The organism is Neobacillus niacini (assembly GCF_000759675.1).
Lineage (GTDB): Bacteria > Bacillota > Bacilli > Bacillales > Cytobacillaceae > Neobacillus > Neobacillus niacini_A.
Window position 1 is genome coordinate 57672 of record NZ_BAWM01000036.1, and the last position, 49416, is coordinate 107087.

The 49416-nt window shown below is 36.8% G+C and carries 54 protein-coding genes and 2 rRNA genes (1 of these 56 cut by a window edge); 10 read left to right on the plus strand and 46 right to left on the minus strand.

The window, feature by feature from the left end:
* From TR08_RS15465 to TR08_RS15480, 4 genes are all read right to left on the minus strand, one after another.
* Positions 1-118 carry the beginning of a uracil-xanthine permease family protein gene (locus tag TR08_RS15465; protein WP_045519568.1) on the minus strand. 1052 nt of this gene lie to the left of the window's left edge, so only the first 118 of its 1170 coding nucleotides appear in the window; it begins with the start codon at positions 116-118; its stop codon lies off the left edge, out of view.
* 737 nt (positions 119-855) lie between these two features.
* Positions 856-1413 (minus strand): cysteine hydrolase family protein, encoded by a 558-nt coding sequence (locus tag TR08_RS15470; protein ID WP_045519570.1) that lies wholly within the window; start codon positions 1411-1413, stop codon positions 856-858.
* A 130-nt stretch (positions 1414-1543) separates the two neighbouring features.
* Complete coding sequence (locus TR08_RS15475; protein WP_045519573.1) at positions 1544-2605, minus strand: LLM class flavin-dependent oxidoreductase; 1062 nt, start codon at positions 2603-2605, stop codon at positions 1544-1546.
* A gap of 144 nt (positions 2606-2749) precedes the next feature.
* A complete protein-coding gene (locus tag TR08_RS15480; RefSeq protein WP_045519575.1) occupies positions 2750-3319 on the minus strand; it encodes a TetR/AcrR family transcriptional regulator in 570 nt (189 codons plus the stop codon).
* A gap of 167 nt (positions 3320-3486) precedes the next feature.
* Here TR08_RS15480 and TR08_RS15485 point away from each other — a divergent pair, with 167 nt between their 5' ends.
* Complete coding sequence (locus TR08_RS15485) at positions 3487-4392, plus strand: DsbA family protein (protein WP_045519577.1); 906 nt, start codon at positions 3487-3489, stop codon at positions 4390-4392.
* 15 nt (positions 4393-4407) lie between these two features.
* Positions 4408-4725, plus strand: a complete 318-nt coding sequence (locus tag TR08_RS15490; protein ID WP_045519579.1) for a monooxygenase — start codon at positions 4408-4410, stop codon at positions 4723-4725.
* A 58-nt stretch (positions 4726-4783) separates the two neighbouring features.
* On the opposite strand, the gene TR08_RS15495 is transcribed toward TR08_RS15490, so the two are convergent.
* The 8 genes from TR08_RS15495 to TR08_RS32585 all read right to left on the minus strand — a co-directional run bounded on the left by TR08_RS15495 (position 4784) and on the right by TR08_RS32585 (position 12727).
* On the minus strand, positions 4784-5296 hold the full coding sequence (locus tag TR08_RS15495; protein ID WP_045519581.1) for a CBO0543 family protein: 513 nt from the start codon (positions 5294-5296) through the stop codon (positions 4784-4786).
* Between the two features lie 499 nt (positions 5297-5795).
* The gene (locus TR08_RS15500; protein WP_045519583.1) at positions 5796-6230 is read right to left on the minus strand and encodes a CBS domain-containing protein; all 435 of its coding nucleotides are present in this window, start codon (positions 6228-6230) and stop codon (positions 5796-5798) included.
* Between the two features lie 475 nt (positions 6231-6705).
* Positions 6706-7395 (minus strand): hypothetical protein, encoded by a 690-nt coding sequence (locus tag TR08_RS15505; RefSeq protein WP_045519585.1) that lies wholly within the window; start codon positions 7393-7395, stop codon positions 6706-6708.
* A 77-nt stretch (positions 7396-7472) separates the two neighbouring features.
* Positions 7473-8288: a DUF3888 domain-containing protein gene (locus TR08_RS30350; RefSeq protein ID WP_052427481.1), complete on the minus strand. Its 816-nt coding sequence runs from the start codon at positions 8286-8288 to the stop codon at positions 7473-7475.
* A 383-nt stretch (positions 8289-8671) separates the two neighbouring features.
* A complete protein-coding gene (locus tag TR08_RS15515) occupies positions 8672-9823 on the minus strand; it encodes a DUF4179 domain-containing protein (RefSeq protein WP_045519587.1) in 1152 nt (383 codons plus the stop codon).
* A complete protein-coding gene (locus TR08_RS15520) occupies positions 9820-10386 on the minus strand; it encodes a sigma-70 family RNA polymerase sigma factor (RefSeq protein WP_045519589.1) in 567 nt (188 codons plus the stop codon). Before TR08_RS15520 ends, TR08_RS15515 begins: the two co-directional genes overlap by 4 nt.
* Positions 10387-10816: 430 nt before the next feature.
* Positions 10817-11932 (minus strand): cysteine desulfurase family protein, encoded by a 1116-nt coding sequence (locus tag TR08_RS15525; protein WP_045519591.1) that lies wholly within the window; start codon positions 11930-11932, stop codon positions 10817-10819.
* A 639-nt stretch (positions 11933-12571) separates the two neighbouring features.
* The gene (locus TR08_RS32585; RefSeq protein ID WP_193747758.1) at positions 12572-12727 is read right to left on the minus strand and encodes a hypothetical protein; all 156 of its coding nucleotides are present in this window, start codon (positions 12725-12727) and stop codon (positions 12572-12574) included.
* Between the two features lie 165 nt (positions 12728-12892).
* On the opposite strand from TR08_RS32585, the gene TR08_RS15530 reads away from it, so the two are divergent.
* Positions 12893-13087, plus strand: coding sequence for a hypothetical protein (locus TR08_RS15530; protein WP_045519684.1), 195 nt, complete (start codon positions 12893-12895; stop codon positions 13085-13087).
* 83 nt (positions 13088-13170) lie between these two features.
* Here TR08_RS15530 and TR08_RS31110 read toward each other — a convergent pair whose 3' ends face one another.
* The 5 genes from TR08_RS31110 to TR08_RS15550 form a co-directional block, all read right to left on the minus strand.
* Positions 13171-13347, minus strand: coding sequence for a DUF2187 family protein (locus tag TR08_RS31110; RefSeq protein ID WP_081954506.1), 177 nt, complete (start codon positions 13345-13347; stop codon positions 13171-13173).
* Positions 13348-13447: 100 nt separating this feature from the next.
* Positions 13448-13603 carry a hypothetical protein gene (locus TR08_RS32590; protein ID WP_193747759.1) on the minus strand — a complete coding sequence of 52 codons (156 nt, stop codon included), beginning with the start codon at positions 13601-13603 and terminating at the stop codon, positions 13448-13450.
* A 1-nt stretch (position 13604) separates the two neighbouring features.
* Complete coding sequence (locus TR08_RS15540) at positions 13605-14852, minus strand: Ger(x)C family spore germination protein (RefSeq protein WP_045519593.1); 1248 nt, start codon at positions 14850-14852, stop codon at positions 13605-13607.
* Positions 14827-15936 (minus strand): GerAB/ArcD/ProY family transporter, encoded by a 1110-nt coding sequence (locus TR08_RS15545; protein ID WP_045519595.1) that lies wholly within the window; start codon positions 15934-15936, stop codon positions 14827-14829. The genes TR08_RS15540 and TR08_RS15545 overlap by 26 nt, the downstream gene beginning before the upstream one ends.
* A 6-nt stretch (positions 15937-15942) precedes the next feature.
* Entirely contained in the window at positions 15943-17484 is a 1542-nt protein-coding gene (locus TR08_RS15550) for a spore germination protein (RefSeq protein WP_045519597.1), read from the minus strand.
* 135 nt (positions 17485-17619) lie between these two features.
* Between TR08_RS15550 and TR08_RS15555 the strand changes: the two genes are divergently transcribed.
* Positions 17620-18432: an alpha/beta fold hydrolase gene (locus TR08_RS15555; RefSeq protein WP_045519598.1), complete on the plus strand. Its 813-nt coding sequence runs from the start codon at positions 17620-17622 to the stop codon at positions 18430-18432.
* A gap of 119 nt (positions 18433-18551) precedes the next feature.
* Positions 18552-19481, plus strand: a complete 930-nt coding sequence (locus TR08_RS15560) for a DMT family transporter (RefSeq protein WP_045519600.1) — start codon at positions 18552-18554, stop codon at positions 19479-19481.
* Between the two features lie 357 nt (positions 19482-19838).
* Here the strand turns inward: TR08_RS15560 and TR08_RS15565 are convergent, their stop codons facing one another.
* The 5 genes from TR08_RS15565 to TR08_RS15585 all read right to left on the minus strand — a co-directional run bounded on the left by TR08_RS15565 (position 19839) and on the right by TR08_RS15585 (position 25114).
* Positions 19839-20999 carry a DUF3800 domain-containing protein gene (locus TR08_RS15565; protein ID WP_045519602.1) on the minus strand — a complete coding sequence of 387 codons (1161 nt, stop codon included), beginning with the start codon at positions 20997-20999 and terminating at the stop codon, positions 19839-19841.
* Positions 21000-21726: 727 nt separating this feature from the next.
* Entirely contained in the window at positions 21727-21927 is a 201-nt protein-coding gene (locus tag TR08_RS15570) for a cold-shock protein (RefSeq protein ID WP_026568674.1), read from the minus strand.
* A 150-nt stretch (positions 21928-22077) separates the two neighbouring features.
* The gene (locus tag TR08_RS15575; RefSeq protein WP_045519688.1) at positions 22078-23610 is read right to left on the minus strand and encodes an acetyl-CoA hydrolase/transferase family protein; all 1533 of its coding nucleotides are present in this window, start codon (positions 23608-23610) and stop codon (positions 22078-22080) included.
* A 119-nt stretch (positions 23611-23729) separates the two neighbouring features.
* Positions 23730-24374: a LytTR family DNA-binding domain-containing protein gene (locus tag TR08_RS15580; RefSeq protein ID WP_045519604.1), complete on the minus strand. Its 645-nt coding sequence runs from the start codon at positions 24372-24374 to the stop codon at positions 23730-23732.
* Positions 24371-25114 carry a DUF2161 domain-containing phosphodiesterase gene (locus TR08_RS15585; RefSeq protein WP_045519607.1) on the minus strand — a complete coding sequence of 248 codons (744 nt, stop codon included), beginning with the start codon at positions 25112-25114 and terminating at the stop codon, positions 24371-24373. Before TR08_RS15585 ends, TR08_RS15580 begins: the two co-directional genes overlap by 4 nt.
* Before the next feature lie 198 nt (positions 25115-25312).
* On the opposite strand from TR08_RS15585, the gene TR08_RS15590 reads away from it, so the two are divergent.
* Positions 25313-26881, plus strand: coding sequence for a hypothetical protein (locus tag TR08_RS15590; RefSeq protein ID WP_045519609.1), 1569 nt, complete (start codon positions 25313-25315; stop codon positions 26879-26881).
* A 109-nt stretch (positions 26882-26990) separates the two neighbouring features.
* On the opposite strand, the gene TR08_RS15595 is transcribed toward TR08_RS15590, so the two are convergent.
* The 3 genes from TR08_RS15595 to TR08_RS15605 form a co-directional block, all read right to left on the minus strand.
* A complete protein-coding gene (locus tag TR08_RS15595) occupies positions 26991-28088 on the minus strand; it encodes a threonine aldolase family protein (RefSeq protein WP_045519611.1) in 1098 nt (365 codons plus the stop codon).
* 176 nt (positions 28089-28264) lie between these two features.
* Positions 28265-29254 carry a biotin synthase BioB gene (bioB, locus tag TR08_RS15600; protein WP_045519613.1) on the minus strand — a complete coding sequence of 330 codons (990 nt, stop codon included), beginning with the start codon at positions 29252-29254 and terminating at the stop codon, positions 28265-28267.
* A gap of 19 nt (positions 29255-29273) precedes the next feature.
* Positions 29274-29870 (minus strand): biotin transporter BioY, encoded by a 597-nt coding sequence (locus tag TR08_RS15605; RefSeq protein ID WP_045519615.1) that lies wholly within the window; start codon positions 29868-29870, stop codon positions 29274-29276.
* A gap of 277 nt (positions 29871-30147) precedes the next feature.
* Between TR08_RS15605 and TR08_RS15610 the strand changes: the two genes are divergently transcribed.
* Entirely contained in the window at positions 30148-30588 is a 441-nt protein-coding gene (locus TR08_RS15610) for a GNAT family N-acetyltransferase (RefSeq protein WP_045519617.1), read from the plus strand.
* A 95-nt stretch (positions 30589-30683) separates the two neighbouring features.
* Here the strand turns inward: TR08_RS15610 and TR08_RS15615 are convergent, their stop codons facing one another.
* The 4 genes from TR08_RS15615 to TR08_RS15630 form a co-directional block, all read right to left on the minus strand.
* A complete protein-coding gene (locus TR08_RS15615; RefSeq protein ID WP_045519619.1) occupies positions 30684-31700 on the minus strand; it encodes a S66 family peptidase in 1017 nt (338 codons plus the stop codon).
* Positions 31701-31766: 66 nt separating this feature from the next.
* Positions 31767-32321 carry a GNAT family N-acetyltransferase gene (locus TR08_RS15620; protein WP_045519621.1) on the minus strand — a complete coding sequence of 185 codons (555 nt, stop codon included), beginning with the start codon at positions 32319-32321 and terminating at the stop codon, positions 31767-31769.
* Positions 32322-32347: 26 nt separating this feature from the next.
* Positions 32348-33010, minus strand: a complete 663-nt coding sequence (locus TR08_RS15625; protein ID WP_045519689.1) for a phosphatase PAP2 family protein — start codon at positions 33008-33010, stop codon at positions 32348-32350.
* Positions 33011-33153: 143 nt separating this feature from the next.
* Positions 33154-34242 carry an FAD-dependent monooxygenase gene (locus tag TR08_RS15630; RefSeq protein ID WP_045519623.1) on the minus strand — a complete coding sequence of 363 codons (1089 nt, stop codon included), beginning with the start codon at positions 34240-34242 and terminating at the stop codon, positions 33154-33156.
* Positions 34243-34618: 376 nt separating this feature from the next.
* Here TR08_RS15630 and TR08_RS32595 point away from each other — a divergent pair, with 376 nt between their 5' ends.
* Entirely contained in the window at positions 34619-34780 is a 162-nt protein-coding gene (locus TR08_RS32595; protein WP_193747760.1) for a hypothetical protein, read from the plus strand.
* 66 nt (positions 34781-34846) lie between these two features.
* Here the strand turns inward: TR08_RS32595 and TR08_RS15640 are convergent, their stop codons facing one another.
* From TR08_RS15640 to TR08_RS15660, 5 genes are all read right to left on the minus strand, one after another.
* A complete protein-coding gene (locus TR08_RS15640) occupies positions 34847-35242 on the minus strand; it encodes a DUF3147 family protein (protein WP_045519625.1) in 396 nt (131 codons plus the stop codon).
* Positions 35243-35257: 15 nt separating this feature from the next.
* Positions 35258-35620 (minus strand): DUF3147 family protein, encoded by a 363-nt coding sequence (locus TR08_RS15645; RefSeq protein WP_045519627.1) that lies wholly within the window; start codon positions 35618-35620, stop codon positions 35258-35260.
* 208 nt (positions 35621-35828) lie between these two features.
* Positions 35829-36761 carry a D-2-hydroxyacid dehydrogenase gene (locus TR08_RS15650; protein ID WP_045519629.1) on the minus strand — a complete coding sequence of 311 codons (933 nt, stop codon included), beginning with the start codon at positions 36759-36761 and terminating at the stop codon, positions 35829-35831.
* A 34-nt stretch (positions 36762-36795) separates the two neighbouring features.
* Entirely contained in the window at positions 36796-36987 is a 192-nt protein-coding gene (locus TR08_RS15655) for a hypothetical protein (RefSeq protein WP_045519630.1), read from the minus strand.
* A gap of 76 nt (positions 36988-37063) precedes the next feature.
* Complete coding sequence (locus TR08_RS15660; RefSeq protein WP_045519631.1) at positions 37064-38509, minus strand: DEAD/DEAH box helicase; 1446 nt, start codon at positions 38507-38509, stop codon at positions 37064-37066.
* 367 nt (positions 38510-38876) lie between these two features.
* Here TR08_RS15660 and TR08_RS15665 point away from each other — a divergent pair, with 367 nt between their 5' ends.
* Positions 38877-39467, plus strand: coding sequence for a guanylate kinase (locus TR08_RS15665; RefSeq protein ID WP_045519632.1), 591 nt, complete (start codon positions 38877-38879; stop codon positions 39465-39467).
* Positions 39468-39633: 166 nt separating this feature from the next.
* The gene (locus TR08_RS15670) at positions 39634-40089 is read left to right on the plus strand and encodes a S1 domain-containing RNA-binding protein (RefSeq protein ID WP_045519634.1); all 456 of its coding nucleotides are present in this window, start codon (positions 39634-39636) and stop codon (positions 40087-40089) included.
* Positions 40090-40134: 45 nt separating this feature from the next.
* On the opposite strand, the gene TR08_RS15675 is transcribed toward TR08_RS15670, so the two are convergent.
* The 12 genes from TR08_RS15675 to TR08_RS15730 form a co-directional block, all read right to left on the minus strand.
* Entirely contained in the window at positions 40135-40320 is a 186-nt protein-coding gene (locus TR08_RS15675; RefSeq protein ID WP_045519636.1) for a 4-oxalocrotonate tautomerase, read from the minus strand.
* Between the two features lie 25 nt (positions 40321-40345).
* Positions 40346-41134, minus strand: a complete 789-nt coding sequence (locus TR08_RS15680) for a 2-keto-4-pentenoate hydratase (RefSeq protein ID WP_045519638.1) — start codon at positions 41132-41134, stop codon at positions 40346-40348.
* A gap of 172 nt (positions 41135-41306) precedes the next feature.
* Positions 41307-41582 carry a hypothetical protein gene (locus TR08_RS15685; protein ID WP_045519640.1) on the minus strand — a complete coding sequence of 92 codons (276 nt, stop codon included), beginning with the start codon at positions 41580-41582 and terminating at the stop codon, positions 41307-41309.
* A gap of 324 nt (positions 41583-41906) precedes the next feature.
* Positions 41907-42698, minus strand: coding sequence for an HAD family hydrolase (locus TR08_RS15690; protein ID WP_045519643.1), 792 nt, complete (start codon positions 42696-42698; stop codon positions 41907-41909).
* Between the two features lie 199 nt (positions 42699-42897).
* Entirely contained in the window at positions 42898-43578 is a 681-nt protein-coding gene (locus tag TR08_RS15695; RefSeq protein WP_045519645.1) for a BsuPI-related putative proteinase inhibitor, read from the minus strand.
* Between the two features lie 120 nt (positions 43579-43698).
* Positions 43699-44406, minus strand: a complete 708-nt coding sequence (locus TR08_RS15700) for an ABC transporter ATP-binding protein (protein WP_045519648.1) — start codon at positions 44404-44406, stop codon at positions 43699-43701.
* Positions 44399-45181 carry an ABC transporter ATP-binding protein gene (locus TR08_RS15705; protein ID WP_045519649.1) on the minus strand — a complete coding sequence of 261 codons (783 nt, stop codon included), beginning with the start codon at positions 45179-45181 and terminating at the stop codon, positions 44399-44401. The genes TR08_RS15700 and TR08_RS15705 overlap by 8 nt, the downstream gene beginning before the upstream one ends.
* 1 nt (position 45182) lies before the next feature.
* A complete protein-coding gene (locus TR08_RS15710; RefSeq protein WP_045519651.1) occupies positions 45183-46121 on the minus strand; it encodes a branched-chain amino acid ABC transporter permease in 939 nt (312 codons plus the stop codon).
* A 13-nt stretch (positions 46122-46134) separates the two neighbouring features.
* Positions 46135-47013 (minus strand): branched-chain amino acid ABC transporter permease, encoded by an 879-nt coding sequence (locus tag TR08_RS15715; RefSeq protein ID WP_045519653.1) that lies wholly within the window; start codon positions 47011-47013, stop codon positions 46135-46137.
* Positions 47014-47099: 86 nt separating this feature from the next.
* On the minus strand, positions 47100-48281 hold the full coding sequence (locus tag TR08_RS15720) for an ABC transporter substrate-binding protein (protein ID WP_045519654.1): 1182 nt from the start codon (positions 48279-48281) through the stop codon (positions 47100-47102).
* 850 nt (positions 48282-49131) lie between these two features.
* Positions 49132-49247 (minus strand): 5S ribosomal RNA (gene rrf / locus TR08_RS15725).
* 71 nt (positions 49248-49318) lie between these two features.
* A 23S ribosomal RNA gene (locus TR08_RS15730) occupies positions 49319-49416 on the minus strand; the annotation flags it as partial.

A 49416-nucleotide genomic window follows, 5' to 3' on the forward strand; every position in this document is an offset into this window, starting at 1 on the left:
TGGCAATAAGTGCACTTCCTGGATCAAGACCGGTGAGTGCTGGCACCAAAACGGTTGCACCAAACATCGCAAACAAATGTTGTAATGATAATGGTATGGCGCTTAAAAATGTTTTCAATCGTGTTTCCCCCCTTTAATAGTTCCTTTATTATATATTTCTTCTATTTAATCAGTTGTTATGTTTTTCGAACCCCAGCTGCAACCCTCATATTAAGGAAGATAGCTGACTTAGATGGCTTCGCGACCAAAAAGAGATTAAGAGATTTTTTCATTCGTCATGATTTAGGGCTGAATTAATTCTTTTAGAACATCAATAAAGTTTGGGTTGATGTTAATTGCAAGTGTCGTTTTCTGCCAGGACGTTTTTAACTCCAAAGAATAAAGCCATTACTAATACACCAATTAACATACCTTTCGTAATAGCATTGATTAAAAATTCTTTGATTTTCAATTATGTCCTCCCTTCGATGACAATCAAACAACACGTACTATCCCCCCTCACTAACAAGATAATGCTACGATAATCAAATAATATGCTATTAGAAATAACCTTATGTCTTTTGTACTATTTAGTTTAGGTATTGAAAATGATTATACTTTTAGATTTATTCTGTATTAAGTTAACACGAAAACAAACGCGCTCTTTAGTGAAATAAAATAAGGAGCTTGGGATTCCAAGCTCCTTCCAATAAGAAAACATTGCAAATTAATAAACAATTAACCATCTGCATGTTTAAAAATCCCTAGATACTGTTAGTACAACAACACATTTCAGCCTACTCTATTTCTTAATCAAAACGTTCTGTATCTAATCCATCCAAAAAATTTGTAATAAATTTGTTTGTCTATTAGTTTTTATCGGTAATTATTATGAATGGGTTCAAACAAATCTTCCTCACTTTTTCGAACAACTGCAAAGTTGTCGACATTGTAATGCCCATGCAATGTTTTATTATGATGACCTATGATTTGTTCAGCGGACAGAACAGTTGAGTCTTTTGTCGAATGGCCATCTGCTACTAATGTTACATCAAATCCATTGATTGTTGCGGTTCTCACAGCAGAATCAATACAATACTCTGTTTGACATCCCATGATAACAAGATGTTCAATTTCATGATCTTTCAAGTAATCTAGCAAAGTTGTACCATAAAATGAATTGGTCGCTTTTTTATCAAATATCACCGAAGTGGGAGGGATGTTAATTTTCTGGTGGACTTGAAAACCTTGTCCCTCTCCGCCTGCCACATCTTTATCTCTCACAAAAACGAATAATGCTTCCGATTCTCTTGCTTTTTCAATAACCAAGTTAATAGCGTTCAAGAGTTCCTCTTTTTTAAAAACACTACTCTCATTTTCATTTCCTTCAATCAATTCCTGTTGTGCATCAATGACTAACAAAGCTTGTTTCATTGGGGAAACCCCTCTCATCATTATATTAGATCAGGTCCTTCATAATTATGCAACTCACTCGTGTACCCATTAATCATACTTCCCCTCCTATTCACATGTCCATCAAAAATTTTCCATTCCCCGTTTTGCTCTACAACTTTCCTTCGTTTTCCTTTTCCCACTTAGCTACTTCTTCACGAACAATCGGCGCCACTTCTTTTCCTAATAGTTCGATGGATCTCATAACATCCTCATGAGGCATAGTGCCTACTGGGCAGTGGAGCATAAAGCGAGTTATTCCTACATTCTTTCGCAGGTTAATGATTTTTTCCGCGACTGTTTGGGGATCACCTACATACAAGGCACCATGTAAACTACGAGCCGAGTCGAAAGTTGTTTGGTCATACCTTCCCCATCCACGCTCACGACCTAATTTGTTCATCGCCTGTTGGGTAGAAGGGAAAAACTTCGCAGCCGCTTCTTCTGTACTTTCCCCAACAAAACCATGTGAATGCGAGGCAATCGGTAGTTTTGACGCATCATGACCTGCTTGTTCAGCTGCTTTCTTATAGAGCTTTACAAGAGGAGCGAAATGCTGTGGACTTCCTCCAATAATTGCTAAAACAAGCGGCAAACCGAGCAGACCTGCACGAATGACAGATTCCTGATTGCCTCCGCTGCCTATCCACACTGGCAGTGGATCCTGAACTGGTCTTGGATACACACCCAAATTATTTATGGCTGGTCGGTGTCCGCCTAGCCAGGTTACTTTCTCAGACGCTGTTATTTTTAACAGCAGCTCCAGCTTCTCTTCGAATAATTGATCATAGTCCTTTAAATCATATCCAAACAACGGAAATGATTCGATAAAGGATCCTCTTCCTGCCATGATTTCAGCACGTCCATTTGAGATAGCGTCAAGCGTGGCAAAATCCTGAAAAACTCGTACAGGATCGTCAGAAGAAAGAACGGTAACTGCACTGGTCAAACGAATCCTGTTTGTTTGTGACGCCGCGGCAGCGAGCACGACAGCAGGTGATGAGGCAGCATAATCTTCGCGATGATGCTCTCCTACTCCAAAGACATCCAGACCTACCTGATCGGCTAAAACAATTTCATCCACTACTTCTCGAATTCGTTGTGCATGACTAATGACCTTATCAGTCTCAACATCCGGTGTTGTTTCTACAAACGTACTTAATCCTATTTCCACAAAATAGCCTCCTACTTATGTATGTCTTTTTACATCAAAAGCAACAGTAAAATAATGTTAAACCAATTAACCTATCATTTTCTTAACAATCTATCACTAATTGACAAGTAATTGTTTTTACTTCCCTGTCATAACCGATACTTGTCAGTTCTTAGAACCAAAATCAATCCCAGACATTAAATAAGGAATTGCTGCTTTAATAAATTCTTCCGGTGGTACCTTCATACCATTTCGTTTCCATTCTAAAGAAGCCCCGTAAATCCCCCAGCTTAATATCACAGCATTAATTTTTTGTGCTTCATACTCTTCCGTTGAATTTTGTTTTACTAACATTTTGTAAAAAATGATTTCAAGCTGTTCCCTAATAATACGGGCAATGGTATCTTCGTATCCTCTATGACAACGATTGGATAATGACTTTTGAAAATTTGTGATCGCTGTGAAAATACTAACGAACGCTTCTGCATTTAGTTTATCATTCTTGTAGAAATCACCATTCAAATTAACTAACAATACTTCTGATAATGCCTTCTCTAATAAGTCATATATATCTTCAAAATGATAATAAAAAGTGGCACGATTAATCATTGCCTCTGTAGTGATATCCTTTACGGTTATATCCTTAAATTCTTTTTTAGCTGAAAGTTCAATGAAGGAATCCATAATTAATCTGCGTGTACGTAGAATTCGGGGATCCGTCTTTGATTGAGTCATTTTGGTGTCACTCCTACTTTTTAAACAATTTCTTCAATGTGTTGTATAAACGACAAATCGAAGGAACTATTGGTATTGATCTCTTTCATTATTTACTAAAATACAATTATAAAGCAAATACAAACAATTATAGGAGGATTGAACATCAATTGAAGAACAATAATAATATGATTTGTGATTTAGAAACAGGTGTATGTGGAGTTGCTGAAGAGGATGAAATGGAGATGATTGATTTTAATCAACAAAAAAAGTTCATTGAAGTTTATTATGTAACGGATCCTATTTGCTCTCATTGCTGGGCGATTGAACCCGTTCTACGTCGATTTAAAGAGCAGTATGGACACTATTTTAATTTTCATACGGTTATGGGTGGATTACTAGAAAAATGGCATGATGGACCAATTGATCCTGCCAACGGAATTTATAAACCTGCAGATGTTGCTCCTCACTGGAGGGAAGTAGGGGAATATTCCCGCATGCCAATTGATGGATCACTCATGATTGACAATCCCGTTCAATCATCCTTCCCGCCTTCCCGTGTATATAAATTGATTCAAAAAAATCATAACGATGCATTAGCCTATGAATATTTACGACGTGCTAGAGAAGCCCTTTTCGTATTCAATTATAATATTTCAGATAAATCCGTTATGGTTGAAATCGTAAATCAACTTGGACTTGATGGTGAAGCGATTGTAAATGAAGCAGACCAACCAATAGGACAACAAATATTAAATGAAGATTTTGGTCTTGCAAAAAGCTTAGGTGTTAGAGGATTTCCAACTATAATAATGATCAATAAAGAAAATAAAGGTGTAAAAATTGTTGGGGGTCGTCCGTTTGGATCCTATGTGGACGGATTAAAGCAGGTTCTAAATATGGAAGAACTTCAACCAAAACAACAACCTTCTCTTTCTAGCTTACTCGAAAAAGAAAAGCTTTTATTTTCGAAAGAAATTGAAGTAATGTACGATATTGAACAATCGGACATTAACGCTTTTATTGAAAAAGAGCTTTCACCAGCCAGTTATGAAAAGAAAGAAATTCTAGGTGAATCATATTTTACAAAATAACAAAGGAGAATGACAATGGCATTTGTATTACAAGTGGATTTTAAAATGAATGGACCATTCGGAGATGAAATGGCGGAGGCGTTTTCTGAGTTAGCAAAAAGTATTAATGAAGAAGAAGGATTCATGTGGAAAATCTGGACAGAGAGTCCAGAAACAAATGTAGCCGGCGGAATTTATATTTTCGAAACACAACAAACAGCTGAAAAATATTTAGATATGCACTCAAAAAGATTGGCTGGGTTTGGAATAACAGATGTCAACGCAAAGATCCTTGCCATCAATCCTAAACTTACTGAAATCACGAATGGTCCAGTAAAATTATTAATAGGCTAAACTCTTAGAATTAAACCAACAAAAGCAACTTCTCTCTAAGTTGCTTTTGTTCTTTACTTTACTTCATTTTTTCTAAAGTAACTTCGAATATCATGCATAATATCAGGGAAAAAGGAATTGAAATGATTAGTGCCAGAATAGGTCTTGAAAAATGTATTCTTATGACAATAAACATTACTATCACAAATAAAAATGACCATCCGAGATTCCATCCATTTTGATAAGAGATGGCGCCTAATCTTACAGATACATACTCTAAAGCAATGAATACTAATACGAAAAATGAAACATAAATGCCTTTTTTATATATACTTAATTTATATGGGTATTTAGATAAAAATACCCATGTTGATAATGGCATACCAACTAGTATAAGCAACAGCATTGGGATTATGGAGTAAACTACCCCATTCGATTCCATAGTCCATAGTTGATATTTATAACAAAGGACTTCATACAGTGCATTCCCTAGCGCAGCAAATAACATAGAAGGATAATATTTTCTCCAATCACGATCTCCAAATTTCATGGCAGCAATAATCCATGATATAGAGAGAACGATTGCTACCATAACCGAACACCTACCTTATTGGTAGTTTTCCAAAAAAAGTAAATTTTAATCCACTAGATTATTCTTGAAAATAATTCCTAATAAACGTTACTATACATACGTGTACATCACATTTTTTACCTTTGATAAAGTTTAAGCAAAAACAAAACAAGTAAGGAGTTACAGGTGGTCCCTTTAACCTATTAACTTATACCAAAAACAGATTTCTTACTTTCCTACATAATCAATCTTAATTCCTTTAACTTTTTTCGCCATTTCGTAAGTTTCGGAAGATTTATCATAGATAACTTTTTTCAGTTTTGAGTTGCTTTTAAGGCTTTTTGTTTTTCATCTTTTTTTCATATATATCATATTGAATTTCTTTTCTAACAAGTTAGTTAACCAATAACCAAAGCCCTTCTGGTTTGAGAAGGGCTTTTTGTTATGGGATGACTTTTCTAAATCAGATAACTGTTAAAAGCTTAATTAAAAAATTTTTTATATGGGAACAAACCCCTTATTATTGTTGAGGGGCTGAAGGAGTTGAAATACTTTGTAATGCTTGTTCCGCCTCGTTTGCATATTGATTTTGTACTGCTAGATCACCTAAAGCAACCATACCTACTATTTGCCCATTTTCGATTACAGGCAATCGTCGAATTTGCTGCTCTGCCATCAAATTTGCTGCTTGATGAACATCCATATCAGGTGTACCTTGTACGATTTGCTGTGCAGTCATGACTTGAGATACTGGTGTTTGTGCATTTTCTCCTTGTGCTGTCGTACGAAGGGTAATGTCACGATCCGTTACAATTCCAACTATTTGTCTGCTGTCATTTACTACTGGGATAGCTCCGATATTATATTCGCTCATTAGCGCTGCAGCTTCCTGTACGGTTTGTGTTTCGTTAACTGAAACAACATTTGATGTCATGATATCTCTTAATTGTGCCATAAAACTACCTCCAATTATATTTATCCTTTATAGGATAGGGAACATTGGCGTTATTATTAATGGTAATTTTTTTCAAATACTAGCTGTACAGTTTTAATAAAATGTCTCCACTTAAAAGATAAAAGGTGTACCATTCGAAGGTTTTGATACTGATAATGTTATTAGGCAATCGTTAGTTGAACAAACATTCTAATACTATTACCTTATTCTAAGAAAAAGTTTTCTTCATTTTTATCATTCCATTTAAAAGTCACCTTAATAGTTTCATTTTCACGAGTTACCGCACACCCTGATCAAGCAGATATTATTTTTACGGTTGCCCCTTTGTGTTCCTCTTCTCTTTGATGGGTTTCTCCGTCATTAATAATGATTTCTAGGTTCTTAATGAAAGGAACCAGGAACACTCTGTATAAGGATTGAAAAAATGAAGGAGCAGGCTGCAAACTGTTATTAAATAAGAAGCCCTAAAGGACGTTTATTCAACATATTTTAGATGATGGACGATTTTTACCGCTTCCTTAATGGGACCTTTATAAAAAAAGTGATAAACAAATCCATCAGTTGCTTCCCAAGAAATACTTGTATATGCTTCGCGTCTCGTGCCTAGAATTGTGATATCCCCTTCGTGAATGTTTTTGCTTTTTAGCCAATCTACTTTCTTCATCACTTTAAACAACTCATCTGCCTGTTGGAACGGCTCATCCCCTTTATCACCATCAAAATACATTGTCCAAGGTCCACGCTTTGCGTAGATGATAGATTTTATCCACGGTTGGATCCATAATTTAACGCCATCTTTCCTTTTATAAAAAACAAAATCACTCGGTCGCTCTCTTGGAATCATATTACCAACATATCCGGATAGTTCTCCGATACTGCTCGACTCTCGCGGATGAAATAATGCCGGGTCATTTGCCCGATACGGTTTATCCATCGATAAAAAATATATCACATAGCCATTTTCATAGGCTTTTACTTTTACTGCGATATGGTTTTTGGGCTTTTTCGGTTGATCATTCCAATAAGTTGGCAGAAGCACCGGGACGTTTGTATTTTCTGGCAATCCTTTTGCAACCGATCGCAAAAAGGGAACGACTTCGTTCGGCTTCGCAAATGCGGTGAGAAACAATATACCAATAAGGGATAGCACAACTAGCTTCTTCATAAAAGCCCTCTTTCAACACATGTTTTTAATTATTTTTGGATTAAACAAAAGAACTATTTATGGATAACTATATGATTTTACTGATTTTTATTTTGTTTAATTATGTTTTGCCAGTGCGGGGGAAGTGCATGTGTTTCAAGATGTTCGAATTTGATTAACTTAATTTGCCCAGGAATAGTAGGATCTATTTCAAATGTCAACCTATCTTTTCCAACTGATATATGCGGTCCAACTACTGGTGTAGTTTCTAAAGTAATTAAAAAGTGAAAGGTACGAAACCCGCCAATTCTTTTTACATTTACAATATCGACCTGGTAGGGATAGACCAAAGGAGGTTCCGTTAGATATTTAGAATAATAATCGCTTACCGCTTTTTCTATTTCTTCGCCTAACAAAAGCATTAATATATCATTAACCATTAACTCTTTTGTATCTTTCGGAGGTTCAACACTTTCATATTTCCACCCAATCAGGAGCCAATCAAAAAGCTCAGTTGATTTCAGCCGAATATTTTTATTATTCTGGTTCAAAATAACCTCGTCATCTGCTAACGTACAGGTTTTTGTTTCATTATGAAAGATGCAGTTATATGCAGGTTCTATTAACGCAACTTCACCGCTTTTCATTTTAATTTTTATTACGGTGCTTAGTGGTTTATTAATTGCTAGATTAATTTGTCCTTTTATTGGTGTTGCCGCATTTATCAAATCAATAACCTTTCTGATGATGACCTCTTCAAATCCATCACTTTCCTTAAATATACGAGAACCTCCGGATTCACGGCTTACTTGAATATACTCAACTTCCTCTGATTTTAATTCAACAGCGGCTTGTACGTGTATTGGGGAAAATAATGTAGTAAAAGCCAGGGCAATTATGACTAACTTTTTCAATAAAAGTACACCACCTTTGGACAGTTTTGTTGTTTCAAGATGTGTTCCAGTGCGGAAATTCAAAGTTCCCTATATGTTCAACCTTTTGAAGTTCAACCTAACCACTCCCATTTATATCAGCTCCTCCAAGAGCCTTTTTATATTATTTTTCCCCGCAAATAACAATCGATGATTGCCAATCATTTGAATATCATGTACATTAATAAATTTTTATCAATAAATTAAATTTATTAGGAGAAAGTAGAATGCAATATTTAAACGTATAGAAAGGAAGCTATCATTTGAAAATGCGATTGTATCTTTTGATGTAACTGCCTATTTTGCTGAGTAAAATAAGCTCTAAAAATACAAAGGACTGCCCAAAATAAGGCAGCCCTCAAATTCTATTTGTTCAAATTAATAACAACGTCATCTAATACAAATTCTTTTTTCCCTTTACCTGATTTCTCTGGTAATGGAATTTCCTTTACGCCAGCATTCGTTATTTGGACAGAGGAATAATTCTCTGAATTGTAATCGCTCAAAGAAACATGAGGGGTTATAAAAAGCTTTGTTGCCCTCTCGTCTAATTTTTCAAATGTTTTGCTCCAACTTGCATTGTAACCTCCCTCGTCACCAATTCCTCCGTTACCTTGACCAGAATAGACATTTCCTAAGTCATCTTTTATTTCTAAATCAACATATACTCTGTCCCAGGTGTTTCCTATCTTCTCAGAAACTTCTTGATTGTAATACACGATAAACGACATTGGAGTGGCAGATATTTTTTCTAAATTCAATTTTACTCCATTTTTTTCTGAACTATTGTTACTTAATTTCATTTGACTATCAATAGCATTTAGACTAAAAGAAAATTTCCAATCCCCTTTTATTTCAGTCTGATTATCCGGGTTCTGAATACTGTCGATGTTCCACTCAATGTTAGCAACAGCTAATTTTTTTCTTTCAAGATTACTCGCTGTTAGGATACCTACATATTTATTTTCATCTATTTTAGTAGTGTTACTCGTTCCTCCCATAGCATTTATTCCTTCTATTTTTGGGGAGGATATACCAGCATTACCTAATTCTTGTTCACTTTCAATGGTATATGTTAATGTAGCTGTTTTCCCATCAAAAATGGCGTCAATGATCGAAAATTTAATACCATTACTCTCCTGCACCATATTAATTTCGCTGGAGAATTTCTTATAGTCATAAAATAGTCCAGTTTCTTTTTCCTGTGTACCGATATTTTCTTTACTACTATTATTAAGACTAAGTTCCCTTTGATCAAAAAAGCGAAAAATATCATCAATCACAGGGATGTTTTTTGCGTAAGCAGGAAATGTTACTCCAAATGTGGCAGCAGATAATCCAACTACGATAACTGCAGCCGCTACAGTCTTAAGTAAGCTATTCACTTTATTTTTCTTGTTTATTGATTTTTTTAGAACTTTTTTCAATTTGGCTTTTTCAAACTCACTTACTTCCATTTCCTCAAATTCATCTGCATCTATCGAAATATCATTTATTAATTCGTAAAAATCCCTCATATTCCATTCTCTCCTAATTTAAGGTTGGTAGCTTTCTTATTAAGTTTCTTCTTTCCTCTATAAATTCGGTTATCGATAGAAGCCTTGGTCATCCCAAGCCTTACAGAAATATCTTCAGACTTTAATCCAAGAAAGAACTTCATAATAAAAATCTCTCTTTCAACCGGCTCTAATTGATTGATTAACTTGATTAATTCATTTTGGTTTTCCGCTAAAAGTAATTCATCTTCTGCGGACTTTTCCATATTCAATTCTATTTTGTCTGAGGAGATTTCTACTTGTTTATTGGCTCTTCTGTAATAATCTATAGCCTTAAACTTCGCAATGGTGCAAATCCAGTTCTTGAAGTCATTATGTTCTCCATTAAACTTCTTAGAATTGTTCCAGATTGCAAGAAAAATATCATTTATACATTCTTCCATGACACCTTCGTTATTTAGGGGGCCAAGAACTTTATATGTAATCCCCTTGATTAATGGTAAATATTTTTCGACTATAAATTCTAGCGCATCTTCTTTTTGTCGCTGTAAACGCTGTATAAAATTTGTATCATCTGACTTCATATACCGATTCCCCTTGTGGTTTTGTAAAAGCTTTTACACCATATATAACGAACCGAAAAAGATTTTTTCTCACATTTCGTAAAAATATTATTAAGTGAATTTATCATAGCACTTAATGCAGCATATAAAATCTATCTTTTTATTATTAAGAAGTATCGAACCGGGAGCCATTTTGGTGTATCTTTCAAAATGAGAAGCTTGTACAAATGAGGCAAGAAGAGAAAGGTACTTTTCGAGGAAAAAAATCCGGACAAAAAGAAAACCACACCATTTTGAATAAAAAATAATTCAAAACAAAAAAATCAGCCGATCTTTGGCTGATTTTTTTCGTTATTGAGACCCTATATGGGGTCTTTTCTTATGCACTTCTAAGCATTTCTTAAAGAATTTCCAAACTATCGGTATTTGATAGATTTGCAGGTATCGTTTGTTACAAGATTTCTTTCAACTCTTTGAGGACAATATCTATTTCATCCTTCGTGGTATTTCTGCCTAAACTAAATCGGATCGCACCCATTCCAACTTCTTCAGGCACCTTCATTTCTTTTAGAACCGGTGATAATTCAATACTTCCGGCATGACAGGCAGAACCAGTAGAGGCAGCAAGCTGAGGGATTTTATCTATTAAATCTTGCCCAATCCTTCTTACAAAACTCACATTCAAGGTATTCGGTAATCGTTCCTCCGGATGTCCATTTAAGACAACCTGGTCACCAAACTCATCCTTTAATTGTTTCCAAAAATATTCTGTCAAATCCTTAAGTTTATTATTATCTACTTGATGACCAGCGATTTCACATGCTTTCCCTAATCCAACAGCCAGTAACGTGTTTTCCGTTCCCGCTCGAAGTCCATTTTCATGCCCAGCTCCATGAATGAGTGGTTCAAGCTCAACACCATCGCGAACAAACAGTGCTCCAACACCCTTTGGTGCATATAGTTTATGACCAGCGATAGAAAGCATATCCACTTTTAACTCATTCACCTCGACTTGAACCTTCCCGACTGATTGTGAAGCATCTGTATGAACGGCAATTCCATACCTTTCAGCTATTTCCCCAATTTCTTTTATCGGCTGTAATGTGCCTGTTTCATTATTGGAATGCATGATGGTGATCAGAATCGTGTCTTTTGTTATTGCTTTTTCAATTTCCTCAGTAGAAACTCTCCCATACTGATCCACACCAACGTAAGTTACCTGTGCTCCAACTTTTTCAAGGAACTTACAAGGATTCAATATCGCAGGGTGTTCAATTTTTGAAGTAATGATGTGATTCCCTTTATGCTGGTTTTTAAAATAAAAACCTTTTAATGCCAGGTTATTGGCTTCACTTCCACCCGATGTAAAAATAATTTCTCTAGGAGAACAGGCAATTAGCTCTGCTACTTGTTCTCTTGCTTTATGTAAAAATTCTTTAACAGGTTTTCCCGCCCAATGTAGTGCTGACGGATTCCCATAGAAATCATCCAACAATGGCTGCATCGCATCAACCACTTCAGGAGCCAACGGTGTGCTTGCGTTGTAATCTAAGTAAATTTTTTGCATTCGTGCATCCATTCCTTTCCAAAGATAAGCCTTACATCTAGTTATTTCTTATTCTACTAAAAAAATGATTATATAGTTCTAATTTTACCTTCCTCTGGTTAAAATGTTTTTAAAACAGGTCCACTTACTATCAGGAGAAGATAAAAATTCTAACGAAATAAACAAATTTTATTTGTATCTCACTGTGAGGTCGCGGGGTATTCAGACAGGTTTGGTGAATTCAAGAGAAACCGTGTCAGAATCAGCCCCTTTTTGTAAAAATTCTAAAATTAAATCTGTTCAAAAACAACAATCAATGCGAAAACAGCCTATTTCTTCTACTCACCAAAGCTTTTCTCTTCATGAACTTTTGCTTTTGAAAAATAGCAAATCCATCAAAAAATAACACTGGATAGTTTATATCAGCCTTCCAGCTGAAAACAAGCTAGTTTCTAAGGAAACTGGCTTGTTTTCTTTCTAAACTATAATGTCAGTAATTTGATAACAACCTTAACTTTTAAACCAATCTTCCAATATGAAGTCTAAATTGCGATAAGCTTTTTCTGAATGTTAAATTTCAACGTTTTATGGAATGCTTATTTGGAAATTGGTTTACTTTTGAGTTTACATAATATTATTATTGTTTAATACCAAAATTTGTTAGGATCTTCCCGCTGTCATGTCGTTATATGGCAGGATGAGCTTCTTCACCCTATCATAGTTCATTGAACTAATTTCACGCATTAATCTTGGAATTGCTTTTTCAGGATAGCCATAATCGCGAAGCAGCTTTTCCATTTTTTTATTTTCTTCCATTCTGGTACCTCCTAAATGCTTGTAGATGGTTCAACATTGTGTCACTTTTACTATTCCCTTAATAATGAAAAAGTTAAATGGAAATATTTTTTCTCAAATACTTTTTTCACTTGAATAGTCCAGCCATTATTGCATAACCTATTGCTGTTTAGGGGGTGAACCATGATGTCTAACCAAACAAATAAGCAAAAAGGTGTTGCAGAAGGTATTAAAGAAACAGCGGGTGCTGCCTTTCATACTCTTCATAGTGCTCTAGAAACAACTGAGAACGTTGCTATGAATGCATTAGACGCGGCAAAAAACACTGCCAATAATTTAGCTGGTAACAGAAACGAAAAGGGTCAACGCAATCATGATTAAAGAATAAAACACAATAAACAAAAAAATCCCTTTGGTTTAAAGGGATTTTTTTGCGGGAATTGTATTATATTTATGGTTGCTTATTATTTTGTTATTTTGTAATTTTTATGATTTACAATCGTAATCAGTGGTTCATCCTTATCCTTTGAGACACCATATTGAACCATTACAGAATTTTCCCTTACTCCCGTAACCACACCTTCTAAAGAGTTTCCCTCTCGTTTAAAGGAAATCTTATCGCCAACTTTTGCATTAGCCATTCTATCACCTCGCCTATATATTTTCCAAATATAGCTCATTAAATACTTAATTGCAAGGTGATTTGACACTAGTGTTCCTTCAATTAAACAAGACTGATTTTTATAAAATCGAAAAAAATGGAAGAACGATAACCGTTAGTGTAAGAAAGAAAACTGCCAGTGCACTTATTTTCTGCTTCTCCTTCCATAAGGTGATACCGAAGCCAAGGGTATAAACTGTAATCGAGATCAGAGCCAGGATAATGAATACTTGCAAACTACTCGCCCACCTTTTTTGGTCTACTTGTTTGTTTCCCATAATTAACAATATCAATCTCTGCTTTAACATGAATATCTGCACGAAGGTAGGATTTTCCCCAATTAAATTTTTTATATTCCTGTATGGTTCCAAAATATTTCTTAGCAAATAAAGGTAATGGATATGGTACACCTTTTAATTTTGTTTGTGTTTTTTTGAGTAAGTCTTCATTCATTTGTTCAATATGATCAGCAATATGTTTTCTTAATATTTGGCGGTTTTTTTCTTTTCGATAATTGACCCTTGAGGGATTCGACATAATCTCAAACTGTAATGGGATGGTGATATAAATCTTTGGTCTGATCCCCTTCAAATTCATTTTTACTTTATTGCTTTGTGTTTTCAGGATTCTCGCTGCAAATTGTTTCTGAGAGCTTGAAAAAGGGTCAGGTATATTTACCAATATATCTTTAATATTCGTAGTATCATCTAGAATATTAATAGTACGTGTTTCTTGACCAGTTAGTTTATCAATCATAACTCCATTCTTGAATACAGCTGACCCAATAAATTGGGTATCATCTAGTTCACCAGTTGCATTCAATTCCCCTGCCATGTATTCATCTTCTCTTTTAATTTTAGGATTCTTTTCTCTAATTGCCGTTGTGTACATTGCTAAAAAAAGGTCTGTCCCTCTTTCGGCTGATTGAAAATAACGGAACAGAGTTGAATCGGGAATCAGTCCATTTTCAATCCCGTGATTGACCATAAATTGAAAGTATTTATGTGGCCTTGTTTCCATTCTTGGTTTATTTTTCAAAAAATATTGTGCTGCCTTTTCTTTAGAAACAGCTAGATAACTATTTAAGCGAATTTCTTTATCTTTTAAAACTTCGAAAAATGTCGATGGAAACATTGGGTCTCTAGCAAATTCCTCGGACACAACAAAAATTCTTAACAAATCATAACTGATACTGCGGGAGATAACTGAATTTGCAGTTGCTTTCGCTGCAATGAAATCATTAGCGTCAAACGAAATGATTTCTCGAGGCTTTTCTGTTGAACCGCCACCGCCTTGCATACTTCCCACTTCGGGATTGGCAAGTAACATGGTTACCTTAATTTTCCCTTCCTGTTTTGATCGATCTAGCCCCAGCCCAATCACATAGGATTTATCTTCAAGTTCTCCTCGATCCCAACAGCCTGTTAATAAGATAACCATGACGAAAAACAACATTAAACTACATACTGTTTTTGTTTTTTGCATGTTTAAATTCTCCTTTTAACTGCGCGACCAACCATAAGGTGATGGAAATGACGGCGAACATAGGACCCGCCAAATTTTGTATAAGTGGTTTTAGTACTAATGTGATATCAATGGGTGATTCCGGAATGATCCCAATCAATAAATAAATCGTTGTAAGCGATGGGATTAAGTATTCAAAGTCTTTAATTTTAAACAGTTGACCGAACATAAGGGCATTTATATACAAAAATGCCGTAAAACGAATAAAGGCTGTCATGATCCAAATGATGAAAAATATGATTTCCACATTCGGTATATAGTCTCCAAGTGAAATAAAGCGGATTGCTATATGGAATGGATAAGCATATCCGGCAAGGGAGGCATCAAACATACAAATAAATATGAGGGTAGCCACACTAATTTGGATGCTGACATATACAAAGGCAATCCAAGTCCCTTTTTTGAAAACTTTGTTTGAAGTGACATAAGGAATGACCATCGTCAGTATAAAAAAATCAGCAAAAATAGTTATATTCTGTGAGCTTAACTTTATTATTTCAAGTTGTCCTGGTCCCCAAATGGGAAACATAGATTGTATATTGCTTTGTTGAGTACTGATCCCTAAAGCAATATACAAAGAGAGTAGAGCATAGAAAATAATCAGATATGAAACGGATCCTACATGCTGAAGCCCCTTTTTAGCGCCATATGCACAAATAACCATTAATATCACATAGATGATCAAATTTGGTGTGGTCGTAAAATAAAACGATCGAATGATATTTGTATATGTTCTTGTATCATACGAAACAGCGAACGAGCTGATGATAAATATAAAGAGACAAACTATAAAACCAAGATACTTTCCAAATAATTTTTTAATAACCGAAAACAAATCTTTATCTTGATACAAAGACATCGTCTTTATTAATAAAAAAAGAGGGATAAAAAAGATTCCAGCGGATAGAAGCGGTATCATCCATGCTGCATTTTGGACCTGTCTAAACAGGACCGCTGGCGTATCTTCAGTCGCTTTAGCCCCAACCATTAAAATAGCGATGGAAACAAATTCACGAATTCCAAGTTTTCCAGGTTGCTGATTCATATATAATTATCCCTTTCTTTGTTTAACCATATCCTTAGGCTTTAAATATCCTGGACGGAACTTTTCTTTCATTGGAACATGTCGAATTAGTAAGTCCTTTGACGAGAAAGAATGTGGTGTCATAGGTGCAAAATAAGGAGTACCAAATGATTTCAATGAAACTAAATAATACAGTCCAGCTATTAATAAAGCTGTAACTCCATATATCCCCATAAAGCCTGCAGAAAAAATAAATAAAAAACGAGTAATGCGAATGGCGAAATTCATGCTTAAATCACTGATTATAAAAGAGCTTAACCCGCTTAAAGCTATAACAATGATAACAATCGGACTAATAATGTTTGCTTGAACAGCTGCTTGGCCTAAGATTAACGCTCCGACAATCCCAATCGTTGGACCTATGGGGGATGGCACGCGTAATCCAGCTTCACGAATAAGCTCAAAGGCAATTTCCATCATGAGGACTTCGACAATTGATGGAAAAGGTACTCTCTCCCTTGTCCCGGCTATAGCCATTAACAAATCTGGAGGAATCATGCCGACATGAAAGTTTGTAATTGCAATGTAAATTGGAGAGGTAAAAACGGCAACAAAGAGAGCTAAGATTCTCAGTATTCGAATGAAATTACCATAGGGTGTTCGCAAGTAATGATCTTCCGGTGAATGAAACAACGCCCAAAAGGTAGCAGGCAGGATCAAACAGCCAGGTGAATTTTCCATTAATAAAATAATATGCCCTTCTTCGATAAAAGCGGCTGCGCGGTCGGGACGTTCCGTATATAAAAGTGTTGGAAATATGGATCTCGGTCTTTCTTCTAGAATTTGCTCTAATATACTTAAATCAAGAATACTATCGATTTCAAATGACTCTAGCTTATCTTTTATGGTTTGAAGCAGTTCCTCATTTACAAGATCTTTTTGATAGACAATAAATACATTGTTCCTAGACCGTTTTGAAATCGGCTTAGTTTCAACTAGAAGATTTTCATTTTTAATTTTTTTGCGGATTAAGGAAATATTGTCAATTACCCTTTCGTTAAAGGCTTCTTTTGCTCCTTTAACAATCACTTCATTATCGGACTTTTCAATTGAACGGCCACTAATTTTGGTCGTTTCAAATAAATAACATTGATCATCACCTTCCACAAACAAAGCTGTAATCCCAGCAGTAATGTATTCCGTAATCTCGCCAATATTTGAAGCTGTACTTGCAATTGGGTAGGAAACGATATCTGGAATTTTTTTTGATGGATGCTCGTTATCAATTAGTGGTTCTACTATGCTATCCATAATGGCTTGAATATCTGCCATTGTACTCAAAAAAATGATAACACCCTTGCGTTTAAGGGAAGTGATGGTGAACTCACGTACTTTTACATCTATATTATCTGGAACAGTAAATAGAGTTTTAAAAGTCGCTAAATTTTGATCATAACTAGTGCTTATGTCTTGTTTTTTTAATTCAATAACCTCTGTATTGGATTGTTCATTAAATTCTGGTTCTGTATTGAGTCTTTTTTTCCACAACTTGGAGATTTTTTCCCTCATTCTAAATCCCTCCCAGTTTTTATATCGTTTTCCATCTCTAGGGATTTTATGTATGAATAGGAACTTACTACAAATAAAAGGAAGTTCAAGGGAATATAGTTAGCGAAAGAACTCTTTTTTAAGGGGGAAATCTTCATGGGGTATTATGTGAAAGTAGAACCAGACGTTGACATTTATGTAGAGGATATTAATTGGAGAGGCTCGAAAACGATCCTCTTTTTACACGGTTGGCCTGGAAATCATAAGTTGTTTGAATATCAATTTAATCACCTTCCACAACTAGGATTTCGATGTATCGGAATTGATCAACGAGGTTTCGGTCAATCAAGCAAGCCTTGGAAAGGATATGACTATGATCGGTTAGCGGATGATGTGCGAGGTGTGATAGATACATTAAATTTACAAAATATTACGCTAGCTGGTCACTCAACAGGTGGAGCGATTGCCATTCGTTACATGGCACGTTACCATGGGTATGGCGTTTCAAAGCTTGCCCTACTAGCGGCTGCAGCGCCAAGTGTCATTCAACGGCCTTATTTTCCCTATGGGCTAGCTAAGGAAGAGGTTGAAAAAATCATTCAAGGAACCTATAATGACCGGCCCAACATGCTGCAGGGATTTGGGGACATTTTTTTCTATCAGCATGTAACGAAGCCATTCTCAGATTGGTTCTTTCAATTAGGTCTTCAGGCAGCCAGTTGGTCCACTGCAACCGTTGCCAACACATGGTTAAACGAAGAAAGATTATTTCAGGACATAGGAAAAATAGAAGCTCCCACCCTTATCATGCATGGAATTCATGACAAGGTTTGCCACTTTCCCTTAGCAGAAGCACAACGAAAAGGAATAAAAAATTCCAAGCTTGTCCCCTTTACAAATAGCGGTCACGGCTTGTTTTGGGAAGAACGGGAAAAATTCAATAAGGAATTGGCGCAATTTATTGATTGAGGCTTTAAAAAAATTAGGGTTTTATTTAAAACTCTATTTTTTTAAGAAATTTTTTATTTCGAAATTCGAAAAAGATGGTAAAATACAAGTTATTACATTTTATGGATTAGGAGATTGCCATGAAAAAAAAATGGATGATATATGGAATGCTATTTATCGCAACGGCTACATGGGGAAGTGCCTTTCTTGCTGGTAAAATTGCTGTTCAAAGCTTTGAACCGGCAACGGTAGCATTTTTACGTTTTTTAGGGGCTGCTGTCCTTTTGTTCCCTCTTATGTGGGTCATGGAAAAAAACCGAAAGAAACCAACACTCAAAGATTATGGATTATTTGCGGTACTCGGCTTAACAGGTATTGCACTGTATAATATCTGTTTTTTTATTGCCACCAAACAGGCACCAGTTATTAAGAGTTCACTATTTATTGCCTCAAACCCGGTATTAATCGTCCTTTTATCCGGAGTATTTTTAAAAGAAAAAATTACGAAGAACCATATTATTGGGATGGTAATTGCGCTATCGGGAGCTGCATTTATTATCACAGATGGTCATATCCTTACATTGTTCCAACTTGGTTTTCAGACAATTGATTTCGTTTTACTTGGTGCCGTGATTAGTTGGGCATTGTACAGTGTGGTTGGCAAGGTGGTTTTGAAAAAATATAGTGCCGTGGAATCCACTACATACGCGGTTGCTTTTGGTACGGTATTTTTAGCACCGTTTGCTTTTGTTGAAACGTCTTGGCAGGATATTATGCAGGCAGACTTCTCAACCTGGGTGGCGATTGCACATATGAGTATTTTTGTAACCGTCGTTTCCTTTATTATGTATTATTACGGGATCAAAGAGGTGGGTGCAGCTAAAGCCTCGATTTTTATTAATGTTATGCCGGTATCTGCTGTGTTGATGGCTACTATCTATTTAGGAGAAACCTTCACCTGGGCTCACGGAATTGGAGCCGCGTTTGTTTTAACCGGAGTCTATATTGGAACAAATACGAAGTTATTTAACCGGAAATTACCTGCTGTTAACGTGGCAGATTTTCGCTAAGCTATTTTGCTCTAAAAGGATTGTCCTATGGTGAATCTGATTCCCTCTAGAGCTATTTTTTGTTCTTATGGGAATCAGATGCTTATTCTGATTCCCTTTGAAACTATTCTCGTACCCTAGAGGTAATCAGAATGCTTCTTTCCAAAAATAAATAAACTCGTCCAAGTGAACGAGTTGTAATGACTATTTATCGTTCCAATCCTTTGCTAACATGCTATAACGTCACATGTCTTCATAATGGTCATATAGCCATGGTTTTAATCTATTAAATCGTATTATTTCGTCCTTATGCTGCTGCTGCAATAATTCTATCGATATTTCTTCATCTACTTAGAATGAAAAAATTCAGTCTCCCCCTTATTCCCCACTCATTGATGCTATTTTTTCCATTTCAATCATCCTTTTTAAGTATTCATATTCTGCTTTTTCAAGAATGTCTATTTCCTTGTTTGTTGCCAGGAGGATTTGGTCCCTGCACTTAGAGACTCTTTGAATCATCGGGTGGATTGTTAAACTTGATAGATTAACAAAGTCATACAAATCATTTAAACAAACCGGTAATTTGTAGCCTTTGTTACTGGAGGCAATTAACAATCCATGGTCACGCAGCTTCGAAACAATGTTTGAACGAAAATAATGCTGCTTGATTTTATTGATTCTGATGGCATTAAGGTTATCAAGAATTTCTTCGGTGTACACATAATCATCTGGATTTTCCTTCAAATTGAATAATAGAAACTTCAGTAAATCAATCCGGACTCTATCATCCTCTTCTTCACTATTCCGATGTTTCTCAATGTATTGATACGCCAGATTAACAGCTTGTTTAATGATAATCTGATCAGTTTCCGAGTCCGTTTTTTCATAGTGGTAGTCGTACAAGTAGTGCTTATAATCATGTGGCCAAAGATTAATGGTGATGATTTTGTTTTTCAAAAGTTTATAAAACGATGGATACTGTTTAGAATAATGTTTTACGTCATAACCTTTTGCAATTGTCTCAGCTATTAACTCTGCCAATTCTAGAAGAATTTCGGATTCGTTATCGTTAAAACCAAAGGTTGAATAATTAAACAAGTCTGGGATGCACTTCCGTTTTACGTAAGCGATAAATTCCTGCATAAACTCCTTTGACCCCTGGTCATCAGCAACAAGATCAAGAGTGTCAAAGGTACGAAATAAATCATCAAAGATCTTTCGATTAAAAAATTTAATAAACGTCTTTTCATATGTAACGCCGCTGTCTTCTCTAATTTTCCGCTTATCGATGACATACGCATACACCTTAAAGGGTAAGTCCTTTAAATCATGTAAGATTTCCAATCGAAGACTATCATCAATTTCCCTTTTTTGAAGGTGTTTTCGTTTAATTCTTTCAACTTCCTGCTCGAGAAATCCTTTATCAGAACCTTTTACTAAAATAGAAACGATTATAAAGTGGGTCGAAGTCTCAGGTTGATCAAAATCGAATCCGTAATGGCCAAATTCATTTATAAAAGCATATTGGATATCATTCAATTTTATCCCACCTCACCAATGGAAAAACTTACTATACTTATTTCAACAAAAAAACCTCTAAACCTTTTAAATGTGCTATTTTTCCTTGAAAAATCCTTTGGGAATATTACTTATTGTAAAAAAAGATTATATTACGGTTCTCTTGAAGAATACTAAAGTTTGTATTTGTTTTTTGCGAAAGGAGAATCTTAACAAGGTGAATGTTCAAAGACATGAAAGATGAACTAGTACACGTCATGTGGATGGGAAAGCAGACACTAAACATCAAGCACAGGTTCAAAAAAGCCGCAGGGCTACGCTAAGTTATACTTTATTACAATTCTCATTTGGGTAATTTTTTCATTTATTAAAAAAAGATTAGGGATTGCGATGAATATGTGCTATACTGTGTCTACCATTTGCTTTACGTTTTACGTTTTTCGGTTACCCGCCCTGCTCAATACCTGAGCAGGGTTTTTTTCGTGACCGATTGCCTTGTTTCTTCGAGAACATGGGCATGATTAACTCCTAATCGTTACATTGCCCCTACATTCCCTCGTTCACGGGCACGATTAGCTCCTAATCGTTACCGCCAAACCTACTTTTCCTTGTCCACGGGCACGATTAACTCCTAATCGTTACCGCTTCCCCTACTTTTTCATCTTCATGAACACGATTCGCTCCAAAAGATTTTTAGACAACGAAAAAAGACTCTCAAAAGAGAGTCTTTTATATATGTCGGTTCAAATTAAGCTTTACGAACGTTAGTAGCTTGTGGTCCGCGTTGACCTTGTTCTACTTCAAAAGTAACTGCTTGACCTTCGTCTAAAGTTTTGAAACCTTCGCTTTGGATAGCTGAGAAGTGTACGAATACATCGTCTCCTGCTTCTCTTTCGATGAATCCGAAACCTTTTTCTGCATTAAACCATTTTACTTTACCTTGTTCCATTTGTTGTTTCCTCCTCGTGTGCTGTGCACACATTGTGTTACTATCCTTGCTCAGTTCTTTAGACGTAAAGTTTGAAAACTTTTTAATCCAACTGACAAACAAAAATAATTCTTCCTAACTATAACAGACATTTTCTATTAAAGCAAATTATTATACAAAAACTTTTTTGTAAACCGTTTCATGTACCTTTTTTAACATGGTCCCCTGCTGTGCAAAATTGGTATGCCACGAAAAGGCTTTTTCTAATACGTGCGGGGTTTGACCGCCTCTCGTTAAGGCTTCTTGGTAATATTCGCGAAGCTGCTCTCGATACATTGGATGGGTACAATTCTCGATGATTAATTCCACCCGTTCTCTTGGTGCTAGTCCACGTAAATCTGCATAGCCCTGCTCAGTAACGATGACATCCACATCATGTTCAGTATGATCTACATGTGAAACAAATGGAACGATACTTGATATGTTTCCGCCTTTTGCAATCGACTTTGTTACAAAAATGGCCAAACGGGCATGGCGGGCAAAGTCACCAGATCCACCAATACCGTTCATCATTTTTGTACCTAACACATGGGTAGAATTAACATTTCCATAGATGTCTATTTCTAAAGCAGTGTTAATAGAGATCAAGCCGAGACGACGGATAATTTCTGGATGGTTCGAAATTTCCTGTGGTCTCATAATTATTTTTTCACGATACTTCTCATAATGATCAAATACCTCTTTCATTTTTCCATCTGAAAGGGTAATCGAGCAGCAGGAGGCAGTTCGTACTTTGCCTGCATCAATGAGGTCAAACACTGCATCCTGTAATACTTCCGAATAGACCTCTAAATCTTGAAACTCGGAATCAATCATTCCATGAAGAACTGCGTTAGCGACGGATCCAATCCCTGACTGCAGCGGTGCCAAACGTTCAGTAAGTCTACCAGCAGCAATTTCCTTCTGTAAAAACTGAATCAAATGCTGGGCCATAATTTCTGTTTCCTCATCAGGCGGGACGATCGTTGACGGAGAATCAAGCTGGCTGGTAAAAACGATGCCTTTTACTTTCTCGATATCGATAGGGATCCCGTGTGTTCCTATGCGGTCATTTGTTTTAGTTAATGGTATTGGTTCCCTATCCCCTTGTTTTCCTGGTTCATATAAATCATGGAGTCCTTCGAGTTTTTCATTTTGAGCTAAGTTGATTTCAATAATAATCGACTTTGCATTTAACGCGAACGATAATGAATTTCCAACGGAGGTAGTTGGAATAACCATTCCATCTTCTGTGATTGACACCGCTTCCAAAATCGCGAAATCAATTGGGGCAATCACATTTGCGCGCACTAATTCAGCTGTGTGTGACAAATGCTGGTCAACAAATAACAGCTCACCGCTATTAATCTTTTTTCTCATTGTCGGATCGGCTTGAAAAGGAAGTCTTTTCCCCAAAATACCTGCTTCCGCAAATAATTTATCTACATCTGAGCCTAAAGAAGCCCCAGTATAAACGTTAACTTTAAACTTCTCGGACTTTGCTCGGTTTACCAATGCAAACGGAACCGCTTTCACATCACCCGCACGTGTAAATCCGCTTAACCCCAATGTCATTCCATCTTCAATCCACTCTGCCGCTTCTTCTGGTGTCACCACTCGGTCCCAAAGCCGAGGGTCTCTAATCCGGTTTAAATTACTTTCAATCATCCATCCCACTCCCCTTTGTCATTATTTTAACTGATAGGTCTTATCAATTAGGAAATGTGGGATTAACTACGGAATTTTCAGACAAAACAGCATATTCCATTTCTAAAGCAGCATAATTAAAACCCAAGCAGCCTGCGAAAATAGCTGGAGTAAGATTGACTGACTGGAACTCTGTCTCCGTTATCCATTGAAAGGATAAAAGTGGAATGAGTGTCAGGGAATATCTCTTTAATATGATTGACATTGACAATAAACGAGCGGTGACAGCGGATAAAATGATCCTTTGGCAGCAGAAACTCAAATTCCTGCAATGTGTTTTTATGGGTACCGGAATGTTGCTTTCCGTTTACATACGTCTTTTTCTCCTTCGCCTCTAAGTAAATAACTTCGGAAAAAGGCATGGGAATCCAGCCATCCTCGGTTTTAATGGTTACGACCAATTTACCGCTCGTTAATGCAGGAAAAATCGCTGTGACGCACCCTTCCAAGTTCCCATCATGAAAGAAGGGCACAGCCATCCCATGATAAGGCACGCCAAAGACATCACGGTCAATAAATTCTGATACCTTCTGCCGGGAAGATATCGCTTTATGAGCAATGGTCCCCTCCTTTAAAACGTCTCCTCGCTGGATCTTCAAATCTACCCTTTTACTAGGGCGATAATAGATATACTCACTCGTATCCGAGACTGCAATGGAAATTTCCTCTGAAAATAATTCACTTATTACATCTAAAAGGGAAACAACTGTAATACTTTTCATTTGGTATCTCCACCGTCCCTTATTTCTAGTTTTTCTAAATAATATTTTACTAAATCCTGATACTCCTGCATCTCAAATTTGCCCTTTTCAGTAATGATGTAGGTTCCCCTCTTAATCCTTTCAAACCATCCATAATAGTTTTTCGTTAAGATAGAGGGTATTTTATCACCCGCCCCCATATCTTTTAAAGCCCTCGGGGATAATGGTCCCATTTTTTCTAGAAAACAAGCAATTTGAATGCAATTTTCTTTGTAGGCAGTCATGATTTTGGTCCGATTACTTCCCCCCACATTGAAATCGGCACTGCGTCCGCTAATTTCCTTTAAGATCGCTTCTCTCTTCATCTTGTTTCGACCGGTAGCTTTTTTATGATTAAATGGAGTAGGATGGATAAGTATATCTGCATTCGAGCGGCTTCCTGGAAAAGATACTACAATTAGTCCCAGTTCTAACCTTTTAATTAGATGACATTTATCTGCCCATTGCTTAGACTTCATCCGAACTTTTGGTTTTGGGATTGCAATGTATACTTGATCAGTTAACTTTTGTCGTTTGGCAGCTTGAATAAGAAGATCTACACTTAAGGTGAGCTTTAATTCAATAATGACCAGTTCATCCTCTTTGACTGCGACCATATCACAGTCCTTCACTTCACCATAGACCTTATAGCCTTCCCGCGAAAAATACCGCTGAATCGGTTTATATAAATCTACCTCTTGTAGCTTTTTCTTTTCTTCCATATGAATCTCCTAAAAATCTTTTTTCTCCTAGTTATATTAACATGAAAATGGGTAGAGGTTTATCAAAGATTATATAGGAATAGGTTGAAATAACAATTTTTTACAAAGGAGGTGTATTTGAAATAGCATAATCTGTCAGAATTATGTTAATATTGTTTAGTCAAAATAAATAGAGAACTAGTATCATGGGGGTATAAAATGAAAAAAAGATTCATAACACAGCTTTATTGGATTATACCTGGAGTTATTATGGTTTTTGGATTACTTCTATTATTCTATCAAAACTTTTCTGATGTGACTGAACCACCTGCACAAGATTGGAGTAGGGCCCTAACTGTAGGAGAGACAGATTTGAATAAACTACCTCCTGTAAAAATAACAGAAAATGGAGAATTTGTTTTTACAAGATTTGAAGGTGGAAAATTAGCTACTACTACACTGGGCAAGGATTTCACTGTAAAGGATCAGAAAACATACGACATACCCGTTGATAAATGGACACAAGTTTATCAGCAAGAAGATCGAATTATCTATTTTGATTTTAAAAATATTTATGACCAAGATAAGAATATGATCATCTCTGATGTTGAAAAGTTCTATCCTTTAGAGACAACTATTCTTTATATAAAAGAAAACGTACTTTTTCAACTTTCACCGGAAAGTAAGAAATCTGAAAAAGTGATGGATATTGATTTAAAAAAGCTGGATATAGTTCTCCAAGAGAACGAAGCTGGAGTCAATATTTTAGCTTATACATCCGACCCAAATGGAGTCAATATTACACTGCAACATTTTACGAATGGAAAAATGAATACCGTATATCAATCGAAAATAAAGGTTGATCCAGGAAAAGTTGTCAATGATATCTCCTTTGCATTGGATGATGACAAATTAGCATTGTTACTTCAGGAAGAGCTTGAATCCACTCAAGGAAATCCAGAGTTTTTTAACTATTTTATGCTCACGAGTGTTACAAGTCCAAACACGGATCCTCTTTACGAGTTAACTTTTGATGATCCAGCTGGAAATAACAGCTTGAGCGAAGTTTCTGATGTCGTTCTAAAATTTAGCAATGGTAAACCAACGATTTTATTTCACGCAAATGGGCGAACAGAAACCCAGTTCAATGACAGTACAACCTTTAATATCTATACTGCTGAAATAAGCGGAAGCGGCTCGACTAAAACAGAGCGACGCAGCAACACAGCGGAAATTTCAACTAACCCGCAATGGATGAATGAAGAAACCATTGCATGGGTGGATTTGGATGGTGATAGCCATAAAATTAAAATCTCATCCGCTGATAAGGCGACAATCAGTCCATTACTTGAGTTTTCTCAAAACGATTGGCTACAGTCACTAGGTAAGACGATTGGGATGATAACCTCATCATTTTTTGGCATAGCCTTTTCTGTTATTTGGTTTATTTGGCCTATTCTTTTCATTGTGTTTATGTATATGTTCAGAAATAGAATTGCTGATCGTGATCCAATTTGGTACTTTTATACAGGAATTGGACTTTACGCGATTGCAGCGATCATTTGGAAAGATCGGTTTTTTGTGGATAACATTTATGCAAATGCACCGAATTACTTAACCTTTACAGGCAGCTCGTATTTTTACATGATTTTATTCGCAATCATTGCTTTTTGGTTAACGATTCATACAAAAAAAACAAATGATTGGGCTGGTACAGTAAGAATTACCTATTTTGTTGGTATTCACATCATACTATTAACGATATTCTTCGGACCTTATGTCATCTAAGAAGCATAAAAAAATCCCCATTTCTGATGGGGATTTTCTTTGTGTATGGATGATTAAAGTTATCGATCCGTTATGAAATGTGTGAAATATTGTTTGAAAAAGCCACAACCTAAACTTTAATGGTCTTCATTTTTTCATCTAGCAGTTGAAGGACCTTTTTTAAATCCACTTTAGGTAGCTGAGCATACAAATCCCCAATGCTTACTTCGTAGTTACTAGTTGTCTTACTAACTTCGCGGACATAACTGGTTAAGCCAATGCCAGTTTCTTCATAAATCGATGCTAATATTAACTCCATCTCCTCTTTTGGTGCTTCAAAATGGACATGAAACATATTTGAGACTGGTTCCAATGGCAAGGTCGAAACACCATGACATTCGTTAAAGTAGCGGGCAAATTCTTTTGCTTCCTCATAGTACTGTTTCATATTCCCAACTCGTCGATCAAAATAATAATCGGCACTTACTATGTATGGATAAAGGCTGATTAAATCGCCTCCATGGCGCCTTTTCCATATTTTTGATTCTTCTGTGAAAGCTTGGTTTCCTGCAAGAATCGCTCCTGCAATCCCGCCAATTCCTTTGTAAAAAGAAACATAGACACTATCAAAAAGGGCACAAACTTCTGCAGCAGACTTCTGATAATAGGGTAGAATTTCAAACAGTCTTGCCCCGTCTAAATGTAATTTGATCCCCTTTTCCTTACAATAAGTAGAAATATCCTCAAGTGTTTTGTAGTCTGGAAGCTGTCCGCCAATTTCCCGTTGGGGTAATTCGAGCAATAAACAGGCTATTCCATCTTTTAAGCCAACTACATCTTCTAGCTGAATGATCCTGTCTTTATCCGCTAATAAAACAGTCTCAATATGGTGTAATTTCTTTAGTCCATCTTCTTCATGAATTTCTAAATGGCTTAATGGGTGGTACGCCACTTTGTTGATCCCTTTTTGGTCGCACCAAATTCGTAAGGCAATTTGCTGTGCCATCGTCCCGCTCGGGAAAAATACAGCAGACTCCTTACCAAGGTACTTTGCCATTTTCTCTTGGAAGTCGTCGATTACTTTACCCTTACCGTACATCTCACTTTCCATCTCTCCATCGATATCCATTAATACCTCTTTCAGGACTTGAATATTCTTTGGACCATGACCAGGCACTTTATAAGTGGTTTTCTTATAAGCTTCTCCTAAAATATTTTTTTCTGACATTACTGTTTCTCCCTTCAAGACTTCTATTAATGTGATCTAACTAAATATATTTCAACAGAGATGTATCTAAACCTTTTAAAAGGTATTTTATACTAAATTTATTTTTAATGCGAAAAAGGACATCATCTAAAAGATGACGCCCAGGTATTCTTGTATCCTAATGGACAATTAACTTATTATTGAACTGTTTCTTTTACAAAATCTACTTCAAATCCTAATTCTTTAAGCATTTGGTGATCTGCGGTTGTTTCTTGACCTGAAGTTGTTAAGTAATCTCCTACAAAAATAGAATTCGCTGCATATAATCCAAGTGGTTGTAAACTTCCTAAATTAACTTCTCGTCCTCCTGAAATTCTAATTTCTTTCGTTGGATTCACATACCGCATAAGAGCTAAAACCTTTAAGCAGTATCTAGGATTCAACTCCTTAGTGCCTTCAAGAGGAGTACCATCAATCGCATGTAGAAAATTAACAGGAATGGAATCTGCATCTAATACTTTTAGACTCATTGCCACATTCACTACGTCTTCTTTCGTTTCCTTCATACCGACGATTACCCCTGAACAAGGAGAAATTCCTGCTTCTTTAACTAACTGGACCGTATTAACTCGATCATCATAAGAGTGTGATGTAGTGATTGATTCATGGTGGTTTTCTGAGGTGTTAAGGTTATGATTGTAGCGATCGACACCAGCTTCTTTCAGCTTGGCTGCTTGTTCAGGTTTTAAAATTCCAAGGCAGGCACAAATCTTCAATTGATATTTGTCTTTTATTTCCTTTACTGCTGAAACAACTTGGTCCACTTCATTATTACTAGGACCGCGACCGCTCGCTACTATGCAATATGTACCAGCATGAAGCTGATAAGCTTGTTCTGCTCCTTTAAGGATGGTATCTTTATCCACCATTCGATATTTTTGAATCGGAGCATTAGAAATACTAGATTGCGAACAATAGCCACAATTTTCAGGACAAAGACCTGATTTTGTATTTATTAACATATTAAGCTTTACCTTATTACCATAATAATGATGGCGAATTAAGTAAGCTCCATGCAATACCTCTAATAATTCCGTATCGGTAGAATTTAATATACTTAATGCTTCCTCTTTTGATATTTCATGACCATTTAATACCTCTAAAGCTAATTCCTTCCACTTACTCATACAATCTCCCCATTTCCCCTTAACTCACTTTTCTATAATTACTAAATTGGCTTCTCGATAAGGTACGTTCTAAGCGATGTCCCATTAGACCTGCTAATATGGCTAGAATAATATCTTTTGGAAGTGGAACTACCATCCATAACCAAGCCATCTTATAGGTAAATCCATCAGGTGCTGAAGCCCATACTTTATAAGCAGCGTACATCCAGTTCGTACCGAAAACATAGTTGATTGCCATCCCTACAAGTGCTGCGAAAACATATACCCCAGCTGTTTTCTTCATCTTTTCCACTATGTATCCGGTTGCAAATGCTGTGAAAATAAACGAAACAATAAAACCAAATGTAGGGCTAATGATTTGCCCAAAACCTGCTCCAAATTTTGCAAATACCGGAACGCCTACCAATCCAACAAATGCATAAACCATCATTGCAATGGCTCCCAATCGACTTCCAAGTACCACTCCTGCTAAAATAGCAAAAAATGTCTGCAACGTGATGGGTACTCCCCCCACGACCAAGAAGGGAGCAATCGATGTAATGTTAGCTCCAACAGCCATTAGTGCAACAAACATTGCCGCTGCCGTTAGATCAGTTGTTCTAAGTTTCATAACCATCCCCCTAAAATATTGTATAAATTAAGAATAATTGGTTCATATATTTATGTCAACCTAATATATCATTAAGTTTACATATTAGTATGCTTTCTGAGACCCATTATCTCTATCAAAACCACCATTTCGCCGAAAATAATTCATACTTTCTGGAAACGCTCTATATCTGCACCCACATAAACAGAAACAAAATTTACCTATTTTCATAATATACATTAGGCATTTGACTAGATGAATGGTAATGAATTTTTCTAGGTTTTCAAAGGAGATGCAAAGGTAAATGACTATTAGAAAAGCAACTAATGAGGAGACTCAAAGTATCTTAAATTATCATTTGGAGGTATTAAAAGAAGCTACTATGGGTTACGTTAAACCAAGTCGTGAAAAAGCGATTGAAATGATGACTCCTTTTTTAAATGGTGGTGGATATTACCTTGTTCGGATCAAGAATAATGTCATTCAAGGTTGGGTTGGATTAGGTCGAATCATCGATCAAAATACGGATGAACAGATCGGATTTATCAATGAAATGTATGTACTCCCCCACCATCGCAAACAAGGTGCTGCTGAAAAATTATGTAGGGCCGCTTTCATACAATTGCGGGCTGAGGGCTTAAAAAAAGTGCAATTAAATGTTTACGCTGGAAACCATGCGAAACACCTTTATGAAAAGCTTGGATTTAAAGACGTTTCCACCTTGATGACGAAGAACATAGATTAAGACTATTCACTGTAAGCAAAAAAGAGGTCGTCAGAATAAAATCTGATGACCTCTACCACCATTTTTCTGCTTAAAGCTTAAAACTCACAAATAATTTATGCTTTAAAGTGTTGCACAACAGTCCCTTTGCCTTCTTCAACATCAACCACGCCATATGCACCATTTACAAATGTAATTTGTGGTGGCACATGACCACAATCAATGTCATAAATAATCGGTATTTGAAGTTCATTAGTCAAGTCTTGGTATACATCCTCAATCGTATAGTTTTCTACTGGTGCATTGGCAGGACTTCGACCAAACATAATACAGGAACAGTTTTCAAACCATCCTGCCAATTTCATTTGCACTAACGACCTACGCAAATCTGTCGTATTTAAATCACAATTCTCAAAATACCACATAACTGGTTCTTCATTAATATGTTTTTTCCTAAAGTCCTGTACATCCCCAAAAGGGGTACCAATTAAATGTCTGATAATGTCAATGCAGCCACCGAGTATACGCCCTTCTGCCTTTACTTTTTTACCCGAAAGTGTCTTCCAATTGGTTTCCACTGTTAAGTGAAATACACAAGGAGATGGGTTATCATGCTGCCACTTTTTTTGATATTTTTCTGATGAATATTGGGTAATCGTTGATCCTATTTTCGTTGATAATACACTCTCCCACATAGCGGTTGTATCATCAAAATATTCCCCTCTTAAATCAATTAAGTTCGTCCCATGTGCAGTGGCGATACCTGTCTTTAACGTGATTGCCAGCAACAATACACTCGTATCCGAGTAGCCGAGCACCCACTTGGCCTCCATATTATCAAAATCAATCTCCTCAAGGATCTCGATAAGCAGCTCTCCACCCCACGGAGGAATGATGAGATCCATTTCGTCGTTCTGCATCATGGAATTAAACTCTTGGGCTCGTTTATTTGCCGATGCAGATTTTGCTTTGTCCTGGGTCCATACTGTATCCCCACAAATGACTCTATAGCCTTTTTCTTCTAACCTGCTACATGAACCTTTAACCAGCTCATGCAATTCTGCTTCAACACCTGAAGAAGGCGCCGTCACTCCAATCGTTGTCTTTTTCTCTAAAACCGGATATGTAATCATCTTGTATCATCCCCACCCTAAAGTAGAATTTATTACCATTATTCTACTTCGTTTAATGAAAAGGGACTAGCTTAATTTGTAGGATTCTTTATGAAAAGATGCCATATACTTAAGGCAATCTTCTCCTTTTAATGGTGTAACAGGCTTACTCTTAAGGTAAAGAACCATGGCCATATAGTGTTGTGGACCCCATTTATAACAATGCTTATAGTCGTTTAAAAGGTGAAATCCACATTTTTCCCAAAAATGAATTCTTCCCAGATTTTCCGAGGTTTCATCACATTCAACCTCTACCAATATTCGTTTGTATTGAGGCTGCGAGCGTGCCCATTCTTTTATGTAATCAAAAAAATCATTTCCAATACCATGACCGCGCAAATTCTTTCGCACCGCCAAATAATCCAGAAGCAATACACTTGAGCCAGGCATTGAACCCGTCAGCGCCATCGCGAGAACCTCATCGTTCTCCATAAACACATGAAGTGCACAAAGACCCCTGGCAAACATATTCCGAATAATCTTTTCTGGCTTTGTTGCATGCTCACCAAAGGCCACATTATAGATATCTCTGGTCTTTTGCCATAATTCTTCATCCCATTGTATCGAAGTAATAAATTCCATGATTCTTGTTCCTTTATTTTAAAGTTTTACGATCTTTTAAGCCTTCTACTAGCAAGATGGGACTGTCGCTCCACATACCATTGAAAGAACCAAATCGATGTCGCCAGCCAAAAACCACTGGCAAAATAACCTCCGATTATATCACTTGGATAGTGGACTCCTAAATAAATCCGGCTCACCCCAATCATGAAGACGATAAAGGAGCTAAAAAGAAGTAATAGGCACCGACCACTTCGATTAAAAATATGTCGCCAAAGCAGGAAGGTCAAAATCCCATACACTGTAAAAGCATTCATAGCATGACCACTTGGAAAACTATAGCCGCCTATCTCTATCAGTCGATGTAAATCAGGGCGAGCTCTTTGAAAGAACTCTTTAAGCAAAAGGTTTAATAATGGTGACCCTGCTACGACAGCAATAAATAATATCAACTCTTTGCGGTGGTGCAATACCTTATAAAGAAAGAATATAATCAATATGCATAATACAACCACCACTTGTGTTGACCCTACAACGGTAAAAAACTCCATGATGGTTGTCAGGAACGGGGACTCTAGTGATTGAACAACACTAATGATGGTATGATCAAAATCAACGATTTTATCCGCTCTAATAAGGAAGGCAACAAAGCTAAAGGCAATGAGAAAGATCAAGCTAATGATAAACGCACGAGTAAGCTGAAACTTCATATTCACGTTGTTTGAACCCCTTCAATATGGTTAAACATATAATTTCCCATTTTCTGCAATCCTACTAACTCTTCTCTACCAAAAAAGCACCAAATATACAAAAACCGCTGCATAAACAGCGGTTTTTGTATATTTGGTGCCTGTCACCCTACAAATTTCTGGGAAAATGATGTTTCTTGTTTTATTTGCATGATTTGTTGTGATTTGATTTCGTTTCTTCTATTCATTTCAAATATTTTCAAATGCTCTGATCGAATGTTATTTTCCATTAGGGCATTGGTTAAGATCGGTGCTAAGATATGAGCGTCTTTCATTCCACAATTGATTCCGATTGCACCGGTTGGTGTCATTGTATGAGCAGCATCCCCTATGAGGATTAATCCGTCCTCTACCCATGTTTCACAACGAGAGCTTTGTACCTTTAAACAAACAAAGTTGTTCCAAGATTGAAGGTGCTCATTAACACTCTCTTCTAATTCAGGAAAACTTTCGATCAATGGCTCTAGATAGGGCTGTAATGAACCTTTCCTTAAGGAAGGAAAAGATCCCTCTGCAATGTTCCAGCCAATTTGGATGAAGCCTCCCGTCTGGGTAAACAACGCAAGCTGATGACCATTGACAAGTACCATCCTTGTAGTCGGTTCCCATCCTTTTGGAGCCGGAATTTTTGCCCACAAGACATCATATCCGTGTGTCATTTCGATTGTTGGTATCTTTGCAAGTTTTCTTACGGTTGAATATCGACCATCTGCCCCTATTGTCACCTTGCTTGAGATGGTGATTTCTTCCCCGTTTTGTATTGCTTTTACACCAGTATAAATTCCTTGTTCATCCTGGATTAATTCTTTCACCGTTGTGTTAAATAATAATTGGAAATTGTTATTTCCCTCTGACTCTTGAATGATAGCACTTAATAAATGTGCTTGTGGCACATGAATTCCAACGTGATCCTCATGGACTCCTGGCGAAATACTTTTTACCATATTTTCCCCAGAAAAGTATTCTACTTTTTTCATTTTGAGGATTCCAAGCTCTTCTATTTTCTCGAATAATTGGTGTTCCTTTAAGATAGCTTCTGTTTCTGCATTAATATGCTCGCCTCTGAATTGCCTGTTCACTCCAGCAGATCGTTCAATTATTATGGTTGATACACCGTTTTTAGCTAATAAATGTCCGAGTAATGTCCCTGCAGGTCCGCCGCCAACGATACAAACATCTGCTTGTAAGTTCATTTTACCCACCTTCTAGTACTGTTTTAGTTAATCTATATAGTATAAATGTATTTTTCAACAATTTGTTTGGTTTAAAAAAAGTTTCTTGATAAGAAAAAAAGTTAAGTATAGAGTAACAAAATTATTACTTATGGTCAATCATTTGTTTTATGGATCATAAGCATTTCTATTACTATTTACCCATTATAAAAAAGCTCATTGGTAATAAGAAGTGAATATTTTTAATTATTTGTAAATTTTACTTCAAATAGTTTGAAGTTTTTTAAAGAAGAGGTTAATCAATGTTAAGAAATGGAAAATCGAATCTATTTCTCTTCAAAAGCTTGTATGATAATCCTGTAGTACAAATTGCAAGCAATCAAGGAGGAATTTTGAGATGAAAAGTTACAAAACATGGTTAGTTGCTATGATGTCAGTTTTTATGCTGCTTGGAGTTGCCACTGGTTGTGCTGATACTGGAAATGATGACACAGACACAGAAGAAACAGAACAAAATGAAGAAGGTACTGAGGAAGGTACTGAAAATACTGAGGAATAAGCATTTTATAGATTCACACTATAGGTAACAATAAACAAGGCGGCCATCAGCCGTCTTGTTTTTACTTTATTTATGTCTAACCAGAAGATTAGTCCTAAAGGTTTTTCTTCTACCATTTTTAAGTTTGTCTCTAAATGAGGAGACAATGATGGAACTGCCCAGCCAGAACAGCAGTCCTAGTACGATACTTAATGTCCAGTTGCCGCTGACTAGTAATACGATCCACACTGTTGCCACGCAGACAACACCGCCAATCATTCCAAAAACAGATCCATTTGCAATCTTAGCTGCATTCTTTGAACCCGAAGCAATCCCTACCATTAACACCGCAGTAATCATCACGGCTGGGAATGCTGCAAAGATTCCAGCTAGGATTTTCCACGGAGAAATAACCGTTATCAAATAACTGACCATCACAGCTGCACCGCCGAGAATAAAACGAATTAGCAAATCTTTATACATAAGTTGCACCCTTTCTCATGTGTAAGTTGTTATCATCACAACAGCCATTGATACAACTAACCAAAATCCCATAGCCTGAATAAGACCTCGTTTCCATCCTTGCCTTGGCAAGAGATACCCAGCAAAAATAGCAACCAGAATATTAATTCCCATGCCGACTATGGCACCTTTCGATAATAGAATGGAATGGGCTACTAGTTCATCGCCACTGAAGTCCAAACCCACTGTCAATAAAGCCGCTAAATACACGGCTGGAAAAGCTGCAAAGATTCCCCCAGCCTTTTCCCCTAAATTCCTTGCAACAAGTGTTGAAACAGCAACAGCTGTTCCTCCTAAAAGAAATCTTATCAGTAAGGCACTTATTGTAAGTTCTCCCATGGTGTTTCACCTCTGTTATTTATGAAAAACTAAAATGATTTATACTACTTTTTGTGAACTTTTTCACATAAATATGATACAAGTTCATTTTACCTCATTTTCGCCTCTTCACTTGTGAACATTTCATTACTATTTTTAAAGGGTTACCATATTAAAATAAAAAAACCCTTTCAATTAGGGTTTCAGTTGGATCCTGTATTTTCAATTGCTAATAACCTTTTTTTGTATCAACTTTATTAGTAAGTGGCTTGTTTTCGTCGATGTTTTTAAGTGTTTCGAGAAAACAGGCCGCTCCCTCATTCGGTGTTGTAACGGCAGAAATATGTGGTGTAATTTGAACCCTTGGATGACTCCATAATGGATTATTTTCTGGAAGCGGCTCTTGTTCGAATACATCAAGTACAGCAAATCCAACTCGTTTTTCAGTTAAAGCCTGTAGTAACGCTTCTTCGTCTACTGAAGCACCTCTTCCCACATTAATAAATCCTGCATTTGAAAGTTGATTAAAAATGACACTGTCGAATAATTTTTCGGTTTGTTCTGTCAATGGCAGTGTATTGATGATGTAATTCATTTCATTTAATCGAGAAAAATGAGATTCGTGCTTCATGACTTCATGAAAATATTCTTTTTCGGTCCCGCTTAAGGATACCCCGGACACGTCAGCTCCTAATCCGGAAAAAACTTTGGCAATCATTTGACCGATTTCACCTGTTCCATAAACTAGAACTTTTTGTTCACCAATTAATTTAGGTGTACACTGTTGCCAATTTTTGTGCTTCTGTTGTTCTTGAAAGCGGTCATGAAGCTGTAAATCTTTTAAGATATAACTCAAGCAATACTCTGCAATCCTTTGTCCAAATGAACAAATGGTTCTTGTTAATAGTACCTCTTTATTCCATTCTTTCTTATGTAAAAAACGATCAACCCCTGCGCCTAACGAGTGAACCCATTTCACCGTGCTGTAATCATAGTCAGCTTTTAGATTAAAAGAAACTAGTGCATCTGCCCAGCTTAAATCCTCCTGAGTCAGCTCTTCCTCAGGCACAAAACGGAAAGTCTTATGTGGTGCTTCTTTTTCTATCAATGCTTTTAGATCTTTATACATGGGACTGACTAGTAAAATATTTGATATGTTCATTTTTTAACCCTCTTTTAAAAAATTTCAAAAAGACTCACCCTTTAGGCGAGTCAAGTGCTTGATAGGCAGCCTGATATTTTCCACCATCTGCTACTTCTGAATGGTACAAAGCTTTAAGGGCAAAGTTCTTTTCAAGTTCATGTTCATTTATTAACTCTTTTAAAGACTGCTGCAATTCTTTGTTGTCTTTTACTAACTGTTTCATTTGTGATTTAAAATACTTCATTTGGGAAATTACTCCTCTCTTCATTATAAAAAATAAGGACGATTATTGTATATTTAATCGTCCTGAATTGGTTAAATTATTTTAAAGCCTTACTCACTTTCAGCTTCTTCCCTTTGACGGTTGTATGTTCCATCGCCTGCAGCACTAATGAGCCTTTTCCATTAAGAATATCAACATAGGATAAGTTGTCCTGGATTGTGATAATGCCAATATCCTCTGCTGAAACTCCAGGAATATTGGAAATTGTACCAACAAAGTCTACCGCACGAAGTTTTTTCTTCTTACCGCCACTGAAGTGGAGCTTGGTAATATCCTTGTTAATTCGAGCGGTTTTATTATTTCTTACCACTCTCCGACCACTTAGTTTTTCCTCAAATTCGGCTTTTCTACTTGTAACCTCATCTTGCGTCGGAGCGTCCATTGCAGGTATTTCAAAGCCAATGTATCGTTCAATTGCTTTTAGGAATTTCCCTTCAAATGGTGTCGCGAAGGTAATGGCTTTTCCTTTGTTTCCAGCTCTTCCTGTTCTTCCTGTCCGGTGAACATAGCTCTCTTTTTCCATCGGAACATCATAATTAATAATCAGTGTCACGTTATCAATATCGATTCCCCTCGCAGCCACATCAGTTGCGACAAGATAGCGGAAATTCCCCATTTTAAAGCCATCCATTACGCCAAACCGATCCTCTTGTTCTAGCCCGCCATGCAGTCTTTCACATGAATAATTGGCTTTTGCCAATTCAGTATAGACATTATCCACATTTTCTTTTGTTCGACAAAAAATGATACAGCTTTCAGGATTTTCAACCACTGTTACATCCTTCAGCAGTGAAATCTTACCTTCATCCTTCACTTCGATGACTGCATGTTCTATTGTATTCGTCGTAACACCTGTAGCCGCGATCTCAATATGAATCGGATTTTTCATATATTGATGGCAAAGATTTTCAACATCCTTTGGTAAGGTTGCTGAAAAGACCATGGTAACTCGGTCCTCCGGGAGATCATTTATGATGGCTTCAACTTCGTCAATAAAACCCATATTTAGCATTTCGTCCGCTTCATCGATGATTAGATATTTGATTTTATCTAATTCAAGTGTGCCCCTTTCGATATGGTCCATCGTTCGCCCAGGTGTACCGACGACAACATGCGTTTTTTGCTTCAATTCTTCCTTTTGCTTTGCGAAAGGTTCTTTCCCATAAACCGCCATTGCTTTGATCCTTTTAAATCGACCGATATTCGTTACGTCTTCACGAACCTGGACAGCTAACTCACGCGTAGGTGTAAGTATTAAGGTCTGCGGCTTTTTTTCTTCCCATTCCATCATCTCGCAAATAGGTATCGCAAAGGAAGCTGTCTTACCGCTGCCTGTTTGTGATTTTACTACTAAATCTTGATTCTCTAGTGCCTTTGGTATGACTTCTTTTTGTACTTCGGTGGGATTATCGTATTTTAACACATCAAGTGCCCTTCTGATTTCCTCGCTTAAATGATAATCCTCAAAATTTTTTTCACTCATGTTGTAACCTCGTTTTTTTGTATTATCCAACTTCTATATAGGATTTCTCTGAAAGAAATAACATATGCAAAATCTGAATATGTTCATTATACTCGAAATACGAGACATTTCGACTTTTTATTTTATTGCACTGTTACACAACAGCTTTACAACACTAAAGAGAAAAGTTACAGTATTTGTAGAAGCAGTCTTGTGTTTATCGTAAGCCAATATAACTAAAAAACAGAAAAATCCAAATTTATTTAAGAAATCTGTTATAATAGAAATATCCTGCTTCAAGGATATTTCGGATCACTTACTGGACAGCAATTTCATACATCTATGGATCTCTTTTTTTATTTACTATATTTTTTTTAGGAGGTAATCTATGTATAAAATTAAAGATAAGGAAAAGCTTTTCATTTACACTGGACCAGATGGCTCTGGGAGAAAAACCATTGCCAAGATGGTCGCGACCGCGTTTGATATGGAAACTGTCCTCTCTTACACGACTCGTCCTCCCCGTCATTATGAACAAGATGGCGTAGACTACCATTTTGTTACGGAAGAAAACTTCAACAAGCTAAATGACAACCAAGAATTTCTTGAGTGCGTGGAAATCGATGGAATTCATTATGGCATTCGCGAAGAGGATATCGTTAAGGCTTTTGAAAATCACAATCTTGTCTATTTAACTTTAAATCCAGAAGGTACCGAAAAATTAAAAAGTATGTATGGAGACCGTGTTATGCGCTTATTCATCTATTCGGACCGAGATACAGTTATCGAAAGACATAAGGCAAGAAATGATAAAGAAGAAGATATCCAAAGACATTTGGCACACTATGATGAAATCATGGCCTATAAAAATCAATGTGAGCATGTTTTTGAAAACTATGATTCACCACAGGTTTCTTATCAAGTTAGTGAAGTCATTGAAGCTTTCCTAGATCAAAATAGAATTGTCACCGATTATTAAAAAACAGGTCCAATCGATAGGATGTTTATCCTGTCAATTGGACCTTTTTTCATGTTTACCGATTCAAAAGTTTGATGGAGAATAATCAAAACAGATATCATGTTGAAATTGTCTTTAAAACAGTGTATAATTAAGTGTTGAAAACATTATTTAGGGGGAACTCTTTTTGTCGATCGAAGTAGGCAGCAAAGTACAAGGTAAAGTAACGGGTATTACTAATTTTGGAGCATTTGTAGAATTACCAGGTGGCACAACTGGTCTTGTGCACATCAGTGAAGTAGCTGATAGCTATGTTAAAGACGTAAATGATCATCTAAAAGTAGGAGATCAAGTTGAAGTTAAGGTAATTAGTGAGAAAGACGGAAAAACTGCCTTGTCTATTAAAAAAGCTATTGATAAGCCAGAAGGACAACAAACTTCTTCTTATTCCCAGCGTCCACAACGTCAAGGAAGAGATAATAGGCAATCAAAAGACTTCCGTTCAAAAGGCGGCAATTTTAAGCCAAAAGAGAACTTTGAAGATAAAATGGCTAAATTCTTAAAAGCTAGTGAAGAAAATTTATCCAGCCTAAAACGCAACACCGAAACGAAACGTGGCGGCAGAGGCGGAAGACGCGGATAATTATAGATAAAGAAAGCAAGCCCCAACGCGGCTTGCTTTCTTTTTTTATGATTCAGATTTTGGCGTTCCTGCTACACCCCAATGCGTTTTCGGAATCTCGGTAACGATCACTCTAATACTCTCTTTTGGAGCGTCTAATGTTTCTGAAACTGTGTTCGTAATATTTAATATAACTTCAGCAATTTTCTCCTTTGGTCTGCCTTCCAGTATTTGCACGTTTATAATCGGCATTCCAATCACTCCTTTACTTAAAACTCTAAGCAGTTACGGTAAAAGAAACTTCACCGAGTCCAGCAAATTTACCGGTGACAACATTGCCCTCTCCAAGCATGACTGCCCCCGTGATGGCTCCGGATAAAATTACATCACCCTTGCGCACTTTCTCGCCTTTACGGGAGAGCATATTGGCCAGCATCGCAATCGCCTCAGCAGGATGTCCTAGTACCGCTGCCCCTGCACCTAACTCCTTAATCTCTCCATTAATTTTAAGCGTCACGCCGACAAGATCCAAATCCAGTTGAGTTGGCTTCTTTAATGATGTCCCAAATACCACTCGTGAAGTTGAAGCATTGTCTGCAATTACGTCAGGGAGAGTGAAATTGAAGTTCTCATAACGGCTATCGATAATTTCTAATGCAGGTATCACAAACTCGGTCTTTGCCAATACTTCTTCAGCTGTTATGCCTGGACCTATTATGTCCTCTCCAATCACAAAAGCGATTTCTGCCTCAACCTTCGGATGAATCTGATCCTGCATCCTGAGCTTTCCACCATTTTCAATCTGCATGTAATCAAATACATAGCCATAAATAGGTTCATTTACATTCATTTGTTTCATTTTGGCTTTGCTAGTTAAGCCCATCTTAGGTCCAATAATTCTTTTACCCTCTGCTAGCTTAGTATTAACGATTTCCTGTTGAACAAGATAAGCTTCCTCTACAGTTAGTCCAGGCTTGATTTTAGCCGTGACCTTTTCAAGCTCTCGTTTTTCTACTTCACCTGCGATGAGGTATTGAGCTATTTCTTTAAATTCTCTACTCACCATGGGTATATCCCCCTTCATCTACGAACTCGGCAGCATTACCGTTGTTCTAATCTTATCATTTGTTTTCTTTTTTTCTAAAAAAAGAATCCTTATGTATTGAAGTTATGTCGACAAAAATAATCCCCCACTCTAATTGATAGATGGGGGACCTTATTTACGGATAGGGTTCAACTTACACTACCATTTCTTTAATTGATTTATTAATAGCCTGCCTGAAGGTCCAAATGATGTCTGTTAAAATATCCTTCCCAACCTTTATTTCTCTTAAGTCCCAATACAATTCATTTTTCTGATGATAATAAAAAGCCCCATCTAAAGATTTCATAATCGTCAGGATTCCTCTAGGATTCTCTGTTTCCATCGTAAGAAAATGTTTTTCCCCATCCCAATTGGCAAATGCTTCGAAAGTGATCAGAAAGACATGGACCTCCCATTTACTCTTAAGCAAAGTATTCACTCCCCTTTTTTGAAAAATAAAAGTATGTGAAGTGCGCTTCGAAGTCTTATCGAGTTTTATAGTATGGTTCTGATTATAGGCAAAAGAACAGGCAGCCTTCCATCATCTTGCAAGAAAGACTAATATGGTTTTCATACTTTCTTTGACGGTAGTATTTAGTTGGCTCTTTAATAACAACCGTAAGTCCAAACAACTGGTCGCCCACTGATTTTTCGGGCACAATCCTTACCTGATTGTTACGCACAATTCAATATTAAAAAAAAGTAAAGGCTGTCCGAAAGTCTATTAAACTTTTGAACAGCCTTTGTATTTCCCTTATTTCTCATTCAATTCATTTAACAATGGAAAGAGCTCTTCTAAGTGTTGAATTTCATAGGTTGGAATGACTTCATTTCTTTCTTTATCATGACGGTTGATCCAAACGGATTTAATCCCTACCCGATTGGCACCAAGAATATCCGTCATTAAGTTATCCCCCACCATTAGGACTTCATCCTTCTCTAGTCCCATGAGTGACAACGCATGCTCAAATATCGATGGATCTGGCTTCCCTTTTCCAAACGCACCTGAAATGACAATCTGGTCGAAATACGGGACAAGTTCAGGTGTAATCGATAGTTTCGTATGCTGTAAATCAGGTGATCCATTGGTTAACAATAGCAGTTCATAATGCCCTTTTAACGAATCTAGTATTTTAAATGTCTCCTCATACACAAACGGCAGGCTCCTGCGCTCTTGAGGGAACCTTTCAGCTAATTCATGACCAAACACCGGGTCATCCACTCCCATAGCCTTCAGCCCGGCTGTCCAAGCTTCTTTTCGATAGCCAGGAACGATGTCTTTCATTTTCCTAAAATCATCGTGATCATCTATAAAATTTCCCCATAAACCTTCAAATGGATTAATTCCAATCATTTGTGTAAATGAATAGGTCTCATAAGCGGAGTATAGATTTCTGGAAGCCTCACGAACGGCTTCTTCCAGTTCATTTGCATCTACCCCATACCAGTCTTCCGCTACTTTACATGTCGCAACAAATGCTTCCTTAATACTTTTTTGATCCCAAAGCAGTGTATCATCTAAATCGAAAAAAATTGCTTTTATCATTCCCTATGTCTCACCTTTCAGCCAAATAATATGTTTACTAGTTTACCATTTTTCGAATTAAAAGAATATTCATTCACGAAATAAAATTAAATATCCTAGTTATTTCAAAAAAAGACGCTTTGTTTTCACATCAAAAAATGCTGGTGTATTCTTCTTTAAAATTAAAGTGCACACATCGCTGTGTGCACTTTTTCTATTCCTATTCTAGTAAAAACTTTTCAATTATTTTTTGGATTTCATTTTCTGAATAAATAAATGAAATTTCACTGCCTTCTTTAAGCGATGGCATTTGCTGTATAGCTTCTTCTTTTAGCTGAAAGGCGACCTTTTCCCCCTTCATATCCAGTTCAATGGAATGGGGGTCGATTTGACCAACGAATACACCGGAAGCTTTCGTATATAGCGATTTTTCAACCACTAAATCCGTTATCACCTTAGCCTGTTCTTCCTTGGCTGTTAAAAACACTTCAATTTTATAACTTCCATTATAAAGGTCAGTAATGGTAAACGAGTTTTGAATCTCTTGATTATTTTCTAACGTAACCTCATTGATTACTTGTGTTGACATGACTTCCTCAGAATATTGTGTGACCTTTTTCCCCTCTTCATCATAGACAATGTAATCTGCCTGAAGCCCGCTTGGAAACGATAGTTTCTGAGGCTCACCAGATAAATTTTGAACTTTGTAATTGATTATTATAGAATTGTTTTCTTCTTTAGTTTCAATCGTTGGATGAAATCTTGCAACAATTTCATTTTGTTTAGGGATCTCCGTTGGGTTTTCTTTCCTAACCTCACCGTTCCCATTTGTATTATTTCCAGTACCACAAGCACTTAATATTCCAACTAATAAAACCATAATTATCTTTTTTAGTCGCATAAATGATAAACTCCTTTTATTTTTATTACCTTAATAGTCGTAAAAAAGGAGTATGGAGTTACAAGAGAAAGAGCATTTTTCATAGATAGACGTAGAACTTTTCATTACCCAGTGGCAATCTTATAGACCACCTAGGTAGGCTTTTTTGATTTCTTCACTAGCTTGTAACTCTGCTGCCGTTCCTGAGATATCGATCCGACCAGTTTCGATTACGTAGGCACGGTCTGCAACGGATAGTGCCATATTTGCATTTTGTTCAACCAGAAGGACGGTTGTTCCATCTTTGTTGATTTTTTCTATGATTTGAAAAATCGTTTTTACCATTAATGGGGCCAATCCCATTGAAGGCTCATCTAGTAACAGCAGCTTAGGCTTCGCCATAATCGCCCTTCCCATCGCCAACATTTGCTGTTCTCCCCCGGAAAGTGTTCCTGATAACTGCTTTCTACGCTCTTCCAGCCTCGGAAAAAGCTCATAAACGCTTTGAATATCTTTACGGATTTCCTTCGAATCTTTTCTTAAATAAGCACCCAGTTCTAGGTTTTCCTCTACACTCATATTGGCAAATACACGGCGACCCTCAGGTACATGTGAAATACCAGACTTCACAATAGACTGGGGAGCCTTGCCGGAAATGGAACTGCCTAAATACTCAATAGTCCCAGACTTTGGTTTAAGCAGACCGGACAATGTCTTAAGAAGAGTACTTTTGCCTGCTCCGTTGGCACCGATCAGGGTAACAATTTCCCCTTCATTGATTTCTAATGAAACTCCTTTAAGGGCATGAATATTTCCATAAAAAACATCAATTCCATTCACTTTAAGCATGTTCGCTTGGAACCTCCTCTCCTAAATAAGCCTCGATTACTTTTGGATGATTACGGATTTCATCAGGAGATCCTGCTGCAATCAGTTGCCCATGGTCCAGCACATAAATTCTTTCACATATCCCCATAACGAGTGCCATATCATGTTCAATTAAAAGAATGGTTAAATCAAATTGTTTTCGGATAAAAGCAATTAATTCCATCAGCTCGTGTGTTTCTTGAGGGTTCATACCCGCAGCTGGCTCATCAAGCAGCAATAATTTCGGACTTGCAGCCAATGCCCTGGCTATTTCTAATCTTCTTTGCTGACCATATGGTAAATTCTTTGCTTTTTCATCTTTATAACGATCCAATTGAAAAATCTTTAAAAACTCCAGTGATTTTTCTTCCATCACCTTTTCTTCGGAGAAATGGGAAGGCAAGCGAAAGATGGAACTTAAAATGGAATGCTTTGCTAAAGAATGATAAGCAACTTTCACATTATCTAATACAGATAATTCGCTGAAAAGGCGGATATTTTGAAACGTACGGCTGATTCCACTACGTGTTACTTGATATGGAGCAAGCCCATTTAGCCTTTTGCCATTAAACAAAATGTCACCCTCTGTCGGGACATATACACCGGTTAACAAGTTAAAGCTTGTTGTTTTCCCTGCACCATTCGGTCCGATCAATCCAACCAACTCACCTTGATTGAGTTCCATATTAAAGCCTGAAACTGCCTTTAGCCCACCAAACTGAATTCCCGCATTTTTAACCTGCAGTAAAGCGCCCATGTTAATTTCCTCCTTTCGCACTTTTCTTTTTACCAAAGAAATCAGTGATTTCACGCGTACCCATTAATCCCTGAGGACGGTATAGCATCACTACAACCAAAACCAAACTGTAAATAATCATTCGAGTCTCCGGATATTGCTGCAAGTACGTTGAAATAACCGTTAAAAGGATAGCAGCAATAACCGAACCAGATAAACTTCCAAGTCCGCCTAAAACAACAAAAATTAAAATATCAAATGATTTTAAGAAACCAAAATTGGTCGGCTGGATAATGTAAAAGTTATGGGAAAATAATCCGCCGGCAATTCCTGCGAAAAAGGAACCAATGGCGAATGCCGCAACTTTATAAAAAGTTGTATTGATACCCATTGCATCTGCCGCAATTTCATTTTCCCGAATCGCAATACATGCTCTCCCATGCCGCGAGTTGGTAAAATTCGATATCACTAGAATCGTGATGACGAGACATACAAAGGCGCTAGTCCAGGTGCTTATATTAGAAACCATCATACCGGCAGCTCCGCCAACATATTCAATATTTAAAAATACAATTCTTATAATCTCACCAAAGCCAAGGGTAGCAATAGCCAGGTAATCCCCTCTTAGTCTTAAAGTGGGAATACCGACTAGCAGACCCGCTAATGCTGCAACAATGCCTCCGATGATAATCGCTAACACGAAAGGAAGTTCAAATTTCATCGTAATAATGGCTGAAACATACGCCCCAACAGCAAGGAAACCAGCATGTCCAATTGAAAACTGTCCTGTGATTCCAATAACCAAGTGAAGACTGACAGCTAAAATGATGTTAATAATCATTAAGATCAACATATTGCTATAAAATGCATTTAATATACCTGTTTGGATTAAGGCTTGGCCAATTCCATAGATAACTACTGCTAAAATGAGAAATAGCCAGAATTTATTTATTTTCTTCATCTGTCTATCTCACCTACACTTTCTCTCTTGTATTTTTTCCAAAGATGCCTGAAGGTCTAAAAATAAGAATCAGGATTAAGATTATAAATGCTGCAGCATCTCGCCATAAGGAGAATCCTAATGCACTTACAATCGATTCCACAACCCCAAGGATTAGACCACCGACCATGGCTCCAGGGATTATCCCGATTCCACCTAAAACAGCCGCAACAAAGGCTTTTAATCCAGGGATAATCCCCATTAGTGGTTCAATCTTCGTATAATAGACACCAAATATAACACCAGCTGCCCCTGCTAAAGCAGAACCAATCGCGAATGTATATGAGATTGTTCGGTCTACATTTATACCCATTAAGCGGGCAGCATCCATATCGTGAGAAACAGCACGCATAGCTTTACCAATCTTCGTACGATGAACGATAAATTGTAAAATAATCATCAGTCCAACAGACACGCCAAGGATGAAAAGGGATTGGCTGCTAATTTGAGCACCGAAAAGGTTAAAGCTTGTGCTTGGCAAGACATTGTCAGGATAAGCCTCTGGCTGTGCTCCTCGAGCGTATATCACACCGTATTCAATTAACAGCGACATTCCAATTGCTGTTATTAATGCCGCAATTCTAGTCGCATTTCGAAGACGTTTGTAGGCGATTCTTTCAATCAATACTCCAAATACCGCACAAAACGCCATTGAGAATAATAACGCTGGAAAGAATCCTAGACCCCATCCCTTAATCGCATAAAACCCGACGAAAGCACCTACCATAAAAACATCACCATGGGCGAAGTTAATTAATTTTATGATTCCATAAACCATGGTATAGCCTAATGCGATTAAGGCATAGATGCTACCGAGTGAAATTCCGTTTATCAATTGTTGTAACCACTCCATTGTTCTCACTCCTATTTATTCCAGATTTAACTCTTTACATAAGTAAAATGGAAGGATGATCCTTCCATTTTACTTATGTAGTACTTTTAAGGATTTACTTTTGTGTTAAACACTTGTTTTCCATCTTTGTATTCTAAAATGGTTGCTGTTTTAATCGGATGATGATTTTCATCAATTGATAATACTCCAGTAACAAGGCTTAAATCTTTTGTTTTCGCTAATTCTGCTTGAATTTTACTTGAATCAGTGCTGCCGGCCCGCTTAACGGCATCCGCTAAAAAGTAAACCGTGTCATAACCAAGTGCATTGAAGGCATTAGGTGCTTCACCATTGTTCTTATCTTTAAAAGCTGTTACAAATTTTTGAACCTTTTCATCCGGATCTTCAGACGAATAATGGTTAATTAGGTAAGTATTATTTAATGCTTCTGCTCCTGCTAAATCAACCAACTTAGGAGAATCCCATCCATCAGCACCCACTAATGGAACATCGATTCCTAATTCACGCGCTTGCTTTACAATTAAGCCAACTTCTTCATAATATCCAGGGATAAAAATGAATGATGGATTTTTTGATTTGATTCGAGTTAATGTTGCACGGAAGTCTGTATCCTTTGCAACGTATGCTTCTTCTGCTACCACTTTACCGCCTGCTGCTTCAAACGTTTCCTTGAAGGCATCGGATAAGCCTTTTGCATAATCACTTGAGTTGTCAGCAAAAATTGCCGCATCTTTAATTTTTAATGTATCTATAGCAAAATTGGCAGCCACTGTACCTTGGAATGGATCAATAAAAGAAGTACGGAAAACGAATTCTCTTACTTTCCCTTTTTCATCTACAGTAACAGTCGGGCTTGTTCCACCTGGAGCGATAAGAACGGTTTTCGTGTCATTCGCAATCTGAGCTTGTGCAACTGTATTACCGCTTGTTGCTGCTCCAATAACAGCTGTTACCTTGTCTTGGCTCGTTAATTTAATAATACCGTTTGTAGCCTCTGCTGCTTCAGATTTATTATCTACTTTCACAACATCAAATGTCTTACCATCTACACCGCCATTTTTATTGATTTCTTCAACAGCCATTTCAACACCTTTTGCCATTGATTCACCATATGACGCAACATTTCCTGAAAGCTCCATGTTTACTCCCAATTTAATGGTATCTGAATTGCTGCCACTTGAACCTTCCTTTGCTCCACCTGCACATCCTGCTAACACTCCAGCAAAGATGGTTGAAGCCATAAACACACTCGCTAATTTCTTTTTCATGGTAAGATTCCCCCTTTGATTGAATTTTCTGATACTAATAATCGTAATCTAGTATCTTTCTTTTGACCCATGAAATTAGTTTATTGGATAAATTAATTAACAATTGTTATTGTAGTACTTTTTACATTATTAGTCTAGTATATTATTTCAATATTTCAGAACTTTTTATTTTTTATAAAAATTAAAGCGCTTTCTTGTTGTTACATTGCTTTTTTATAGAAATAATTATTTATTTCATGATATGTATTTTTTTAATATATAAAATATAATAGTTTACTATTATTCCAATTTATGTATTTTGAGGTGCTATAATTTTTTGATATATGTTTTGATTCCCTTCTTAGGTGAAAATTGAGGATATGGGAAATCAAAAGCATGGTTTAATTCCCTTCTTCGGTGGATATCAAGTTGAGAGGGAATCAAATGCGTGATCTAATTTATCGGTGGGAAACTAGCTTAGAGGAAATCTCACTTAATAATTTTTCATATCCCCATCATTATTTGAGCCACGAGCTATTCGTTACCCCTACCAATAAAAATGGTGCTAAAGGGGCGTGATTAATAGCTATTCGTTACCGCTTTCTCTAAAAATAGTACTTTACGGTAATGATTAATCTTTAATCGTTCCCTTTGTTAACAGAATTGTCCTCTCACGGGCACGATTAATCCCTTATCGTTACCTCCTTTAATAAAAATGACCCTGGAAGGTAACGATTCTCTGATTATCGTTTCCTCTTTCTATAAAAATACCTTTTTACGGGCACAATTCTCATCCATTCTTTTATTTAGAGCTTATTTTCCTCTCGAATAATACAAAGAAGCACAACCCTTATCGGGTTGTGCTTCTTTTGCCTGGCAACGTCCTACTCTCACAGGGACAAAGTCCCAACTACCATCGGCGCTGAGAAGCTTAACTTCCGTGTTCGGTATGGGAACGGGTGTGACCTTCTCGCCATTATTACCAGACTTTTTTAGAGGTTTCATTCCCTCAAAACTAGATAACCAGAAGAAGTTGTAAAACGAGTTCGCTTTAAAAATTGGTTAAGTCCTAGAACGATTAGTATCAGTCAGCTCCACACGTTACCGCGCTTCCACCTCTGACCTATCAACCTGATCATCTTTCAGGGTTCTTACT

Coding starts and splice junctions, on each gene's coding strand:
- TR08_RS15470 (WP_045519570.1), bottom strand. CDS start 1,413: ATGAAACAAGCTTTGTTAGTCATTGATGCACAACAGGAATTGATTGAA.
- TR08_RS15480 (WP_045519575.1), bottom strand. CDS start 3,319: ATGACTCAATCAAAGACGGATCCCCGAATTCTACGTACACGCAGATTA.
- TR08_RS15485 (WP_045519577.1), top strand. CDS start 3,487: ATGATTTGTGATTTAGAAACAGGTGTATGTGGAGTTGCTGAAGAGGAT.
- TR08_RS15490 (WP_045519579.1), top strand. CDS start 4,408: ATGGCATTTGTATTACAAGTGGATTTTAAAATGAATGGACCATTCGGA.
- TR08_RS15495 (WP_045519581.1), bottom strand. CDS start 5,296: ATGGTAGCAATCGTTCTCTCTATATCATGGATTATTGCTGCCATGAAA.
- TR08_RS15500 (WP_045519583.1), bottom strand. CDS start 6,230: ATGGCACAATTAAGAGATATCATGACATCAAATGTTGTTTCAGTTAAC.
- TR08_RS15505 (WP_045519585.1), bottom strand. CDS start 7,395: ATGAAGAAGCTAGTTGTGCTATCCCTTATTGGTATATTGTTTCTCACC.
- TR08_RS15515 (WP_045519587.1), bottom strand. CDS start 9,823: ATGAGGGATTTTTACGAATTAATAAATGATATTTCGATAGATGCAGAT.
- TR08_RS15520 (WP_045519589.1), bottom strand. CDS start 10,386: ATGAAGTCAGATGATACAAATTTTATACAGCGTTTACAGCGACAAAAA.
- TR08_RS15525 (WP_045519591.1), bottom strand. CDS start 11,932: ATGCAAAAAATTTACTTAGATTACAACGCAAGCACACCGTTGGCTCCT.
- TR08_RS32585 (WP_193747758.1), bottom strand. CDS start 12,727: ATGGAAGAAAATAAAAAAATGGAAAAGCTGCTTCGCGATTATGGCTAT.
- TR08_RS15530 (WP_045519684.1), top strand. CDS start 12,893: ATGTCTAACCAAACAAATAAGCAAAAAGGTGTTGCAGAAGGTATTAAA.
- TR08_RS31110 (WP_081954506.1), bottom strand. CDS start 13,347: ATGGCTAATGCAAAAGTTGGCGATAAGATTTCCTTTAAACGAGAGGGA.
- TR08_RS15540 (WP_045519593.1), bottom strand. CDS start 14,852: ATGCAAAAAACAAAAACAGTATGTAGTTTAATGTTGTTTTTCGTCATG.
- TR08_RS15545 (WP_045519595.1), bottom strand. CDS start 15,936: ATGAATCAGCAACCTGGAAAACTTGGAATTCGTGAATTTGTTTCCATC.
- TR08_RS15550 (WP_045519597.1), bottom strand. CDS start 17,484: ATGAGGGAAAAAATCTCCAAGTTGTGGAAAAAAAGACTCAATACAGAA.
- TR08_RS15555 (WP_045519598.1), top strand. CDS start 17,620: ATGGGGTATTATGTGAAAGTAGAACCAGACGTTGACATTTATGTAGAG.
- TR08_RS15560 (WP_045519600.1), top strand. CDS start 18,552: ATGAAAAAAAAATGGATGATATATGGAATGCTATTTATCGCAACGGCT.
- TR08_RS15570 (WP_026568674.1), bottom strand. CDS start 21,927: ATGGAACAAGGTAAAGTAAAATGGTTTAATGCAGAAAAAGGTTTCGGA.
- TR08_RS15580 (WP_045519604.1), bottom strand. CDS start 24,374: ATGAAAAGTATTACAGTTGTTTCCCTTTTAGATGTAATAAGTGAATTA.
- TR08_RS15585 (WP_045519607.1), bottom strand. CDS start 25,114: ATGGAAGAAAAGAAAAAGCTACAAGAGGTAGATTTATATAAACCGATT.
- TR08_RS15590 (WP_045519609.1), top strand. CDS start 25,313: ATGAAAAAAAGATTCATAACACAGCTTTATTGGATTATACCTGGAGTT.
- TR08_RS15595 (WP_045519611.1), bottom strand. CDS start 28,088: ATGTCAGAAAAAAATATTTTAGGAGAAGCTTATAAGAAAACCACTTAT.
- bioB (WP_045519613.1), bottom strand. CDS start 29,254: ATGAGTAAGTGGAAGGAATTAGCTTTAGAGGTATTAAATGGTCATGAA.
- TR08_RS15605 (WP_045519615.1), bottom strand. CDS start 29,870: ATGGTTATGAAACTTAGAACAACTGATCTAACGGCAGCGGCAATGTTT.
- TR08_RS15610 (WP_045519617.1), top strand. CDS start 30,148: ATGACTATTAGAAAAGCAACTAATGAGGAGACTCAAAGTATCTTAAAT.
- TR08_RS15615 (WP_045519619.1), bottom strand. CDS start 31,700: ATGATTACATATCCGGTTTTAGAGAAAAAGACAACGATTGGAGTGACG.
- TR08_RS15620 (WP_045519621.1), bottom strand. CDS start 32,321: ATGGAATTTATTACTTCGATACAATGGGATGAAGAATTATGGCAAAAG.
- TR08_RS15625 (WP_045519689.1), bottom strand. CDS start 33,010: ATGAAGTTTCAGCTTACTCGTGCGTTTATCATTAGCTTGATCTTTCTC.
- TR08_RS15630 (WP_045519623.1), bottom strand. CDS start 34,242: ATGAACTTACAAGCAGATGTTTGTATCGTTGGCGGCGGACCTGCAGGG.
- TR08_RS32595 (WP_193747760.1), top strand. CDS start 34,619: ATGAAAAGTTACAAAACATGGTTAGTTGCTATGATGTCAGTTTTTATG.
- TR08_RS15640 (WP_045519625.1), bottom strand. CDS start 35,242: ATGTATAAAGATTTGCTAATTCGTTTTATTCTCGGCGGTGCAGCTGTG.
- TR08_RS15645 (WP_045519627.1), bottom strand. CDS start 35,620: ATGGGAGAACTTACAATAAGTGCCTTACTGATAAGATTTCTTTTAGGA.
- TR08_RS15650 (WP_045519629.1), bottom strand. CDS start 36,761: ATGAACATATCAAATATTTTACTAGTCAGTCCCATGTATAAAGATCTA.
- TR08_RS15655 (WP_045519630.1), bottom strand. CDS start 36,987: ATGAAGTATTTTAAATCACAAATGAAACAGTTAGTAAAAGACAACAAA.
- TR08_RS15660 (WP_045519631.1), bottom strand. CDS start 38,509: ATGAGTGAAAAAAATTTTGAGGATTATCATTTAAGCGAGGAAATCAGA.
- TR08_RS15665 (WP_045519632.1), top strand. CDS start 38,877: ATGTATAAAATTAAAGATAAGGAAAAGCTTTTCATTTACACTGGACCA.
- TR08_RS15675 (WP_045519636.1), bottom strand. CDS start 40,320: ATGCCGATTATAAACGTGCAAATACTGGAAGGCAGACCAAAGGAGAAA.
- TR08_RS15680 (WP_045519638.1), bottom strand. CDS start 41,134: ATGGTGAGTAGAGAATTTAAAGAAATAGCTCAATACCTCATCGCAGGT.
- TR08_RS15690 (WP_045519643.1), bottom strand. CDS start 42,698: ATGATAAAAGCAATTTTTTTCGATTTAGATGATACACTGCTTTGGGAT.
- TR08_RS15695 (WP_045519645.1), bottom strand. CDS start 43,578: ATGCGACTAAAAAAGATAATTATGGTTTTATTAGTTGGAATATTAAGT.
- TR08_RS15700 (WP_045519648.1), bottom strand. CDS start 44,406: ATGCTTAAAGTGAATGGAATTGATGTTTTTTATGGAAATATTCATGCC.
- TR08_RS15705 (WP_045519649.1), bottom strand. CDS start 45,181: ATGGGCGCTTTACTGCAGGTTAAAAATGCGGGAATTCAGTTTGGTGGG.
- TR08_RS15710 (WP_045519651.1), bottom strand. CDS start 46,121: ATGAAGAAAATAAATAAATTCTGGCTATTTCTCATTTTAGCAGTAGTT.
- TR08_RS15715 (WP_045519653.1), bottom strand. CDS start 47,013: ATGGAGTGGTTACAACAATTGATAAACGGAATTTCACTCGGTAGCATC.
- TR08_RS15720 (WP_045519654.1), bottom strand. CDS start 48,281: ATGAAAAAGAAATTAGCGAGTGTGTTTATGGCTTCAACCATCTTTGCT.